Origin of the sequence: Actinacidiphila epipremni, from assembly GCF_012034175.1 — a bacterium.
GTDB classification, from domain to species: domain Bacteria; phylum Actinomycetota; class Actinomycetes; order Streptomycetales; family Streptomycetaceae; genus Actinacidiphila; species Actinacidiphila epipremni.
This window is the reverse complement of the sequence record NZ_JAATEJ010000038.1, coordinates 1-56,062: the sequence shown is the minus strand read 5'-3', so window position 1 is coordinate 56,062 and position 56,062 is coordinate 1. Positions and strand designations below refer to the sequence as shown.

52 protein-coding genes and 4 tRNA genes (1 of these 56 cut by a window edge) are annotated in these 56,062 nt (G+C 72.2%); 15 read left to right on the top strand and 41 right to left on the bottom strand.

What is annotated here, in order from left to right:
• The 5 genes from HCN08_RS32235 to HCN08_RS32215 form a co-directional block, all read right to left on the bottom strand.
• Positions 1-659, bottom strand: partial view of an STM4011 family radical SAM protein gene (locus tag HCN08_RS32235; RefSeq protein WP_322974807.1) — the 5' portion only. It extends 280 nt beyond the left edge of the window; 659 of the gene's 939 nt are visible here — the first part of the coding sequence; the start codon lies at positions 657-659; its stop codon lies beyond the left edge, outside the window.
• Positions 656-2,017: an STM4012 family radical SAM protein gene (locus HCN08_RS32230; protein WP_167986865.1), complete on the bottom strand. Its 1,362-nt coding sequence runs from the start codon at positions 2,015-2,017 to the stop codon at positions 656-658. The genes HCN08_RS32235 and HCN08_RS32230 overlap by 4 nt, the downstream gene beginning before the upstream one ends.
• Positions 2,014-2,865 carry an STM4013/SEN3800 family hydrolase gene (locus HCN08_RS32225; RefSeq protein WP_167986876.1) on the bottom strand — a complete coding sequence of 284 codons (852 nt, stop codon included), beginning with the start codon at positions 2,863-2,865 and terminating at the stop codon, positions 2,014-2,016. Before HCN08_RS32225 ends, HCN08_RS32230 begins: the two co-directional genes overlap by 4 nt.
• Before the next feature lie 226 nt (positions 2,866-3,091).
• Positions 3,092-4,237, bottom strand: a complete 1,146-nt coding sequence (locus HCN08_RS32220) for an STM4014 family protein (RefSeq protein ID WP_167986864.1) — start codon at positions 4,235-4,237, stop codon at positions 3,092-3,094.
• 31 nt (positions 4,238-4,268) lie between these two features.
• Positions 4,269-5,240 (bottom strand): STM4015 family protein, encoded by a 972-nt coding sequence (locus tag HCN08_RS32215; protein WP_167986863.1) that lies wholly within the window; start codon positions 5,238-5,240, stop codon positions 4,269-4,271.
• A 228-nt stretch (positions 5,241-5,468) separates the two neighbouring features.
• Here HCN08_RS32215 and HCN08_RS32210 point away from each other — a divergent pair, with 228 nt between their 5' ends.
• The gene (locus HCN08_RS32210) at positions 5,469-5,795 is read left to right on the top strand and encodes a hypothetical protein (protein ID WP_167986862.1); all 327 of its coding nucleotides are present in this window, start codon (positions 5,469-5,471) and stop codon (positions 5,793-5,795) included.
• 320 nt (positions 5,796-6,115) lie between these two features.
• A complete protein-coding gene (locus tag HCN08_RS35905) occupies positions 6,116-7,267 on the top strand; it encodes a DUF6745 domain-containing protein (protein ID WP_167986875.1) in 1,152 nt (383 codons plus the stop codon).
• 85 nt (positions 7,268-7,352) lie between these two features.
• Here HCN08_RS35905 and HCN08_RS32200 read toward each other — a convergent pair whose 3' ends face one another.
• The 7 genes from HCN08_RS32200 to rplK form a co-directional block, all read right to left on the bottom strand.
• A complete protein-coding gene (locus HCN08_RS32200) occupies positions 7,353-11,252 on the bottom strand; it encodes a DNA-directed RNA polymerase subunit beta' (protein WP_167986861.1) in 3,900 nt (1,299 codons plus the stop codon).
• A 105-nt stretch (positions 11,253-11,357) separates the two neighbouring features.
• Entirely contained in the window at positions 11,358-14,843 is a 3,486-nt protein-coding gene (rpoB, locus tag HCN08_RS32195; RefSeq protein ID WP_167986860.1) for a DNA-directed RNA polymerase subunit beta, read from the bottom strand.
• A 664-nt stretch (positions 14,844-15,507) separates the two neighbouring features.
• On the bottom strand, positions 15,508-15,894 hold the full coding sequence (gene rplL / locus HCN08_RS32190) for a 50S ribosomal protein L7/L12 (protein ID WP_167986859.1): 387 nt from the start codon (positions 15,892-15,894) through the stop codon (positions 15,508-15,510).
• 164 nt (positions 15,895-16,058) lie between these two features.
• Positions 16,059-16,595 carry a 50S ribosomal protein L10 gene (gene rplJ, locus HCN08_RS32185; RefSeq protein ID WP_167986858.1) on the bottom strand — a complete coding sequence of 179 codons (537 nt, stop codon included), beginning with the start codon at positions 16,593-16,595 and terminating at the stop codon, positions 16,059-16,061.
• A 362-nt stretch (positions 16,596-16,957) separates the two neighbouring features.
• Entirely contained in the window at positions 16,958-17,923 is a 966-nt protein-coding gene (locus HCN08_RS32180; protein WP_167986857.1) for a hypothetical protein, read from the bottom strand.
• A gap of 187 nt (positions 17,924-18,110) precedes the next feature.
• Positions 18,111-18,836 (bottom strand): 50S ribosomal protein L1, encoded by a 726-nt coding sequence (gene rplA / locus HCN08_RS32175; protein ID WP_167986856.1) that lies wholly within the window; start codon positions 18,834-18,836, stop codon positions 18,111-18,113.
• An 84-nt stretch (positions 18,837-18,920) separates the two neighbouring features.
• Positions 18,921-19,355 (bottom strand): 50S ribosomal protein L11, encoded by a 435-nt coding sequence (gene rplK, locus HCN08_RS32170; protein ID WP_167986855.1) that lies wholly within the window; start codon positions 19,353-19,355, stop codon positions 18,921-18,923.
• Positions 19,356-19,756: 401 nt separating this feature from the next.
• Between rplK and HCN08_RS32165 the strand changes: the two genes are divergently transcribed.
• On the top strand, positions 19,757-20,557 hold the full coding sequence (locus tag HCN08_RS32165; RefSeq protein WP_167986854.1) for an SGNH/GDSL hydrolase family protein: 801 nt from the start codon (positions 19,757-19,759) through the stop codon (positions 20,555-20,557).
• Positions 20,558-20,642: 85 nt separating this feature from the next.
• Here HCN08_RS32165 and nusG read toward each other — a convergent pair whose 3' ends face one another.
• From nusG to HCN08_RS32150, 3 genes are all read right to left on the bottom strand, one after another.
• Positions 20,643-21,566: a transcription termination/antitermination protein NusG gene (gene nusG, locus HCN08_RS32160; protein WP_167986853.1), complete on the bottom strand. Its 924-nt coding sequence runs from the start codon at positions 21,564-21,566 to the stop codon at positions 20,643-20,645.
• Between the two features lie 125 nt (positions 21,567-21,691).
• A complete protein-coding gene (gene secE / locus HCN08_RS32155; RefSeq protein WP_167986874.1) occupies positions 21,692-21,976 on the bottom strand; it encodes a preprotein translocase subunit SecE in 285 nt (94 codons plus the stop codon).
• A 115-nt stretch (positions 21,977-22,091) separates the two neighbouring features.
• Positions 22,092-22,164, bottom strand: a tRNA-Trp gene (locus HCN08_RS32150).
• A 185-nt stretch (positions 22,165-22,349) separates the two neighbouring features.
• Here HCN08_RS32150 and HCN08_RS32145 point away from each other — a divergent pair.
• The 3 genes from HCN08_RS32145 (at position 22,350) to HCN08_RS32135 (ending at position 26,072) form a co-directional block, all read left to right on the top strand.
• Positions 22,350-23,603 (top strand): pyridoxal phosphate-dependent aminotransferase, encoded by a 1,254-nt coding sequence (locus tag HCN08_RS32145; RefSeq protein WP_167986852.1) that lies wholly within the window; start codon positions 22,350-22,352, stop codon positions 23,601-23,603.
• Positions 23,604-23,748: 145 nt separating this feature from the next.
• Positions 23,749-24,789: an adenosine deaminase gene (locus HCN08_RS32140; protein ID WP_167986851.1), complete on the top strand. Its 1,041-nt coding sequence runs from the start codon at positions 23,749-23,751 to the stop codon at positions 24,787-24,789.
• Between the two features lie 230 nt (positions 24,790-25,019).
• Positions 25,020-26,072, top strand: coding sequence for a UDP-N-acetylmuramate dehydrogenase (locus tag HCN08_RS32135; RefSeq protein WP_167986850.1), 1,053 nt, complete (start codon positions 25,020-25,022; stop codon positions 26,070-26,072).
• A 282-nt stretch (positions 26,073-26,354) separates the two neighbouring features.
• On the opposite strand, the gene HCN08_RS32130 is transcribed toward HCN08_RS32135, so the two are convergent.
• The 8 genes from HCN08_RS32130 to HCN08_RS32095 all read right to left on the bottom strand — a co-directional run bounded on the left by HCN08_RS32130 (position 26,355) and on the right by HCN08_RS32095 (position 31,204).
• Positions 26,355-27,104 carry a hypothetical protein gene (locus HCN08_RS32130; RefSeq protein ID WP_167986849.1) on the bottom strand — a complete coding sequence of 250 codons (750 nt, stop codon included), beginning with the start codon at positions 27,102-27,104 and terminating at the stop codon, positions 26,355-26,357.
• A 99-nt stretch (positions 27,105-27,203) separates the two neighbouring features.
• On the bottom strand, positions 27,204-28,676 hold the full coding sequence (locus tag HCN08_RS32125) for a DHA2 family efflux MFS transporter permease subunit (protein WP_167986848.1): 1,473 nt from the start codon (positions 28,674-28,676) through the stop codon (positions 27,204-27,206).
• Positions 28,677-28,860: 184 nt separating this feature from the next.
• Entirely contained in the window at positions 28,861-29,415 is a 555-nt protein-coding gene (locus HCN08_RS32120; RefSeq protein ID WP_206319497.1) for a TetR/AcrR family transcriptional regulator, read from the bottom strand.
• Positions 29,416-29,678: 263 nt separating this feature from the next.
• Positions 29,679-30,107 carry a MaoC family dehydratase gene (locus HCN08_RS32115; RefSeq protein WP_167986847.1) on the bottom strand — a complete coding sequence of 143 codons (429 nt, stop codon included), beginning with the start codon at positions 30,105-30,107 and terminating at the stop codon, positions 29,679-29,681.
• On the bottom strand, positions 30,107-30,610 hold the full coding sequence (locus HCN08_RS32110; RefSeq protein WP_167986846.1) for a MaoC family dehydratase N-terminal domain-containing protein: 504 nt from the start codon (positions 30,608-30,610) through the stop codon (positions 30,107-30,109). The genes HCN08_RS32115 and HCN08_RS32110 overlap by 1 nt, the downstream gene beginning before the upstream one ends.
• A gap of 154 nt (positions 30,611-30,764) precedes the next feature.
• On the bottom strand, positions 30,765-30,929 hold the full coding sequence (rpmG, locus tag HCN08_RS32105) for a 50S ribosomal protein L33 (protein WP_009715907.1): 165 nt from the start codon (positions 30,927-30,929) through the stop codon (positions 30,765-30,767).
• 83 nt (positions 30,930-31,012) lie between these two features.
• Positions 31,013-31,085, bottom strand: a tRNA-Met gene (locus HCN08_RS32100).
• A gap of 46 nt (positions 31,086-31,131) precedes the next feature.
• A tRNA-Thr gene (locus HCN08_RS32095) sits at positions 31,132-31,204 on the bottom strand.
• A gap of 261 nt (positions 31,205-31,465) precedes the next feature.
• On the opposite strand from HCN08_RS32095, the gene HCN08_RS32090 reads away from it, so the two are divergent.
• The 4 genes from HCN08_RS32090 (at position 31,466) to HCN08_RS32075 (ending at position 34,511) form a co-directional block, all read left to right on the top strand.
• Positions 31,466-32,731, top strand: coding sequence for an amidohydrolase family protein (locus HCN08_RS32090; RefSeq protein WP_167986845.1), 1,266 nt, complete (start codon positions 31,466-31,468; stop codon positions 32,729-32,731).
• Between the two features lie 116 nt (positions 32,732-32,847).
• Positions 32,848-33,504: an NAD(P)H-binding protein gene (locus tag HCN08_RS32085; RefSeq protein WP_167986844.1), complete on the top strand. Its 657-nt coding sequence runs from the start codon at positions 32,848-32,850 to the stop codon at positions 33,502-33,504.
• 55 nt (positions 33,505-33,559) lie between these two features.
• Positions 33,560-34,162, top strand: a complete 603-nt coding sequence (locus HCN08_RS32080) for an HAD domain-containing protein (RefSeq protein ID WP_240970639.1) — start codon at positions 33,560-33,562, stop codon at positions 34,160-34,162.
• A gap of 130 nt (positions 34,163-34,292) precedes the next feature.
• The gene (locus HCN08_RS32075; protein WP_167986843.1) at positions 34,293-34,511 is read left to right on the top strand and encodes a hypothetical protein; all 219 of its coding nucleotides are present in this window, start codon (positions 34,293-34,295) and stop codon (positions 34,509-34,511) included.
• Between the two features lie 30 nt (positions 34,512-34,541).
• Here HCN08_RS32075 and HCN08_RS32070 read toward each other — a convergent pair whose 3' ends face one another.
• The 3 genes from HCN08_RS32070 to HCN08_RS32060 form a co-directional block, all read right to left on the bottom strand.
• The gene (locus tag HCN08_RS32070) at positions 34,542-35,006 is read right to left on the bottom strand and encodes an MFS transporter (protein ID WP_167986842.1); all 465 of its coding nucleotides are present in this window, start codon (positions 35,004-35,006) and stop codon (positions 34,542-34,544) included.
• The gene (locus tag HCN08_RS32065) at positions 35,003-35,821 is read right to left on the bottom strand and encodes an MFS transporter (RefSeq protein ID WP_167986841.1); all 819 of its coding nucleotides are present in this window, start codon (positions 35,819-35,821) and stop codon (positions 35,003-35,005) included. The genes HCN08_RS32070 and HCN08_RS32065 overlap by 4 nt, the downstream gene beginning before the upstream one ends.
• Before the next feature lie 435 nt (positions 35,822-36,256).
• Positions 36,257-36,338: transfer RNA gene (locus tag HCN08_RS32060), tRNA-Tyr, on the bottom strand.
• Positions 36,339-36,577: 239 nt separating this feature from the next.
• Here HCN08_RS32060 and HCN08_RS32055 point away from each other — a divergent pair.
• Positions 36,578-37,066 carry a YajQ family cyclic di-GMP-binding protein gene (locus HCN08_RS32055; protein ID WP_167986840.1) on the top strand — a complete coding sequence of 163 codons (489 nt, stop codon included), beginning with the start codon at positions 36,578-36,580 and terminating at the stop codon, positions 37,064-37,066.
• A gap of 96 nt (positions 37,067-37,162) precedes the next feature.
• Here HCN08_RS32055 and HCN08_RS32050 read toward each other — a convergent pair whose 3' ends face one another.
• The 3 genes from HCN08_RS32050 to HCN08_RS32040 all read right to left on the bottom strand — a co-directional run bounded on the left by HCN08_RS32050 (position 37,163) and on the right by HCN08_RS32040 (position 39,466).
• Positions 37,163-37,831 carry a hemerythrin domain-containing protein gene (locus HCN08_RS32050; protein ID WP_167986839.1) on the bottom strand — a complete coding sequence of 223 codons (669 nt, stop codon included), beginning with the start codon at positions 37,829-37,831 and terminating at the stop codon, positions 37,163-37,165.
• Between the two features lie 159 nt (positions 37,832-37,990).
• Positions 37,991-38,452 (bottom strand): peroxiredoxin, encoded by a 462-nt coding sequence (locus tag HCN08_RS32045; RefSeq protein ID WP_167986838.1) that lies wholly within the window; start codon positions 38,450-38,452, stop codon positions 37,991-37,993.
• Positions 38,453-38,491: 39 nt separating this feature from the next.
• Entirely contained in the window at positions 38,492-39,466 is a 975-nt protein-coding gene (locus HCN08_RS32040) for a MarR family winged helix-turn-helix transcriptional regulator (RefSeq protein ID WP_167986837.1), read from the bottom strand.
• Positions 39,467-39,783: 317 nt separating this feature from the next.
• Between HCN08_RS32040 and HCN08_RS32035 the strand changes: the two genes are divergently transcribed.
• The gene (locus HCN08_RS32035; RefSeq protein WP_167986836.1) at positions 39,784-40,188 is read left to right on the top strand and encodes a YccF domain-containing protein; all 405 of its coding nucleotides are present in this window, start codon (positions 39,784-39,786) and stop codon (positions 40,186-40,188) included.
• Between the two features lie 38 nt (positions 40,189-40,226).
• Here the strand turns inward: HCN08_RS32035 and htpX are convergent, their stop codons facing one another.
• The 11 genes from htpX to HCN08_RS31980 all read right to left on the bottom strand — a co-directional run bounded on the left by htpX (position 40,227) and on the right by HCN08_RS31980 (position 50,932).
• A complete protein-coding gene (htpX, locus tag HCN08_RS32030; RefSeq protein WP_167986835.1) occupies positions 40,227-41,084 on the bottom strand; it encodes a zinc metalloprotease HtpX in 858 nt (285 codons plus the stop codon).
• Between the two features lie 203 nt (positions 41,085-41,287).
• Positions 41,288-42,850 (bottom strand): NADH-quinone oxidoreductase subunit N, encoded by a 1,563-nt coding sequence (locus HCN08_RS32025; protein ID WP_167986834.1) that lies wholly within the window; start codon positions 42,848-42,850, stop codon positions 41,288-41,290.
• Positions 42,850-44,415 (bottom strand): complex I subunit 4 family protein, encoded by a 1,566-nt coding sequence (locus HCN08_RS32020; RefSeq protein ID WP_167986833.1) that lies wholly within the window; start codon positions 44,413-44,415, stop codon positions 42,850-42,852. The genes HCN08_RS32025 and HCN08_RS32020 overlap by 1 nt, the downstream gene beginning before the upstream one ends.
• 7 nt (positions 44,416-44,422) lie before the next feature.
• A complete protein-coding gene (locus HCN08_RS32015; RefSeq protein WP_167986832.1) occupies positions 44,423-46,411 on the bottom strand; it encodes an NADH-quinone oxidoreductase subunit 5 family protein in 1,989 nt (662 codons plus the stop codon).
• Positions 46,408-46,809: an NADH-quinone oxidoreductase subunit NuoK gene (gene nuoK, locus HCN08_RS32010; protein WP_167986831.1), complete on the bottom strand. Its 402-nt coding sequence runs from the start codon at positions 46,807-46,809 to the stop codon at positions 46,408-46,410. The genes HCN08_RS32015 and nuoK overlap by 4 nt, the downstream gene beginning before the upstream one ends.
• Positions 46,809-47,468 carry an NADH-quinone oxidoreductase subunit J family protein gene (locus HCN08_RS32005; RefSeq protein WP_167986830.1) on the bottom strand — a complete coding sequence of 220 codons (660 nt, stop codon included), beginning with the start codon at positions 47,466-47,468 and terminating at the stop codon, positions 46,809-46,811. Before HCN08_RS32005 ends, nuoK begins: the two co-directional genes overlap by 1 nt.
• Positions 47,465-48,058, bottom strand: coding sequence for a NuoI/complex I 23 kDa subunit family protein (locus HCN08_RS32000; protein ID WP_167986829.1), 594 nt, complete (start codon positions 48,056-48,058; stop codon positions 47,465-47,467). Before HCN08_RS32000 ends, HCN08_RS32005 begins: the two co-directional genes overlap by 4 nt.
• A gap of 3 nt (positions 48,059-48,061) precedes the next feature.
• Positions 48,062-49,024 (bottom strand): NADH-quinone oxidoreductase subunit NuoH, encoded by a 963-nt coding sequence (gene nuoH / locus HCN08_RS31995; protein ID WP_167986828.1) that lies wholly within the window; start codon positions 49,022-49,024, stop codon positions 48,062-48,064.
• Positions 49,021-49,926, bottom strand: a complete 906-nt coding sequence (locus tag HCN08_RS31990) for an NADH-quinone oxidoreductase subunit C (RefSeq protein WP_167986827.1) — start codon at positions 49,924-49,926, stop codon at positions 49,021-49,023. The genes nuoH and HCN08_RS31990 overlap by 4 nt, the downstream gene beginning before the upstream one ends.
• On the bottom strand, positions 49,923-50,573 hold the full coding sequence (locus tag HCN08_RS31985; protein WP_167986826.1) for an NADH-quinone oxidoreductase subunit B: 651 nt from the start codon (positions 50,571-50,573) through the stop codon (positions 49,923-49,925). The genes HCN08_RS31990 and HCN08_RS31985 overlap by 4 nt, the downstream gene beginning before the upstream one ends.
• Entirely contained in the window at positions 50,564-50,932 is a 369-nt protein-coding gene (locus tag HCN08_RS31980; RefSeq protein WP_167986825.1) for an NADH-quinone oxidoreductase subunit A, read from the bottom strand. Before HCN08_RS31980 ends, HCN08_RS31985 begins: the two co-directional genes overlap by 10 nt.
• Positions 50,933-51,155: 223 nt before the next feature.
• Between HCN08_RS31980 and HCN08_RS31975 the strand changes: the two genes are divergently transcribed.
• A complete protein-coding gene (locus HCN08_RS31975) occupies positions 51,156-52,382 on the top strand; it encodes a sensor histidine kinase (protein WP_167986824.1) in 1,227 nt (408 codons plus the stop codon).
• Between the two features lie 100 nt (positions 52,383-52,482).
• A complete protein-coding gene (locus HCN08_RS31970) occupies positions 52,483-53,829 on the top strand; it encodes a sensor histidine kinase (RefSeq protein ID WP_167986823.1) in 1,347 nt (448 codons plus the stop codon).
• Between the two features lie 110 nt (positions 53,830-53,939).
• Here HCN08_RS31970 and HCN08_RS31965 read toward each other — a convergent pair whose 3' ends face one another.
• Positions 53,940-54,917 (bottom strand): quinone oxidoreductase family protein, encoded by a 978-nt coding sequence (locus tag HCN08_RS31965; RefSeq protein ID WP_167986822.1) that lies wholly within the window; start codon positions 54,915-54,917, stop codon positions 53,940-53,942.
• Between the two features lie 167 nt (positions 54,918-55,084).
• On the opposite strand from HCN08_RS31965, the gene HCN08_RS31960 reads away from it, so the two are divergent.
• Positions 55,085-55,744, top strand: coding sequence for a LuxR C-terminal-related transcriptional regulator (locus HCN08_RS31960; protein WP_167986821.1), 660 nt, complete (start codon positions 55,085-55,087; stop codon positions 55,742-55,744).
• The last annotated feature ends 318 nt before the right edge of the window (positions 55,745-56,062 follow it).

Sequence of the window (56,062 nt, the reverse complement as noted above, 5' to 3'; positions counted from 1 at the left end):
GACACCACCGACTCCCCCGTGCGGCACGGCAGCCCCGCCGAGCGGTGCGGGTGCCGGCTGAAGGGGAAGAGCGGGTCGAGCGCGGTCCACCGCGCGGCCTCCTCGTCGGTGTAGGTACGGCCCTCCGCCGCGTTGACCCACAGGTAGTGCTCCCGGGGCAGCTCCGCCCGCAGCCGCCGGGCCGCCGCCAGGTGCTCGGGCAGGCCCACCACGCCGACGCTGAAGCGCACGCCGAGCGCCGCCAGCTCCCGCGTGCGGGCGAGGAAGCGGTCGTACGGCGTCTGGCCCGGGTGGAAGGTGCACCACAGGGCCGCCTTGCCGCGGTCGGCGGCGGCGAGCCAGCCGGTGCGGGCGCTCAGATTGGTCTGGATCGCGACCCGGCGCACCTGCGGCAGATGCGACAGCCGCACGATCGCCTCCCGGTACCAGGACCGGGTCAGCGCCTCACCCCACGGGGTGAAGAGCACCGCGAGGGAGCCGGCCCGCTGCTCCCGCACCCAGGCCGTGAAGCGCTCCAGGGCGGCCCGGTCGGCGCGCAGCTGCTCCGGGGTGTCGCGCCGCTTGGCGAACGGGCAGTAGGGGCAGTCGTAGTCGCAGGACGCGAGGGGGCCGCGGTAGAGCAGGGTGAGGTCGGCGGGGGCGTCCACGGGCCGGGTCACTTCGCCTCGTAGGCGGCCATCGCGGCCCGGACCGCCGCGGAGAACAGCGCGGGGCCGACCGCGTCGGAATGCGCCAGGCCCTCGGGACTCAGCCGCAGGCACGCCGGCCCCGCCGCCTCGTCGAGCCAGCCGCGGGCGGCGAAGTCGCCGAGCTCTGCGGGGAAGTCCGCCTCCGGCGTGCTGCCGAAGCGGGCCGCGTAGTCGGCGGTGGGCATGCCGGCCGCCTGGAGCAGCGACTGGAGCAGATACCGGCGGCGCGGCTCGTCCCCCTCGATACGCCGCCCGTGCACAGCCCGGCTGAAGTCCCCGGTGGCCACGTACGCGTCGATGATCGACCGCACCTGGGGCGCGCCGACCGCGTAGTCGAACGAATAGTGCAGCCCCGAGGTGTAGGAGCGCGCGCCGCAGCCGAGGCCGATCATGCCGTCGCTCTGGCACGCATGGTCGTCGGGCCCCTGCACCGGGGCGCCCGCGCGGCGGAACATCCGCATCGACGTCTGCTCGTAGCCGCTCGCCAGGAGGTGGTCGCGCCCCTGCCGGTACAGGGCGAGCCGCTGCGCGTCCCACGCCGGGTCGTCGACCGCCGTACGGGTGTGCAGCGGCGTCTTCGGGCGCGCGTACAAGGGATAGAGGTACAGCTCCTCGGGCCGCCACGCCAGCGCCGCGTCCAGGGAGGCGCGCCAACTGGCCGGCGTCTGGCCGTCGATACCGTAGATGAGGTCGATATTGAGCACCGGCACCCCGGCCTCCCGGATCCGCCCGAGCGCGGCCTCCACATCGGCCCGCCGCTGCGGGCGCACCGCCGCCCGAGCCTCGTCCTCGACGAAGCTCTGCACCCCCAGGCTGATCCGGGTCGCACCCCGCGCCACCAGCACGTCCAGCCGGTCACCCGTCGCGGTCGCGGGACTCGCCTCGACCGACAGCGGAATCGCCCCGAGCGGCGCGCCCATCCGGCGCTCGGCGATGTCACACAACCGCTCCAACTCCCCGGCCTCCAAAAACGTCGGCGTCCCACCCCCGAACGCCGCCGCCCCGAACCGCACCGGCTCCTCCCCACCCAACGCCTCCCGCACGGCCACCGCCTGCCGATCCAGGGCGTCCAGATACCGCGTCGTCAGATCACCCGGAGCCCCCACCCGCGTGAAGAGGTTGCAGAACCCGCACCGCACCTCGCAGAACGGAATGTGCGCATACAGCGCCAGCGCACCCTTGGGCTCCGCCCGCCACAGGTCACGCAACGCGGGCCGGTCGGGGAGCGGGCGGTAGGCGGTCTTGTGCGGATAGGCGTAGACGTAGTCCTGATACGGACGCACCGGGGCCTTGGCGGCCGGGGTGACGGGGGCAAGGGCAGTGCTCATACGGCAGGCTCCGAGTGGTCCGAGGAATCAGAATGGTCTAGGGAATCCAAGGGCTCCAGGAAGAAGTGGGCGTAGGGCACGGTCCACACGGCCTCGTGGCCGATGCGGTGCCCGGTCCAGCCGTCGTCCCCGTAGGCGGTGCCGTGGTCGGAGCAGACGATCGTGAAGCAGCGGCGCCGCGAACGAGCGGCGGCGAACAGCCGCCCGATGTGCCGGTCGACATACTCCAGCGCGGCCCGGTGCGTCTCCCGGCTGTCGCCGGCGGCCTTGGTCGCGCCCGGCAGATAGAACCAGTTGGGCTGGTGCAGCGCGGCGACATTGACGTACAGGAACAACCGCCGCTCGGGCGGCAGCCCCGCGACGACCTCCTCCGCCCGGGCCACCTGCGCCTCGAACGACGTCGGCGAGGCGACACCGAAGCCGGGCTCCCAGTGGCTCTCGGCGAACAGCCCCGGCAGAACGCCCCCGAGGGCCCCCCGCTTGTTGAAGAACCCGACGCCCCCGATGCACACGGTGTGATAGCCGGCCGCCCCCAGCCCCCCGACCAGGTCGGGCGCGTCAAAGACCCACGTCCCCTCCGCGGTGCTCTCACTCCCCTCGAACCGCGCCGCGAACAACCGCGGATGCGGCCCCGGAGCCGCGGGCGTCGGCAGGAACCCGGCGAACATCGCCTGGTGCGAGGCATACGTAAAACTCCCCGGCGCATGCCGCCGCTCCCACCGCCCCCCGGGCAAATACGCCCCGAGATTCGGCAACCGCCCCTCGGCGGCAAGCTCCTGGGCGACGTCATACCGCAGCGTGTCGAGCACGACGAACAGCAGATCATCCCGCCCGACGACCTCGTTCATGTCGGGCTCGGGTCCTGGTCTTGTGTCGTCCGCGACCTCAAGGCCCACGACCGGCGCGTTGGTGACGGCCGAAGGGGCTGATCCGGGGGGTGCCCCCGCAGGACTGCGCACGACAGGGCGGTACCGGATCAGGGACGAGGTCAATGTGCGCAGTCCGAGGAGGTGCCCCCCGGAGCGGCCCCGACCCCACGCCAGGGCTCCACGCCCCGAGGCCGAAGTGACGAGGTCAGAGCGACGCATGACGCTGCCCCCTCACCGCTCGGGCCGAGGAAAGCGCGGCGAGCTGCGCCTGGTACGTGTCGAGCCCCGCCGCCGGCCCCTCGGGCAGCCCCGCCAACCGCGGCAGCAGGTCCCCGAAAGCGTTGACCTCGGCGACCGCGAAGTCCCGCCAGCCCGGCGCCGGCAGCAGGTCGACGCCGACCGCGAGCGTGCCGGGAAAGCACGCCGCGGCCTGCTCGCACACCCGCAGCGCCGCCCCCCACCCCGCAGGCCCCGCCGCCGCCCGCACCGCCGCCAAGTCCCCACGAACACCGCCGAGGTGCAGATTCGTCATGGGCCAGCGACTACCGCGTACCACCGCATGCGTCGCCCTCCCCGCCACCACCAGCACCCGCAGGTCCACCACCCGCCCGTCCACCGACGCCTTCGGCAGCCACCGCTCCACGTGCAACCCGTCCGGCGCCAGCGCATCCACCAACGCCGCGACCTCCGCCTCCGCGCCGATCCGCCGCACCCGCAGGGAGTTGAAGAGCCGCCCACCCACGGACTCCACCGACGTCGTCGCCCGCAACCGCCCACCCCCCGCGGTCTCCAGCGCCACCACCCCCGACGCGGACGAACCATGCGCCGGCTTGACGAAAACCCGCGGCATACCATGCTCACGCATCAGCTCCCGCAGATGCGCCCAGCCGCGCACCGCCACCGCCGCCACCGCCACCGCCGCCACCGCCCCGCCGCCGGTCGGCGACTGCGGCACGGGCACACCGGCCCGCTCCAGCACCGCATGGCAGCGCCGCTTGTCGAAGAGCACGGCGAGCTCGTCCGGGTCGTCCAGCCGCACCCCGCCCCGCAGCGTCCGTACCGCCGCGGTGAAGCCGGAGTACCAGCGGGCGCCGCCCTCGACCCGCGTCGGGTCGTCCGTGCCGCGCAGCAGCCGGTCCACCTCGGGATGCTCGCCCGGCGAGTCGAGCCGTACGACCTCCCCGGGCGCGAAGTCCGCGCCGCCGCCCCGCAGCACGTCCAGCCACGGCACGATCCGCGGCGCCGCGAACCCCGCACCGACCGCCGCCTGCGCGAACAGCCGCACCCGGCGGTTGTCCGGGTTGCCGACCACGGCGAGCCGCAGCCCCCGCACGTCCCCGTACTCCCCCATGCCGCCCCTCCCCTCCAACTCCCCCTATGGGCTATTCGCCGACGGCCACATACCGCCAGGCGGAGCCGTCCTCGTCGGTGTCCTCCTCCGCGTCGTCCTTGTCGAGTTCGAGCCGGACCCCGGCCGGCTCCAGCGCCTCCCGCAGCCGCTGGGCGACGCCCGCCGTGAGGTAGTTGTGGTGCAGGTCCAGCGCCTTGAGGTGGGTGAGCGGCTGGCCGCCGAGCAGCGCGACGGCGCCGTCGTCGGTGAGCACGCCCATGGACAGGTCCAGCACATCGAGCCGGGCCACCACGGGCGCGGCGGCGAGCGCGGACGCCACCTCGTCCTCGATCTCGCTGTTGCGCAGGCCCAGATGGCGCAGCGCCGGCAGCCGGGTGCCCGCCATGATCGGGGCGAGGTCGCCGATCTCGCTGTCGCCGCCGTAGTCGGGGGTGCCGAGCCACAGATCGAGCGTCGTGAGCGCGGGGAAGTCGCATGCGGCGACCGCGCGCACGACCTCGGCGGGCAGCCCACCGCTCTGGATGACGAGCTCGCGCAGGCTCTCGTGCCGCACCGGCTGGAGCTCCAGGTCCACGCTGCCGCGTATGCCGAGCCGCTCCAGCTCGGGGAAGCCGGTGAGCAGCGGCGTGACGTCACCCTGGTGGATCCAGGAGATCTCGCACTCCTCGGAGATCATGTCCCCGAGGAAGAGCGAGCGCAGCGAGGTGAGGTGCTCGCGGGCGCCGAGCAGCGCCTCGACGACGGCGCCGGGCCCGTCGTCGTACGCCTCCGGCCACGCGCCCACGACGATCGCCCGGACCTCGCGGAGGTCGACGGCCGCGGCGAACCGGGCGAACGCCTCGGGCCAGCTCTCCTCGTTCTGCCAGGTGCCCGCGGTCAGCCGCCAGGCGGCGGCGCCGGGCGCGGCGGTGGGCTGCTTCTTCTGCTGCTCCGCCGCCGACGGCCAGTCGACGACCGGCAGTCCGCCGAACTCCTTGAGGTGGTCGCCGTCCGAGAAAATCATGTCCTGCCCCGCTCCAGACGCGTCGGAATGCCCCTGGTCGCCGGACGCGCCTTCCCCCCGGACCGGCCGCGGGGCCGATGTGATGGGGCCAGTTCTACCAAGGGGGTACGACAGCGCCCCCGCAGCCCCGGGCGGACGGGGATCGCCGCAGGTCGGGGCGATTGTCAGAGGGTGGCCCTACGGTCGGTGACGACGGCGGTGCGCAGGGCATCGCGGGAAGGGAGTGCCGTGTACCGGCAGGGGGATGTGCTGATCGTGCCGATCGAGGAGTCCGCGCTGCCGCCGGGCCACGAGGACCTGCCGGCCGAGCCGCGCGACGGCCGCGGCCGTATGGTCCTGGCCCTCGGCGAGGTCACCGGCCACGCCCACGCGGTGGTCGGCCCCGGCCGCCTCCTGCGCGAGTCCGGCCCCTCGGGCACGGCCCTTCTCCACACCCCGGACGGCGCCCGCGTCGTCCACGAGGAGCACGGCCCGATATCCCTGCCGAAGGGTTGGTACCGGGTGATCCGCCAACGCGAGTACGTGCCTGGCTCGGTGCGCATCGTCGCGGACTGAGGGGTGGCCGGGCTCCGCCCGGCAAGGGGGAAAAGGCCAGGCAACAGAGGGGATAGGCACGGATGAGCAAGGTCATCACGGAAGTGGTCGCCAGCGACCACGCGGGCGCAAGCGCCGCGAGCCCGGCGGACGGCGCTGCGGGCGCGCACCCCGCGACCGGCGCCGGCCCTGCGGGCGGCAGCGGTGCCGACGGCACAGTCCCGGCGACCGGCGACCGCCCTGCGGGCGGTGCCGGCGCCGCAGGCGCGCACCCCGCGGCAGGCGCCGGCCCGGGCGGCGCCGCCTCCGACCACGACCCCGTCGAGCAGTGGCGGCTCGCCGTGGCCGAGACCGCGGCGGCGGATCGGGGCGCCGCCGAGGCCGGGGTGCGGTTGGCGTACCGGCAGGCGGGGCTCGCGGAGCCGGAGCGGATCGTGTGGGTGGGGTCGCCGCTCGGGGCGCTTGTGCTGCTCAGCGGTGCGGAGGGCGCCGAGCGGCGGGGGCGGAGTGTGCGGGAGCAGGTGCGGGACCGGGCGTGGGCGGCCGAGCGGGCGCGGCTGCACGGCGAGTTGGGGCCGCTCGGCTGGGCGGCCCGCTGGGGGGCGACCGGCGGGCGGCTGTGGGAGGTCACGCAGTTGCTGAGCTCGCGGATAGCCGCCGGCGTGGTGGAGGCGTACGCGACCGCGACCGCCCCCGCGCCCCGCCCCGCGAACGGCCCCTGGCCGAGCGCCACAGACACCCCGCCCACCGACGGGTCGGGGGCCGACGGGTCGCCCACGAGCGGATCGCCCACCAGCGCCCCGCCCGCCGACGGATCGGCCATCAGCGCCCCGCCCACCAGCGGATCGGGTGCCGGCCGGCGGCGTAGTGCTGCCCGGGTGCTGCTGCTCGACGCCGTGCACGGGCAGCAGGACGCGGCCTGGCTGAGCGCCTTCGACGCCGGTCCCGGCAGCCCCCTGGAAGGGATCGCCGCGGTCGCCCGGGCCGCCGGCTGGTGGTGGCCGTACGAGCGGCTGGCCGTGCTGTGCGACCGGCCGGCGGAGCTGCACCGGGACGAGGCGGGGCGGCTCGACCGGTCGGACGGTCCCGCGCTGGCCTTCCGGGACGGCTTCGCCCTCTGCTCGTGGCGCGGCATGCCCGTGCCCGGCGAGTTCCTGGCGGAGCTGGCCACGCTCACGCCCGAGCGCATCCGCACCGAGGAGAATGCCGAGCTGCGCCGGGTGATGCTGGAGCACTACGGCTACGACCGCTACCTCGCCGAGTCCGGCGCCGTCCCCCAGCACCGGGACGAGACCGGTGTGCTGTGGCGTATCGCCATGACCGGCGACGAGGACACCGTCATGGTCGAGGTGCTGAACTCCACGCCGGAGCCGGACGGCACGACGCGCACGTACTGGCTGCGCGTCCCGCCGACCACCCGCACCGCCCGCGAGGGCGTCGCCTGGACGTTCGGCCTCTCCCCGGAGGAGTACGTGCCGATGCGCCAGACCTGACCCGTGAAAGCCGCAGGGCGGCCACCCCCGAAGGGGTGACCGCCCTGCGTTGACGCGTTGACGCGTTCCGCGGAGGGACGCGACCTCAGCCGTTGTACGGGCCGTAGTCGTAGTCCTCCAGCGGCACGGCCTGGCCGGAGCCGGAGCCGAACGGGCTGTAGTCGATGTCGTCGTAGCCGACGGCCGAGTACATCGCGGCCTTGGCCTCCTCGGTCGGCTCCACCCGGATGTTGCGGTAGCGGGACAGGCCCGTACCGGCCGGGATGAGCTTGCCGATGATGACGTTCTCCTTCAGGCCCAGCAGCGAGTCCGACTTCGCGTGGATCGCCGCGTCCGTCAGCACCCGGGTGGTCTCCTGGAAGGACGCCGCCGACAGCCACGACTCGGTGGCCAGCGACGCCTTGGTGATACCCATCAGCTGCGGACGGCCCGAGGCCGGGTGACCGCCCTCGGCCACGACCCGCCGGTTCTCCTGCTCGAACCGGCCGCGCTCGACCAGCTCGCCGGGCAGCAGCTCGGCGTCGCCGGACTCGATGATCGTCACCCGGCGCAGCATCTGCCGGATGATGATCTCGATGTGCTTGTCGTGGATCGACACACCCTGCGAGTTGTAGACCTTCTGCACCTCGGCCACCAGGTGGATCTGCACCTGGCGCTGGCCGAGGATCCGCAGGACGTCGTGCGGGTTGGTGGCACCGTAGGTGAGCTTCTGGCCGACCTCGACGTGGTCGCCCTCGCCCACCATGAGCTTGACGCGCTTGGAGATCGGGTACGCCAGCTCGTCGGAGCCGTCGTCCGGCGTGACGACCAGCTTCTTGGTCTTCTCGGTCTCCTCGATGCGCACCCGGCCGGCCGCCTCGGAGATCGGGGCGACACCCTTGGGCACCCGGGCCTCGAACAGCTCGACGACACGCGGCAGACCCTGCGTGATGTCGTCACCGGCCACACCACCGGTGTGGAAGGTGCGCATCGTCAGCTGGGTGCCGGGCTCACCGATCGACTGGGCGGCGATGATGCCGACCGCCTCGCCGATGTCCACCAGCTTGCCGGTGGCCAGCGAGCGCCCGTAGCAGAAGGCGCAGGTGCCGACGGCCGACTCGCAGGTCAGGATCGAGCGGACCTTGACCTCCTCGACGCCGAGGCGCACGAGCTGGTCGATGAGCACGTCGCCGAGGTCGACATTGGCCGGCGCGACGACCTTGCCGTCGACGACCACGTCCTCGGAGAGCATGCGCGCGTACACGCTGGTCTCGACGTCGTCCGCCTTGCGCAGCACGCCGTCGGCGGCGCGCTCGGCGATCCGCAGCTTCAGGCCGCGCTCGGTGCCGCAGTCCTCCTCGCGGATGATGACGTCCTGCGAGACGTCCACCAGACGGCGGGTGAGGTAACCCGAGTCGGCGGTACGCAGCGCGGTGTCGGCCAGGCCCTTACGGGCACCGTGGGTGGAGATGAAGTACTCCAGCACGGAGAGGCCCTCACGGAAGGATGCCTTGATCGGCCGCGGGATGGTCTCGTTCTTGGCGTTCGAGACCAGGCCGCGCATACCCGCGATCTGACGCATCTGCATCATGTTTCCGCGGGCGCCGGAGTCGACCATCATGAAGATCGGGTTGGTCTTCGGGAAGTTGGCGTTCATCGCCGCGGCGACCTTGTTGGTCGCCTCGTTCCAGATCCCGATCAGCTCGTCGGACCGCTCCTGCTTGGTGATCAGGCCGCGCTCGTACTGCTTCTGGACCTTCTCGTCGCGCGACTCGTACTCGGCGATGATGGCCTTCTTCGCCTCCGGCACGACGATGTCGGTGACGGAGACGGTGACGCCGGAACGGGTCGCCCAGTGGAAGCCGGCCGCCTTCAGGTTGTCGAGCGTCGCCGCCACGATGACCTTGGGGTAGCGCTCGGCGAGGTCGTTGACGATCTCGGAGAGCTGCTTCTTGCCGACCGCGTAGTCCACGAACGGGTAGTCCTCGGGCAGCAGCTCGTTGAACAGCGCCCGGCCCAGCGTGGTGCGCAGCCGGAAGCTGTCGCCGAGCTGGTAGGGCTGCTCGCCCTCGCCCGGCTCCGGCGGCGTCCAGCCGCGCGGCGGGACGGTGCCCACCGGGAAGCGGATGTCGACCGGCGCCTGCATCGACAGCTCGCGGCTGTCGAACGCCATGATCGCCTCGGCGGTCGACCCGAACGCCCGGCCCTCGCCCCTGACCTCGCGCTCCTCGGAGTCGGTGGTCAGGAAGAACAGGCCGAGCACCATGTCCTGGGTCGGCATGGTGACGGGGCGGCCGTCGGCGGGCTTGAGGATGTTGTTCGAGGACAGCATCAGGATGCGGGCCTCGGCCTGCGCCTCCGCCGACAGCGGCAGGTGCACGGCCATCTGGTCGCCGTCGAAGTCGGCGTTGAAGGCGGTGCACACCAGCGGGTGGATCTGGATGGCCTTGCCCTCGACCAGCTGCGGCTCGAACGCCTGGATGCCCAGGCGGTGCAGCGTCGGCGCCCGGTTGAGCAGCACCGGGTGCTCGGCGATGACCTCTTCGAGCACGTCGTAGACGACCGTACGGCCGCGCTCGACCATGCGCTTGGCCGACTTGATGTTCTGCGCGTGGTTGAGGTCCACCAGGCGCTTCATCACGAACGGCTTGAAGAGCTCCAGCGCCATGGCCTTGGGCAGGCCGCACTGGTGCAGCTTGAGCTGCGGGCCGACGACGATCACCGAGCGGGCGGAGTAGTCGACGCGCTTGCCGAGCAGGTTCTGCCGGAAGCGGCCCTGCTTGCCCTTGAGCATGTCGGACAGCGACTTCAGCGGACGGTTGCCGGGGCCCGTGACCGGGCGACCGCGGCGGCCGTTGTCGAAGAGCGCGTCGACCGCTTCCTGGAGCATGCGCTTCTCGTTGTTGACGATGATCTCGGGCGCGCCGAGGTCGAGCAGCCGCTTGAGGCGGTTGTTGCGGTTGATGACCCGGCGGTAGAGGTCGTTCAGGTCGGAGGTCGCGAAGCGGCCACCGTCCAGCTGCACCATGGGGCGCAGGTCCGGCGGGATCACCGGGACGCAGTCCAGCACCATGCCACCGGGCTTGTTGGTGGTCTGCAGGAACGCCGAGACGACCTTGAGGCGCTTGAGCGCACGGGTCTTCTTCTGGCCCTTGCCGGTGCGGATGATCTCGCGGAGGCGCTCGGCCTCCTCCTCCAGGTCGAAGGACTCCAGGCGCTTCTGCAGCGCCGCGGCACCCATCGAGCCCTGGAAGTAGGTGCCGAACCGGTCCCGCAGCTCGCGGTACAGCAGCTCGTCGCCCTCCAGGTCCTGGACCTTGAGGTTCTTGAAGCGGGCCCACACCTCGTCGAGCCGGTCGATCTCGCGCTGCGCGCGGTCGCGCAGCTGCTTCATCTCGCGCTCGGCGCCCTCGCGGACCTTGCGGCGGACGTCGGCCTTGGCGCCCTCGTTCTCCAGCTCGCCGAGGTCGGCTTCCAGCTTCTTCTGCCGGGCCTCGACATCGGCGTCACGGCGCTGCTCGACCTGCTGGCGCTCCACGGAGACCTGGGCCTCCAGGGAGGGCAGGTCGCGGGTGCGGCGCTCGTCGTCGACCCAGGTGATCATGTACGCCGCGAAGTAGATGACCTTCTCCAGGTCCTTCGGGGCGAGGTCGAGCAGGTACCCCAGGCGCGACGGGACGCCCTTGAAGTACCAGATGTGGGTGACGGGGGCGGCCAGCTCGATGTGGCCCATGCGCTCGCGGCGCACCTTGGCGCGGGTGACCTCCACGCCGCAGCGCTCGCAGATGATGCCCTTGAAGCGCACGCGCTTGTACTTACCGCAGTAGCACTCCCAGTCCCGGGTGGGGCCGAAGATCTTCTCGCAGAAGAGCCCGTCCTTTTCCGGCTTGAGGGTGCGGTAGTTGATGGTCTCGGGCTTCTTGACCTCGCCGTGCGACCAGGTCCGGATGTCGTCCGCGGTGGCCAGGCCGATCCGCAGCTCGTCGAAGAAGTTGACGTCGAGCACTGTGTCGTCAATCCCTCTCAGGGTTGATTCTCAAATGGTCTGAACGGGTCGTGGGGGCCGCCGGGCCCGGCCGTACAGGCGTACGACCGGGGCCGGCGGAACCCGTCAGACCTCTTCGACGCTGCTCGGCTCGCGCCGGGACAGGTCGATTCCGAGCTCTTCCGCGGCGCGGAACACGTCCTCGTCGGTGTCGCGCATCTCGATGGACATGCCGTCCGAGGACAGCACCTCCACGTTGAGGCACAGCGACTGCATCTCCTTGATGAGCACCTTGAAGGACTCGGGGATGCCGGGCTCGGGGATGTTCTCGCCCTTGACGATGGCCTCGTAGACCTTGACGCGGCCGAGGACGTCGTCGGACTTGATGGTCAGCAGTTCCTGGAGCGCGTAGGCGGCGCCGTACGCCTCCAGCGCCCACACCTCCATCTCGCCGAAGCGCTGCCCGCCGAACTGCGCCTTACCGCCCAGCGGCTGCTGGGTGATCATCGAGTACGGGCCGGTGGAGCGGGCGTGCAGCTTGTCGTCCACCAGGTGGTGCAGCTTGAGGATGTACATGTAGCCGATGGAGATCGGCTCCGGGAACGGCTCGCCGGAGCGGCCGTCGAACAGCCGGGCCTTGCCGGAGGGCAGGACCAGCCGGTCGCCGTCGCGGTTGGGGATCGTGGACTGGAACAGGCCGCGGATCTCGTCCTCGCGGGCGCCGTCGAAGACCGGGGTCGCGACGTTGGTGCCGGGCTCGACGCGGTGGGCGTCGATGGCCTCCAGCCGGCGGGCCCACTCCTCGGCGATACCGGACACGTCCCAGCCCTGCTTGGCGAGCCAGCCCAGATGGATCTCCAGCACCTGGCCGGGGTTCATCCGGGAGGGGACGCCGAGCGGGTTGAGGATGATGTCGACCGGGGTGCCGTCCTCCAGGAACGGCATGTCCTCGACCGGGAGGATCTTGGAGATGACGCCCTTGTTGCCGTGCCGGCCGGCGAGCTTGTCGCCGTCGGTGATCTTGCGCTTCTGCGCGACGTAGACGCGGACCAGCTGGTTCACGCCCGGCGGCAGCTCGTCGCCCTCCTCGCGGTCGAAGACCCGCACGCCGATGATCTTGCCGACCTCGCCGTGCGGCACCTTCAGCGAGGTGTCGCGGACCTCGCGGGCCTTCTCGCCGAAGATCGCGCGCAGCAGCCGCTCCTCCGGGGTCAGCTCGGTCTCGCCCTTCGGGGTGACCTTGCCGACCAGGATGTCGCCGGCGACGACGTCGGCGCCGATCCGGATGATGCCGCGCTCGTCGAGGTCGGCGAGCACCTCCTCGGAGACGTTCGGGATGTCCCGGGTGATCTCCTCGGGGCCCAGCTTGGTGTCGCGGGCGTCGACCTCGTGCTCCTCGATGTGGATCGAGGACAGCACGTCGTCCTGCACGAGGCGCTGCGACAGGATGATCGCGTCCTCGTAGTTGTGGCCCTCCCACGGCATGAACGCCACCAGCAGGTTCTTGCCGAGCGCCATCTCCCCTTCCTGGGTCGACGGACCGTCGGCGAGCACCTGGCCGACCACGACCCGGTCGCCCTCGTTGACGACGACCTTCTGGTTGAAGGACGTGCCCTGGTTGGAGCGGGAGAACTTCGCGACCCGGTAGGTGTTGTACGTGCCGTCGTCGTTGGTCACCGTGACGTAGTCGGCGGAGACCTCCTGGACCACACCGTCCTTCTCGGCCTTGATGACGTCGCCGGCGTCGACCGCGCAGCGGTACTCCATGCCGGTGCCGACCAGCGGCGCCTCGGCCTTGATCAGCGGCACGGCCTGGCGCATCATGTTCGACCCCATGAGCGCGCGGTTGGCGTCGTCGTGCTCCAGGAACGGGATCATGGCGGTGGCGACCGACACCATCTGGCGCGGCGAGACGTCCATGTAGTCGACGTCGTCGCCGGGGATGTAGTCGATCTCGCCGCCGCGGCGGCGGACCAGCACGCGGGACTCGGCGAACCGCAGCTCGTCGGTCAGCGGCGCGTTGGCCTGCGCGATGACGAAGCGGTCCTCCTCGTCGGCGGTCAGGTAGTCCACGTCGTCGGTGACGACGCCCTCGACGACCTTGCGGTACGGGGTCTCGACGAAGCCGAACGCGTTGACCCGGCCGTAGGAGGCGAGCGAGCCGATCAGGCCGATGTTCGGGCCCTCGGGGGTCTCGATCGGGCACATGCGGCCGTAGTGCGACGGGTGCACGTCGCGGACCTCGAAGCCGGCCCGCTCACGGGACAGGCCGCCGGGGCCGAGCGCGGACAGCCGGCGCTTGTGGGTCAGACCGGACAGCGGGTTGGTCTGGTCCATGAACTGCGACAGCTGGCTGGTGCCGAAGAACTCCTTGATGGAGGCGACGACCGGCCGGATGTTGATCAGGGTCTGCGGCGTGATCGCCTCGACGTCCTGGGTCGTCATCCGCTCGCGGACCACCCGCTCCATCCGGGCCAGGCCGGTACGGACCTGGTTCTGGATGAGCTCGCCGACGTTGCGCAGCCGGCGGTTGCCGAAGTGGTCGATGTCGTCGACCTCGACCACGATGGTCTGGCCGTTGGCACCGGTGGTCTCGGTCTCGCCGGCGTGCAGCTTCACCAGGTACTTGATGGTGGCGATGATGTCCTCGGTGGTGAGGACGCCCTCGTCGAGCGCGACGTCGCTGCCGAGCTTCTTGTTGACCTTGTAGCGGCCGACCTTGGCCAGGTCGTAGCGCTTGGGGTTGAAGTAGAGGTTCTCCAGCAGCGTCTGGGCGGCCTCCTTGGTCGGCGGCTCACCCGGGCGCAGCTTGCGGTAGATGTCGAGCAGCGCGTCGTCCTGGCCCTGGGTGTGGTCCTTCTCCAGGGTGGCGCGCATCGACTCGTACTCGCCGAACTCCTCCAGGATCTGCTCGGTGCTCCAGCCGAGCGCCTTGAGCAGCACGGTGACCGACTGCTTGCGCTTGCGGTCGATGCGGACACCGACCATGTCGCGCTTGTCGATCTCCATCTCCAGCCAGGCGCCCCGGGACGGGATGATCTTGGCGGAGAAGATGTCCTTGTCGGACGTCTTGTCGATGCTGGAGTCGAAGTAGACGCCGGGCGAGCGGACCAGCTGCGAGACGACGACACGCTCGGTGCCGTTGATGCAGAAGGTGCCCTTGGAGGTCATGAGCGGGAAGTCGCCCATGAAGACCGTCTGGGACTTGATCTCGCCGGTCTCGTTGTTGGTGAACTCGGCGGTGACGAAGAGCGGGGCGCCGTAGGTGAAGTCGCGCTCCTTGCACTCGTCCAGCGAGTTCTTCGGCGGCTCGAACCGGTGGTCACGGAACGTGAGCGACATCGACCCGGAGAAGTCCTCGATCGGGGAGATCTCCTCGAAGATCTCCTCCAGACCGGACTTCGTGGGGACGTCCTGCCCACTGTCCAGCGCCGCCTCGACCCGTGCCTTCCACGCCGCGTTCCCGAGCAGCCAGTCAAAGCTCTCGGTCTGGAGCGCGAGGAGGTTCGGAACTTCGAGCGGTTCACGGATCTTCGCGAAAGAGATGCGCAGCGGTGCGGTGCTGGCGCCGTTGTTCGAATTGGCAGTCGAGGCGTTGCGCGAGGCGGCCAAGAGGGGGTCCTTCCGAGGGCTCGGACTCACTACGCGCGTACCGGTCCGCCCCTGAGGACCAGAAGAAAACCCTGATGACGGGCCTTCTCAGCAGCTCTCAGACGTGGGCATGCTCCTGGTGACGGGCCAGGCAGCAGCTAACAGGCAGCGCAAAGGGTCAGTGTAGCCACTTGGCACACTGATGTCCAGAGCTGAGATTCGGAGTACCGAATCGTCGCCCCCTCCGCCCGTCTCGCGGGTCCCCGCCTCGGAACCGGGACCCCGCATCCGTCAACCCTGCCGCCCTGCTGCATAGCCATGCATTCCCGCATCGCCGCCGATCCATGCATCGGATCATGCACCGATCATGCCCGGATCGGTCCGAGGCCGTGACCGGCCCCGCGACCAACATCGTGGCGCGTCCTGAGAATTGCGCGCCGCGTGCCAAACGTCAAGGCCCCGGCCCCGCACACATGCCCGAGGACATGCTCCCAGCAGGAGGGATCACCTTACCGGGCGGGTGTGACAACGCCGGTACGGCCCGCCGCGGACCGTACGAACGACCGAGGGCGGTCACCCTGGTGGGTGACCGCCCTACGGCGTGGGTGCCCGGGCGCACCGGGCGCCGGACGCCGGGTGCGCTGCCGCGCGGGGTGCGCTCGCGCGCGGGGTGTTACGCGGGGTGCTACTTGACCTCGACCGAGGCGCCGGCGCCCTTGAGGGACTCGGCGGCCTTGTCCGCGGCCTCCTTGTTGACCTTCTCCAGGACGGGCTTCGGGGCGCCGTCCACGAGGTCCTTGGCCTCCTTCAGACCCAGCGAGGTCAGCTCGCGCACGACCTTGATGACCTGGATCTTCTTCTCGCCGGCGCCGGTGAGGATGACGTCGAACTCGTCCTTCTCCTCGACGGCCTCGGCCGGGGCGCCGGGGACGCCCGCACCCGCGGCGACCGCGACGGGGGCGGCGGCGGTGACGTCGAACTTCTCCTCGAACGCCTTCACGAACTCGGAGAGCTCGATGAGGGTGAGCTCCTCGAACTGGGCGAGCAGTTCGTCCTGGGTGAGCTTCGCCATGATGGCGGGTCCTTCCACTAAATCGGCTGGTGCCGGATGTCGTACAAGTCGGCGGGCGTACGGTCGGCCCGCGTCGGCCGGAGCGCTGTCGCGTACCCGATGCCGGATACGTGGCGCGCCGGCCCCTGACCGGGGCTCACGCCACGGTCATCGTGCGAGCCGAGTTACTCGGCACCGCCCTGCTCGCCTTCGGCCAGCTTGACCCGAAGCGCCTCCGCGGTGCGGACGAACTTCGACGGGAGCGCCTGGAAGAGCGCGGCAGCCTGGGACTGCTTGGCCTTCATGGCACCCGCCAGCTTGGCGAGCAGAACCTCGCGGGACTCGAGGTCCGCAAGCTTCTTGATCTCGTCGGCGGACAGCGCCTTGCCGTCAAGGACACCGCCCTTGATGACGAGAGCGGGGTTGTCCTTGGCGAAGTCGCGCAGACCCTTCGCCGCCTCCACCGGGTCACCGGTGACGAAGGCGACAGCCGACGGACCCGCGAACAGGTCGTCGAGCTGGTTGATCCCGGCCTCGTTGGCCGCGATCTTGGTCAGCGTGTTCTTCACCACGGCGTACGTGGCGTTCTCACCGAGCGAACGGCGCAGCGTCTTGAGCTGCGCGACGGTGAGACCGCGGTACTCGGTCAGCACAGCGGCGTTCGAGGAACGGAACTGATCCGTCAACTCGGCAACCGAGGCAGCCTTGTCAGGCCTCGCCATGAGTCTCGGCCTCCTTCCGGGGTGATTGCGGACCGCGCGGAACGAAGGACGGAACAATGTGCTCCGGACCCCGGGCAAAACGAACGCCCCGGCGCAGGCGCACGGGGCGTGACTCGACGTGATCCACCACGGGTCTCCCCGTGCGGGCCTCGGAGTCCATCCACGATCACCTGCGCGGGCCGTCCGCATCGAGCGGATCCTTCGGCCGTACCACCCGGGGTTGAGGCGGGCAGGACGGCAACCAGCGGTCTTTGGCTTCGCGTCGAAGCGTACGCTGCCGCGGCCCCGCGGGGCAAATCGCCCTCGGGGCCGCGTACGGGCCTCTCCGGCCGGGTGTCTCCGGCCCTGGTGTCAGCCGGGTGTCAGCTCGACTGCTGGCCCTGCTTGAGGAGGTCGGCGAAGTCGGTGGTGTCGAAGGCGCTCGGCGCCTTCACCGAGACGGCGACACCGAAGTCCGAGTAGAACGTCTGCGTCTTGATCACGCCCGGGGTGGCGCCGGAGGTGGCGGTCGCCGTCACCGAGGTCTCCACCGGCAGGTTGTCCTTGGACACCCACAGGTCGATCGTCTCGGTGGTGATCCCGGACTTGTCCAGCGTCTCCTTGAGCGCCTGCCGGTCCGCGGCGGTCAGGTTGCCGGCCGCCTTGCCCGTCAGCTCCTGGGCGGTGAGCGTGGCGCGGTAGTGCGTGGCCGGCACGCCGCGGACGGTGTCGGCGCCCAGGTTGGCGGTGTTCGGCGCGGCCAGGGCGGCGTCCACGCTCTTGACCGGGTCGTTGTTCTTGACGGCGTCCTTCAGGAAGGAGCCGGCGCCGCCGGTGAGCTTGGCGAAGTCGTCGTAGGTGTACTTGATCCAGTGCTTGCCGCCGAGCTGGGCGGCCATCGCGTCGCCCATGTTCACGTAGTAGGCGTCCGGCAGGTAGCGCCCCACCATGCTGGGCGGCAGCCCCGCGTCCTTGAGCTGCTCGGCCACCGCGCCGCCGGTGTACGTGGCGGTCATCTCGCCGCGCATGCCGGTGCCCCAGTCGATGGCGCCCTTGTAGTCGATCGACATCGTCGTCCCGATGGAGACGGTCGACTCGACCTTGGCCGAGTGCACGCCGGAGGCGGCCTTCTTGACCAGGTCCAGCGCCTGCACGGCGTGCGCCGCGCCGCTGAGCGCGGAGTCCCCGCCGGTGGCCGAGGGCGACGCGGCGGCCTTCGCGCCCGTACCGTCCGTGCCGTTCTTCTCCCCCGATGCCGACGACCCGAGCGGCCCGCACGCCGCGACCGCGACGAGCGCCCCGCCGGCGAGCAGCGCGCCCGCCGTGCGCCGTGCTGTGAACCCGTACATCCCGCACCCCCCTCACGGGGGCGCCATGCCCCCGGGAACCAGCGGAACACTAACGCACCGCTCGGACAACCCCCGGGGCGGGGCGCACGCCGAACGCCCCGCACCGCCCGGGGTGAGCCGGGGGTACGGGGCGTTCGCCGGATGCGACCGGTGCGACCGTGCGGGGCCCCGGGGGGACCCTGCGGGGTCAGACCGAGGCCGGGTCCTCCTCGACGAGGAGGTTGCGGGTGCGGTTGGGGTCGATCTGGATGCCGGGGCCCATGGTCGTGGACACGGCACCCTTCTTCAGGTAGCGCCCCTTCGCGGCGGACGGCTTCAGCCGCAGGATCTCGTCCAGGGCCGCCGCGTAGTTCTCCACGAGCTGGGTGTCGTCGAAGGACACCTTGCCGATGATGAAGTGGAGGTTGGAGTGCTTGTCGACGCGGAACTCGATCTTGCCGCCCTTGATGTCCGTCACGGCCTTGGCCACGTCGGGCGTCACGGTGCCGGTCTTCGGGTTCGGCATCAGACCGCGCGGGCCGAGGACCCGGCCGAGCCGGCCGACCTTGCCCATGAGGTCCGGGGTGGCGACGACGGCGTCGAAGTCCAGCCGGCCCTTCGCCACCTCGTCGATCAGTTCGTCGGAGCCGACGATGTCGGCCCCCGCGGCCTCCGCGGCTGCAGCACGGTCACCGGTCGCGAAGACCAGGACCCGGGCGGTCTTGCCGGTGCCGTGCGGGAGGTTCACGGTGCCGCGGACCATCTGGTCGGCCTTGCGCGGGTCCACACCCAGGCGGAAGGCGACCTCGACGGTCGAGTCGAACTTCGTGCTCGCGGTCTCCTTGGCCAGCCGGACGGCCTCCAGGGGCGCGTACAGCCGCTCCCGGTCGATCTTGGCGTCCGCAGCGCGGAGAGACTTGCTGCGCTTGCTCACGTGTGTGCTCCTACGTTCTTCGAATGGAGTCGTGGTCCGGGCCGAGCAGGCCCTCCCACTGTGGTGCTTCTGCGAGGGCTGGAATCAGCCCTCGACGGTAATACCCATAGAACGAGCCGTCCCCGCGATGATCTTCTCCGCGGCGTCCAGGTCGTTCGCGTTGAGGTCGGGCAGCTTGGTCGTGGCGATCTCGCGCACCTGGTCGCGGGTGAGCTTGGCGACCTTCTTGGTGTGCGGGGTGCCGGAGCCCTTGTCGACACCCGCGGCCTTGAGGATCAGCTTGGCCGCCGGCGGCGTCTTGGTGACGAAGGTGAAGGAGCGGTCCTCGTAGACCGTGATCTCCACCGGGATCACCATGCCGCGCTGCGACTCGGTGGCCGCGTTGTAGGCCTTGCAGAACTCCATGATGTTCACGCCGTGCTGGCCCAGCGCCGGGCCGACCGGCGGCGCCGGGTTGGCCGCACCGGCGTTGATCTGGAGCTTGATCAGCCCCGTGACCTTCTTCTTCTTGGGAGGCATTGCTCTCTCCGGGTCCTGTTGAGAGTTTTTTCCATGCCTGCGAGCAGGCATACCGCACCACGATAGCGGGTACAGCGACGCCCACCGAAATCGACGGCTTCCCGGCTTCCGTTTCCACGACCTGGTGCGGTAGCACTGTGCTCACGCACCGCGACTTATGGTCACCACCATCCGGTGACACCGCGGCGGCCGGCGCCCGCGCGAGGAGGCGTCAGGCGACATCCCGTCAGGTGACGGGCGGTCAACTGCGGGCCCCAGAAGTCACCCTGGGGCTCATGTGTCGCAGGGGGTGTTGCTGAAATTCCGGTCTACGCGGGGAGAATTCTTGGCATGGACACTTCCCGGGGATACCTACTGGCTGGTACCAAAGTCTGGCAGCATCTCTCCCCCCTGGAGGTTCCGTGAGACTGACCAGGCCTTTGACCGCGCTTGTCGCGCTGGCGTCCGCCCTGACGGCGGCGCTGGTGCTCACCGGTACGACGGCGCAGGCCGCCGGGCCGGCGTATGTCGCGCTCGGGGACTCGTACTCGGCAGGGAACGGCGCCGGGAACTACATCAGCTCCAGCGGTGACTGTCACCGCAGCAACAGCGCGTACCCGGCGTTGTGGGCCAGTGCCCACAGCCCGTCCTCGTTCACCTTCGCGGCCTGCTCGGGCGCAGTGACCAGCGATGTGACGGCAAGCCAGCTCGGCGGGCTGAACTCCTCCACCGGCCTGGTCACGCTCACCATCGGCGGCAACGACGCGGGCTTCTCCGACGTCATGACGACCTGCGTGACCGGCTCCGACAGCACGTGCGTCAACCGGGTCAACCAGGCGGAGACCTTCGTCCGCAACACCCTGCCCGGGCGGCTCAACACGGTCTACAACGCCATCCGCGCGAAGGCGCCCAACGCGCGGGTCGTCGTCCTCGGCTACCCGGACATGTACGACCTGTCGGCCTGGTTCTGCATCGGCCTCAGCGACACCAAGCACCAGAAGATCGACGAGGCGGCCGACGTCCTCGACTCCACCACCGCCTCGGTCGCAGCCGCCCATGGCTTCGTCTTCGGCGACGTCCGCCCCACCTTCAAGGGCCACGAGCTCTGCTCCGGTGACGACTACCTGCACTCCCTCGTCATCTCGCCGAGCTGGGAGTCCTACCACCCCACGGCCACCGGCCACTCCGCGGGCTACCTCCCGGTCCTGAACGCCAACGACTGACCGGCCCCACCCCGCACGCACACGCCTGAGCCCCTGCCCTCTCCGCGGAGTAGGCAGGGGCTCAGGCGTATGCGTGCGGGCGGAGCTAGTTCTTCTGGATCTGGTCGAAGCTGAGCTCGACCGGGGTCTCGCGGCCGAAGATCTCCACGAGGCCCTTGACCTTCTTCGAGTCGGGGTTGATCTCGTTGATCGTCGCCTGGAGGGTGGCGAAGGGGCCGTCGGTGACGGTGACCGAGTCGCCGACCTCGAAGTCCAGGACCTGGACCTCGACCTTGCGGGGGACGGCGGTGCCCTCGGCGATCGCGGCGGCTTCGGCGGCGGCCTCGACCTCGGGGGCGAGCATCTTGACGATCTCGTCGAGGGTCAGCGGGTACGGGTCGTACGCGTTGCCGACGAAGCCGGTGACGCCGGGGGTGTTGCGGACGACGCCCCAGGACTCGTTCGTCAGGTCCATGCGGACCAGGACGTAGCCGGGGAGCTTGTTCTGCCGGATGGTCTTGCGGTCGCCGTTCTTGATCTGAACGACTTCCTCCTGCGGGACCTCGGCCTGGTAGATGTACTCCTCGACGTTCAGCGAGACGGCACGCTGCTCCAGGTTGGACTTCACCCGGTTCTCGTAGCCGGCGTAGGTGTGGATCACGTACCACTCGCCGGGCAGGGTGCGCAGCTCCTCGCGGAACGCGGCCACCGGGTCGACGGGAGCGGCCGGCTCCTCGCCCTCGGCGGACTCGTCCTCGGCGGGCTCACCGGACTCGCCCTCGGCAGCCTCGGCGCCCTCCGCGGACTCGCCCTCGGCGCTCTCCGCGGACTCCGAGGCGTCCTCCGCCTCGTCCTCGCCCGCAGCCTCGGACTCCTCCTCGACGTGGACGTCGGCCCCGGCGGTTTCACCCGCGGCCAGGCCGGCCGCAGCCGCCTGGTCCTCATCGCCGTCGGCGGCCTCGACGACATCGAGCGCTTCTTCGCCCTCGACGGTTTCGTCGGCGTCGTCGTACACGTTCGGGTCAGACACGGTGACTGCTTCTTCCTGACTTCAAAGGTGGCACTGCGGGCGGGGCGACCAGCGCCCTGCGCCCTCCGCGCGGACAGGCGGGACGCGGAACCCGGCCCGAGACCGGCTCGGCCGGAGCGGAAGGCTCAGCCGAAAACGGCGGAAACGAGCTTGCTGAAACCCCAGTCAACCACGCTCACGAAGGCGATGACGACCACAACGAAGACAATCACCACAGTGGTGTACGTGGTGAGGTCGTTGCGCGTGGGCCAGACGACCTTGCGGAGCTCCGCGATGATCTGCCGGTAGAAGAGCCCGAGACGGCCCAGCGGGCCCTTCTTGCCGCGCTTGCCACCGCGGCGGGGCTTCTTCTCGGTGTCCTTGTCGTCCTGAGACGCGTCAGGCTCAGGGACCTCGATGGAGTCCGTGATCTCAGTCACTCGTCCTCACCTGACTCCGGGTCGTGGCCGTGCCGCGCCCGTCGCGCGGTACGGCGAGTGCCTATGCCTGCATCTGCCTGCCCACGTCCGGGGAGGACGTGTGGAGCAGGGCCGGAGGGACTTGAACCCCCAACCGCTGGTTTTGGAGACCAGTGCTCTACCAATTGAGCTACGACCCTTCGACGGACGCTCCCAACGTACCGCAGGCGGCAACCGCCGGGAGAGCCATCGACGGTTGAGTGTACGTGCTCGGAGGCATCTCGTCGAACGCCTTGCTGCGGAAAGCCTCCGAACGCGTTGTCCGGGCGGCCGATGCCGTCAAACCCCGGTGCCCGGCGGGGTGTGCGTCTGGGACCATGCACGTATGACCGCTGCCACTCCCCCTGTACCTCCCGCTGTACCTCCCGCCGCCGGCGACCGGCGGGTGTCGGCCCGTATCGCCGCGATCTCGGAGTCCGCGACCCTCGCCGTCGACGCCAAGGCCAAGGCTCTCAAGGCCGCCGGGCGCCCGGTGATCGGCTTCGGCGCCGGAGAGCCCGACTTCCCGACGCCCGGCTACATCGTGGACGCCGCCGTCGAGGCCTGCCGCAACCCGAAGTTCCACCGCTACACCCCGGCCGGCGGGCTGCCGGAGCTCAAGGCGGCCATCGCCGCCAAGACGCTCCGCGACTCCGGCTACGAGGTGGACGCCTCGCAGGTGCTGGTCACCAACGGCGGCAAGCAGGCCATCTACGAGGCCTTCGCCGCGCTGCTCGACCCGGGCGACGAGGTCATCGTGCCCGCTCCGTACTGGACCACCTACCCGGAGTCGATCCAGCTCGCCGGCGGCGTCCCGGTCGAGGTCGTGGCGGACGAGACGACCGGCTACCGGGTCACCGTCGAGCAGCTGGAGGCGGCCCGCACCGAGCGGACGAAGGTGCTGCTCTTCGTCTCGCCGTCCAACCCGACCGGCGCGGTCTACAGCCGGGCCGAGACCGAGGCGATCGGCCGCTGGGCCGTCGAGCACGGGCTGTGGGTGCTCACCGACGAGATCTACGAGCACCTGGTCTACGGCGACGCGGCGTTCACCTCGCTGCCGGCGCTCGTGCCCGAGCTGCGCGACCGCTGCGTCGTCGTCAACGGCGTGGCGAAGACGTACGCCATGACCGGCTGGCGTGTCGGGTGGATCGTCGGCCCGAAGGACATCGTCAAGGCGGCGACGAACCTGCAGTCGCACGCGACGTCGAACGTCAACAACGTGGCGCAGGCCGCGGCGCTCACCGCGGTGAGCGGGGATCTGGAGGCGGTCGCGGAGATGCGGGCCGCGTTCGACCGGCGGCGGCAGATCATCGTACGGATGCTCAATGAGATCGACGGGGTGGTGTGCCCGACGCCCGAGGGGGCGTTCTACGCGTACCCGTCGGTGAAGGGCCTGCTCGGCAAGGAGATCCGGGGCAAGCGGCCGGCGAGCTCGGTGGAGCTCGCGGCGCTCATCCTGGACGAGGCCGAGGTCGCGGTGGTGCCGGGTGAGGCGTTCGGGACGCCGGGTTACCTGCGGCTGAGCTATGCGCTGGGGGACGAGGATCTCGTCGAGGGCGTGTCGCGGCTGCAGAAGCTTCTGGGCGAGGCGACGGACTGAGGTCCGGCTGCGGGCTTACGCCGCGGCGTGGTGCTGCTTCATGCGTCAGGCTTACGCCGGCCGTGACGGCGGTCACGCATTCGGGCAAGCCCCCGTTCGGAGAATCCGGTTCCGAGCGGGGGCTCGCTTATAGCAGGATCTTGGGATGGCACGCGATGTACGTACGGAGTCCGGCGGCCGGGACATCCGCAAGCTCCCCAAGGCCCACCTGCACCTGCATTTCACCGGCTCCATGCGGCCCACCACGCTCCTTGAGCTGGCCGACCGGCACGGCGTCCACCTGCCCGAGGCGCTGACCTCCGGCGAGCCGCCGAAGCTGCGGGCCACCGACGAGCGCGGCTGGTTCCGCTTCCAGCGGCTCTACGACGCCGCCCGCAGCTGCCTGCGCACGCCCGAGGACATCTACCGGCTCGTGCGCGAGGCCGCGCAGGAGGACGCGGCGGACGGCTCCGGCTGGCTGGAGATCCAGGTCGACCCGACGTCGTACGCTCCCCGGCTCGGCGGGCTCATCCCCACGTTGGAGCTGATCCTCGACGCGGTGCGCGGCGCCGCGCAGGACACGGGCGTCGGGATGGCGGTGATCGTCGCGGCGAACCGCATGAAGCACCCGCTGGACGCCCGTACGCTGGCCCGGCTCGCCGTGCGGTACGCCGACCAGGGGGTGATCGGGTTCGGCCTGTCCAACGACGAACGGCGCGGGCTCGCGCGGGACTTCGACCGGGCGTTCGCGATCGCGCGGGACGGCGGGCTGCTGGCCGCGCCGCACGGGGGCGAGCTGGCGGGGCCGGCGAGCGTGCGGGACTGCCTGGACGACCTGCACGCGGAGCGGGTCGGGCACGGGGTGCGCGCGGCGGAGGACCCGCGGCTGATCCGCCGGCTCGCGGACAGCGGGGTGACGTGCGAGGTGTGCCCGGCGTCGAATGTCGCCCTCGGGGTGTACGACAAGCCCGAGGACGTACCCCTGCGGCATCTCTACGAGGCCGGCGTGCCGATGGCGCTCGGGGCGGACGATCCGCTGCTCTTCGGGTCGCGGCTGGCGGCGCAGTACGAGATCGCGCGGGATGTGCACGGCTTCACGGACGAGGAGCTGGCGGAGCTGGCGCGGCAGTCGGTGCGGGCGTCGCGGGCGCCCGGGGAGGTGCGGGAGCGGCTGCTCGGCGGGATCGAGGCGTGGCTGGCGGAGTGAGCCTGGTTGGTGTGCGGTGCGGCTTTTCGGGGGTGCGCCTTCTGTTCGGGGGGTGGGGTCGGGGACGCTCCGGGGGGTACCTCCTCGGACTGCGCACATGACGTCTTACGTATCCGGTGCCGCCCTGTGTGCGCAGTCCTGCGGGGGCACCCCCCGGATCCTCCCCTCCTGGCGCCGTCGGCGGGTGCCGGTACGCGGGCGGTACGCCGGCGGCGCCATAAGCTGAAGTCGTGCACCCGAACGCGCTCGCCCCGTACACGACCCTCCGCCTCGGCGGCCCCGCCGACCGTCTGCTGACGGCCCGCACCGACGCGGAGCTCGTCGCCGCGGTACGGGACGCGGACCGCCGCGGTGAGCCCGTGCTGCTGCTGGGCGGCGGGTCCAACCTGGTCATCTCGGACGACGGCTTCCCGGGTACGGCGATCCGTATCGCCACGCAGGGGGTCTCGCTGCGGGGCACCGCCCTTGAGCTGGCCGCCGGCGAGAACTGGAGCGAGGCCGTCGCCGCGACCGTACGGGCCGGGCTCGCGGGGGTGGAATGCCTCGCCGGTATCCCCGGCTCCGCCGGCGCCACGCCGATCCAGAACGTCGGGGCGTACGGGCAGGAGGTCGCCGGCACGATCACGGAGGTCGTGGCGTACGACCGGCGGTCCGGCGAGACGGTCACCCTCGCGCGGGAGGAGTGCGCCTTCTCGTACCGCGGCAGCCGCTTCAAGGAGGACCCGTCCCGCTTTGTCGTGCTGCGGGTGCGGTTCGCGCTGGAGGACGCCGCGGGCATGTCCGCGCCGCTGAAGTACGCGGAGACCGCGCGGGCGCTGGGCGTCGAGGTGGGTGAGCGGGTCCCGCTGGAGAAGGCCGGCGCGACGGTCCTCGCCCTGCGCGCGGGCAAGGGCATGGTCCTGGACGAGTCCGACCACGACACCTGGTCGGCCGGCTCCTTCTTCACCAACCCCGTCCTGACGCCGGCGGAGTACGCCGCCTTCCTCGACCGCGTCCACGACCACCTCGGCCCCGACACCACCCCGCCCGCGTACCCCTCGGGCGCCGGCGACGACCGTACGAAGACCAGCGCGGCCTGGCTCATCGACAAGGCCGGCTTCCCCAAGGGCTACGGCACGGGCCCGGCCCGCATCTCCACCAAACACACCCTCGCCCTCACCAACCGCGGCCCCGCCACCACCCAAGACCTCCTCACCCTCGCCCGCACCATCCGCACCGGCGTCCAGCACACCTTCGGCGTGACCTTGACGAACGAGCCGGTGATGGTGGGGGTCGAGCTCTAGCCCCCGCGGCCGGCCGACTGTCCCCCCCTTTCCGCCGGTGGCTACGGCCGCCCCTGCCGGTGGGGCTGACTGTCTGTGCCGTCTTTGCCGCACGACCGTGCCGGTTGCCGGGCCGTACCCGATCGCCGGTTGACTTCCGGTACAGCGGTGGCCGTTCCCCTTTGCCGGGCCCCGGCCGGGTGCGTTGTGGGGGGCGGATTCGGGGGCGGTCTACGCCGTTACGTCTGTTCTTGCTCGGCGAGCGTCGCCCCCCTGGCGGGAGAAGGGGCCGGGGGAAAACGCCTATGCCGGGGCTGGCGTTGTCGTGGCGAGGAGGGTGCGGAGGGGAGTGGTGTCGGGGGTGTCGGAGGTGGCCGCGTCGAGGGCGGCGTCCATGGTGGACTCCCAGTGCGGGGGGAGGGTGAGGCCGGGGCGGGTGGGCCAGGCGATGGTGGGGGTGGCCTCGCCGGAGGCGAGGAGGTGGAGGTGGATGAGGCCGGCGAGGGCGTCGAAGACGGCGGGGCGGATGAAGTTGCGGGCGGACGCGCCGGTGAGGCGGGCGGCCTGCGGGGGCTTGGGGAGGCGGCCGGCGATGTCCGTCCAGAGCAGGCCCGCGTCGAACGCGGCCAGCACCTCTCCGAGGTCGGGGAGCCGGTCCCGCGAGGCGCCCGTCGCGCGGGCGACCGCCAGCCGCAGCGGCTGCGAGAACGCCTCCGCCTCGGCGACGACGTGCGCTCGTACCATCGCGTCCCAGGTGGTACGGGGCAGGCGCGCCCCCTGCGCGGTGAGGGTGCCGGGCTCCAGGGCGGCGAAGACCGCGTCGGCCTCGCGCAGGAGGGTGATCGCCGGCGCGTCGGCGGAGGCCGAGGCGGAGGCGGCCACGGTCGCGGGGCCGGCGTCGGGCCCAGCGTCGGCGTCCGCGTCCGCGGGGAGTTGCAGGAGGAGCGCGACGCGTTCGGCGATCGGCGGGTGGGAGTCGTATTCGTGCGGCCTCGGCGGCCGTACGTCCGCCGCGAGGGCGGCAAGCCGCTCCGGGGAGCGCGCCGCGAGCATGCGGCGGATCGTACGTGGTGGGAGGCGGTTTTGGCCATGTGAGCGGACGCCGAAGGGGGCGGCCGGTCCACCCGGCCGCCCCCTTCGCACCGCGGGCGTTCAGCCGACCTTCTGGAGCCGGTCCCCCGGGGCGTCCGCCAGGTTGCCGGCGACCGGGCCGCGGGCGGGGCGGCGGTGGGGCAGCAGCAGCGCCGCGAGGAAGCCGGCGGTCAGGATCGCCGCGCCGACCCACAGCGCGGGGACCAGGCCGTCGACGTACGAGGCCGCGGACTCGTAACCGCCCTGCGCGGCGAAGATCGAGCCGAGGAGGGCGATGCCGAGCGCGCCGCCGACCTCGCGCAGGGCGTTGTTCGCGCCGGAGGCGATGCCCTGCTCGGCGGGGACGACGCTGGACATCACCAGGCTGGTGGCCGGGGCGATGAAGAGAGCCATGCCGGTGCCGGACAGGATCAGCGCGGGCAGCTGCGCGGCGTAGGAGACGTCGGGCGAGATGATCAGCGCGAACCAGCCGAGGCCGATCGCCTGGAGGGCCAGGCCCGCGGCGACGACGGGCTTGCCGCCGATGCGGTCGGTGAGGAAGCCGGCGATCGGCGCGACGATCATGGGCATGCCGGTCCAGGGCAGCATCCGCAGGCCCGCCTCAGTGGGCGTGTAGCCGACGACGGTCTGCAGGAACTGGCTGAGCAGGAAGATCGCGCCGAACATGCCGGTGAACATCAGCGCGGCGGAGGCGTTGATCGCGGTGAAGGCGCGGCCACGGAAGAGCCGCATCGGCAGCATGGGGTGCCGGGCGGTCATGCCGTGCCGGACGAACGCGGCCACCAGGATGCCGCCGGCGATCAGGCCGGTGAGGACGCGGGCGCTGGTCCAGCCGTGCGAGGTGGCGTTGACCAGGCCGAAGACGATGCCGAACAGGCCGAGGCTGATCAGTACGGTGCCGCGGCCGTCGAGGCGGGCGCCGGGCGCCGTGGACTCGGCCAGGCGCATCCGGGCCAGCGGGAGGAGCAGCAGGCCGAGCGGGACGTTCAGCCAGAAGATCCACTGCCAGGAGATGTGCTCGGTGAGGCTGCCGCCGATGAGCGGCCCGGACGCGACGGCCAGGCCGTTGACCGCGCCCCAGATGCCGAAGGCGGCCCCCCGGCGCTCGGCCGGCACGGCCGCGGACAGCAGGGTGAGGGTGAGCGGCATCATGATGGCCGCGCCGACGCCCTGGACGGCCCGGAAGGCGATGAGCTCGTTGATGCCGGGTGCCATGGCGGCTGCGGCGGAGGCCCCGGTGAAGATGGTCAGACCGGTGATGAAGAGCTTGCGGCGGCCGAAGCGGTCGCCGAGCGAGGCGCCGAACATCAGCAGGACGGCGAAGGTGAGCGTGTAGGCGTTCACCGTCCATTCGAGGTCGGACAGCGCGCCGCCGAGGTCCTTGCGGATGGACGGCAGGGCGGTGGTGACGACGAGGTTGTCGAGCGCGGCCATGAAACCGGCGACGCTGGTGATGAGCAGCGCCCAGCCTGCGGTGGCTCGGCCGCGCGGCGCGGGGGCCGCGGTGTCGGTGCTGGTGGCGGTGGCTTCCATGCCCTGTGTCTCCTTCGCTCCCCTGTCGGGATGGCTTCGGGCGGTTCCGCCGGAGGTGGCGGTTAGTAATTGATGACTAAGTTTGAGGGGCAAAAAAAATGCCGGGAGGGTGCGGTGCGAGCCGCCGGCCGGTGCGACCGGTGCGATGGGTGCGATGGGTGCGATGGGTGCGGTCGGCGGCCGGTCATTGCGGCCGGCCCGCTTCGTAGAAGCCCTCCCAGATCCGGTGGCCGGCGGGGAAGCCCATCGACACCAGGGTGTTGATGAGCATCCCGTAGGCGAGGAACTGCGTGGTCTCGTCGACGTCCGCGCCGAGCTGCGCGCTGATGGTGTCCCACAGGCCCTCCCACGCGGTGCGGACCGCCTCGCCGAAGGCGTGGTCCCCGGCGGCCTCCGCGGAGGCGACCGCGACGTATGTCTGCATCTGCATCAGCAGCCGCTCGGGGTCGTCGTGGATCATCTTCTGGTACGCCCTGGCCATCGCCGGCAGCCGCTCCTCGGGGGCGAGGCCGGTGGCGCACTCCTCGAAGAGCCGGGCGGTGGTCTCGATGCAGTGCCGCGAGGCGGCCAGGAAGATGGCCTGCTTGTTCGGGAAGAGCCGGAAGAGGTACGGCTGCGAGACGCCGACACGGCGGGCGATCGCCTCGGTCGACGTGCCGTTGTAGCCGCCGTGGGCGAACTCGCTCATCGCCGCGCGGATGACGCTCTCGCGCCGCTCTTCTGCGCTCATCCTGACCATGGGTCTTAAGTTAGTGGCCAATCACTACCTGAGTCAAGTGGGGGCGGGGGGTTCTTCTCGGCGGCGGGGAACGGGGCGGGGCACGGGCCGGGGAACGTGTAAGGACCGCCTGCCATGGGCGGGCGGTCCTTACACGTGGCTATGGGCGCAGGGTTGCGGGCGCGTGGCCATGGGTGCCCGGGTACGGGTCGGGCTCGGCCATGGGTCACGCCTGGCCGCGGGTCCGGTCGCGGGTCACGCCCGGGCGCGGGTCCGGTGGCGGCTCAGCTGAGCTGGACGACCGCGCGGGCCATGCCCAGCACCTTCTGCCCGGCGGAGGTCGCGACGAGGTCGACGCGGACCCGCTTGTCGTCGAGCTTGACGGCGACCTTGGCGGAGACCTCGATCAGCGCGCCCTTGTCGTCGTTGGGCACCACGACCGGCTTGGTGAAGCGCACGCCGTACTCCACGACGGCCGCCGGGTCGCCGGCCCAGTCGGTGACCACCCGGGCCGCGGAGGCCATGGTGAACATGCCGTGCGCGATCACGTCCGGCAGCCCGACCTCGCGGGCGAACTTCTCGTTCCAGTGGATCGGGTTGAAGTCGCCGGACGCGCCCGCGTACCGCACCAGCGTCGCCCTGGTGACCGGGAAGCTCTGCGCGGGCAGCTCGGTGCCGACCTCGACGTCGTCGTAGGAAATGCTCGCCGCCATCACGCGCCCCCGTCCTGGGCGCCCTGGGCGCCTTCCTCGGTGCCCTGCCCGGCGTCGGCGTCGAGCGCGCGGGCGACGAGCTTGGTCCAGGCGGTGACGACGTGGGCGCCGGTCTCGTCGTGGACCTCGCCGCGGACGTCCAGGATGTCGTTGCCGGCGAGCGTCTTGACCGACTCGATCGTGGAGCTCACCGTCAACCGGTCGCCGGCCCGCAGCGGGCGCGTATAGGCGAACTTCTGGTCCCCGTGCACGACCCGGCTGTAGTCCAGGCCGAGTTCGGGGTCGGCGATCACGATGCCCGCCGCCTTGTACGTGATGGCGAAGGCGAAGGTGGGCGGCGCGATCACGTCGGGGTGGCCGAGCGCCTTCGCGGCGTCGGGGTCCACATAGGCCGGGTTCGGGTCGCCGATCGCCTCGGCGAACTCGCGGATCTTCTCCCGGCCGACCTCGTAGGGGGCGGTGGGCGGGTAGGCCCGCCCGACGAACGACTGGTCCAGAGCCATCGGCACCTCAGGGTGTGCGGCGGGTCACGAGTCTGCCCGCGGATACGTCGGCGGATCACACGGGTTGCATGCCGCGAGGCCGTCCCCCGGTTCTGCTACGGGGACGGCCTCGCGGTGTTACGGCCTGGTGCGCGGCGGATGCCGGCGAGCGGGGTCAGCGCGTCTCGCGGTGCGCGGTGTGCGCGTTGCAACGCGGGCAGTGCTTCTTGATCTCAAGACGGTCCGGGTCGTTACGCCGGTTCTTCTTGGTGATGTAGTTCCGCTCCTTGCACTCCACGCAGGCCAGCGTGATCTTCGGGCGGACGTCGGTGGCGGCCACGTGAGTGCTCCTTGACGAACGGGTATGACAACACAGGAAGAGTAGCCGATTGGGGAACCGATCCCACAATCGGCTACGCAAAGTAGCGGCGACCGGACTTGAACCGGTGACACAGCGATTATGAGCCGCTTGCTCTACCGACTGAGCTACGCCGCTTCGATGAACCGAACCCCGCCTGCACGGCGGGGACCCGATCCACCAGAGCCCCAATACGGAATCGAACCGTAGACCTTCTCCTTACCATGGAGACGCTCTACCGACTGAGCTATTGGGGCGAGCGAGGAAGACATTACACGGTCCGCTGCGATACGTGAAATCCGTATCCGGAGGGGCACATCGGGCTCAGCGGACAGGTCGCCGCCGGTGCGAGCACCCGGCCGAACGCCGTCCGACTGTACGACTAATACACCCCTGGCGGGTGTCCTGCGGCTGCTTACCGGCCGTGCGAGCGGCCTGGCCCTAGGCTCGACCATGCGTGATCGTCCGCCCCGCTGCCCCGTCACCCGGCGGGAGCCACCCAGCACCGGAGGAGCGCGATGACCGACAGCCCGCGCGGTACCGCCGCCGAGACCGCCACCCTGCTGCTGTGCGGCGCCCGCCTCACCGACGGGCGGACCGTCGACGTACGGCTGAGCGGCCCGCGCATCGAGGCCGTCGGCACGGCGGGCAGCCTCGGCACCCCCGGCGGTTCCGCGGGCACGGCCCGGCAGGGCGCGGGGACGCGTATCGACCTGCGCGGCTATCTGCTGCTGCCCGCGCCCGCCGAACCGCACGCCCACCTCGACCTCGCCCTGACCGCCGGCTGCACGGGCCCGCCCGACAACGCCGTGGCAGATGTGCAGCGCCGGGCGACCGAGGCCGCGCTGCTGCAACTCGGCCACGGGGCGACGGCCGTACGCAGCCATGTGCGGGTCGGTGACGTGCACGGGCTGCGGGCACTTGAGGCGGTGCTCCAGGCCAGGCGGGCGCTGCGCGGGCTGGTGGACGTACAGGTGGTCGCGGTGCCGCGGCTGCTGACGGGGGCGGCGGGCGCGGACGGGCTCGGCGTATTGCGGGACGCGCTGAAGATGGGCGCCTCGGCGGTGGGCGGCTGCCCGGACCTCGACCCCGACCCCAGTGGGCACGCCGAGGCGGTGGTCGCGCTCGCCGCGGAGTTCGGCGTGCCGGTGGACCTGCACACCGCCGCCGACGACCCGGTGCGCCTGGCCCGGCTCGCCGCGATGACCGGCGGGCTGCGCCCGGGCGTCACCCTCGGCCCTTGCCACGGGCTCGGCACATTGCCGCGTGACGTGGCAGTACGCGCAGCCGAGCACCTCGCCGCCGCGGGCGTCCGTGTCGTGACGCTGCCGGCGGGGGGCTGCGGCGGCCTGGAGACGGTGCGCCGGGGCGCCGCGGGGCTGCACACCCCGGTACGGCTGCTGCGCCGCGCCGGGGTGCCGGTCGCCGCGGGGAGCGGGGCGCTGTCGGACCTGGCCAATCCGGTGGGGCGGGGCGATCCGCTGGAGGCCGCGTTCCTCCTCGCCTCGTACGGTGAGTGCGATCCGCTGCGGTCGTACGAGCTGATCAGCACCCGGGCGCGTGCGGTGCTGGGGCTTCCGGCGGTGCGGGTCGAGGCCGGCTTCCCGGCGGAACTGCTGGCGGTGCGCGGGGAGTCGGTGGAGGGCATCCTGTCGCTGGCGTACAGCCGGGTCGTCATCCACCAGGGGCGGGTGGTGTCCCGTACGAGCGCGGTGCGCGAATACTGCGACACCGCGGGGGATCCGGCGCTGGACCTGCCGCGGCAGTCGCACCGGGAGGGGTGAGCGGCCCTCCGGGGGCTGCTTAGGGGCTGGCGGCTGCTCGGGGCTGACGTGCCGTCATGGGCCTGCGTCCGGCGCGCCCCGCGGCGTACGGCGGCGGCAGCACGTAACGTCGCGGCATGCGCATCGTAATCGCCGGCGGCCACGGGCAGGTCGCACAGCGCCTGGCACGCCTCCTGTCCGCCCGGGGCGACGTGGCGGTCGGCCTCATCCGCAACCCCGACCAGGCCGACGACGTACGGGCGACGGGCGCGCAGCCCTTCGTACTCGACCTGGAGGCCACGCCCGCAGAGTCCCTGGCGACCGTGCTGGCGGGCGCGGACGCCGCCGTGTTCGCGGCGGGCGCCGGGGCCGGCAGCGGCGTGGACCGCAAGCAGACCGTCGACCGCGACGCGGCCGTCCTGCTCGCCGACGCCGCCGAACGCGCGGGCGTGCGCCGCTTCCTGGTCGTGTCGTCGATGGGCGCGGACGCCGAGGCGACGAACGACGACCCGGTCTTCCAGGCGTATCTGCGCGCCAAGGGCGCCGCCGACGACGCCGTACGGGCGCGGACGACCCTGGACTGGACGATCCTGCGCCCCGGCTCCCTGACGAACGACGCCGGTACGGGCCGGGTCCGGATCTCCGCCGGGTCCACCGGCCGCGGAACGGTCCCGCGGGACGACGTGGCGGCGGTGCTGGTCGAGCTGCTGGAGACACCGGCAACGGCGGGCCTGACGCTGGAGCTGGTCTCCGGCGACACCGAGATCGCCTCGGCGGTGGCCGGCCTGCGCTGAGCCCTGCGCGGGCGGCCCGGGCCGGGTTGTCGTACCCGGGTGCGATGCTCGGGGCATGGACAGCGGAGAGGTCGCAGGCGCGCCGCTGCTCTTCCTGGACGTGGACGGGCCGCTCAATCCGTACGCGGCCCAGCCGGAGCGGCGGCCCGCCGGCTACACGACGATCAGGGTGCCGTTCGGGCGGGACGAGGGCCCGCTCGGCCGGGCGCGCATGCTGCGCGTGTGGCTCAACCCGGCGCACGGGCCCGCCCTGCTCGGCCTCGGCTGCGCCCTGGTGTGGGCGACGACGTGGATGGACGACGCCAACCGCTGGATCGCCCCGGTCCTGGACCTCCCGCGGCTGCCGTTCGTCGACTTCGGCGAGGCGCTGCTGCGGGAGCGGCCGGACGGCGTGCACTGGAAGACGACGGCGATCGTCGCGTACGCGGGCGGTCGCCCCTTCGCCTGGGTGGACGACGAGCAGAGCGCGCTCGACCACGCGTATGTGGCCGCTCACCATGCCGGGCCTGCGCTGCTGCACCACGTGGATCCGCGTGTGGGGTTGCGTGACGGCGACTTCGAAGCCCTCGCGGACTTCGCGCGTACCCACGGCGGCCCCGGCGCTGACACTGACGGCTCCCCCGACGCCGACGCCGACCCTGACCCCGACCTCGGCTGAAAGGCTCCCCCGCCGTGCTCCGTACCTGCCGCGCGAGCCGCGAGGCTCTGCATATGGCCGCGAGTCGCAAGGCTGCGCATATAGCGGGGCCGCACGCCTCTCCCCGCCGATCTCAGGCACCCTGGTAAATATGCGCGCCCCGAGAATCCACTGCCCGAGCTGCGGCCGTCCCGTCGCCCTCGTGCCGACGCGCCGCTCCGGCTACGGCGTCGTCCACGACCACAAGACGGACCGCCGCTCCCTCGTGCTGTGCCCGGGCAGCATGCGCCAGATGCCGCTCTCCGAAGCCGACGCCTGGCAGGACACCCTTCCCGACCTCGACGACGACCCGCCGGCCCGGCTCTTCTGACTCTCCTGGGCGCCGGGCGCAGCCGCGCGCTCACACCGGGTCGGCCACCGGCCGGCGGGGGCGGGCAGCCGGGGAGACCGCTTCGGTGGGCAGCCGGCCGGCGAGGCGGAGGACCGCGGCGCAGGCCAGGAGCAGGAGGGCGCCGAGGGCGGCCCAGAGGAGCCAGCCGGCGGTGTCGAGGAGGGCGGAGAAGCCGGCCGGGGCGATGATCGCGGCGACGGCCCAGGTCAGCTGGTGGACGGCGAGGTAGCGTCCGCGGATGTGGGCCGGCGCGGCGGAGGCGGCGAGCGCGGCGGACGGGGCGGTGTGCAGGAGCTCGCCGGCGGTGTAGACGAGGGTCGCGGCGACCAGGCCGGCGATCTGCCAGGCCCCGTGCGGCAGCCGGGCGACGGCCGCGTACGCGCCGCAGGACAGCGCGAAGACGGCGCCGCCGAGGGCCAGCGCGTGGGTGCGGCGGGCCCCGGCCTGGAGGCGGCGGACGGGGAGCTGGGTCACGACGAGCAGTGCGGTGTGAGGGTGTAGAGGATGCCGAGGACGGCCGGCGGGGCGTCGAGGACGGTCACGGCGTAGAGGGGCAGGGCGACCGGGAGCACGGAGTGGGCGAGGGTGAAGGCCTGTTCGGCGGCGACGAGGGAGAGGAAGGGCCGGTCGGCGAGGACGGCCCGGTAGCCGCCGCGCGGCGCGGCGGCGGGCTTCTTCACGGTGGGCGCGCGCGGGGGCACGGCGGTACTTGGCGCGGCGAGGGCGAGGCACCCGGCGGCGGCGAGGAAGCTCGCGGCGTTGACGGCGGCCAGCAGCCCGAAGCCGTGCGTGCCGGCCAGCGCGAGTGCCGCCGCCGACAGCAGCCCGCCGGCGCCGAAGCCGACGTTGCGGGCCATGGCGACGAGCGCGTAGAGCCGGTCGCGTTCCGCTCCCTCGGCGACGGCGGCGGTGTAGCCGGAGGCGGCCGGGTAGTACGCGCGGTCGCCGACCGCGATCAGCGCGGCGACGGCGACGAGTGCGGCGAAGCTCCCGACGACGGGGTAGAGCGCGAAGCCGACCGCGCGAAGCACGTACGTCCCGACCAGAACCGTACGGGCCCCGAAGCGGTCGACGAGGACGCCGGCCACCGGGTTCGCCGCGAGCCCGACGCCGGCCGCGACGGTGACGCCGAGCCCGACCGCCGTCGCGGACAGCCCGGTGACGTCCCGGATGAACACCAGCGTCAGCGGCAGGTACAGCCCCGACCCGAGCGCGTCGACGAACAGCGCGGCCAGATACGCCGCCCCGCCAGGTACCGCCCGGCTCACGCGGGCCGCTGAAGAACGCATCCCCCCACTATCGGCATCCGCCCCGCCCACCACCTCGGACCTCAGCCGTAACCACCCGGTCCCCCGGTCCTAGGCCGCGCCGGGTGCCCTCGCTGCGGACCGGTGCCCCGAGGCGAGCGTCGGTCCAGCCGAGGTCGTGGTGGTTCGGGAGCCATGTCTCCACGGAGTGGTGGAAGTTGGCGAGGGCGAACAGGTCCCACAGCGCCATGGCGGGCACCGCCCGCCCGGCGGCGTGCTCGTACCATGCAGCAGGACGAGGCCGAGTCGGCACCAGCTCACATCGAAGCCCCGCGCTGCCGGCGAAGCTCCGGCCCCGGCAACCCCGGCCGCCCACTTCAAAGAGCAGCGTCCGGCGGCGCCGACACAACCACCGCCCCACACAACCAGAAAGGGCCCCTGCCCAGCATAAGCGCTGGTCAGGGGCCCTTCACCATGTGGCGGCACGTGGATTCGAACCACGGTAGGCTAAGCCGACGGATTTACAGTCCGCTCCCATTGGCCACTCGGGCATACCGCCATGGGATGACGCCGTGGGCTCGGTCCGCGGGAGGCGGGGGGCCGGGGCGACGACGTAAACGATACCTGATGCGTGGGGGTGGTTCGCCACCGGATTGATCAGGGGATTGGTCGGCGCGGCGGGTGGGGGGCGGTGGCTAGGCTTGGTGGCGGACGGTTCGGTGACGGGCCGTGGAGAAGTGAGAGACCGGTCGAACGCCGGTCGAACGCCGATGGAACACACCAAGGAGCCCACTGAAGATGGCCGACTCCAGTTTCGACATCGTCTCGAAGGTCGAGCGGCAGGAGGTCGACAACGCCCTCAACCAGGCCGCGAAGGAGATCCAGCAGCGCTACGACTTCAAGAACGTCGGGGCGTCGATCTCCTGGTCGGGGGACAAGGTCCTCATGGAGGCGAACTCCGAGGAGCGCGTCAAGGCGATCCTGGACGTCTTCGAGACGAAGCTGGTCAAGCGCGGGATCTCGCTCAAGGCGCTGGACGCGGGGGAGCCCCAGCCGTCCGGCAAGGAGTACAAGATCTTCGCCTCGCTCCAGGAGGGGATCTCGCAGGACAACGCCAAGAAGGTCGCGAAGATCATCCGGGACGAGGGGCCCAAGGGCGTCAAGGCGCAGGTGCAGGGGGACGAGCTGCGGGTGACGTCGAAGAGCCGGGACGACCTCCAGGCGGTGCAGGCGCTGCTGAAGGGAAAGGACCTGGACTTCGCGCTGCAGTTCGTCAACTACCGCTGAACGGCGTACGGGGCGCGGGGGCGGATACCGCGGGAGGGCCGGCCGGGTGCGCGGGCACCTCGGCCGGCCCTCTCGCGTCGGGCGGACGGCAGGGGCTCAGGCCCTGCCGTAGCCGGTCGCCCAGGGGTTGAGCTCCGCGTACTGCTTGCCCCAGGCGTTGCGGTACTGCGCGACCACCGGCGGAGGGAAGAGTCCGAGGATCTGGTCCGTCCGTTCGGGGGTCGCGCCGTCCAGGAGCCAGGGGACGTAGCGCGGGGCGAGGCCCTGGCCGACGCCGTTGCGCTGGGAGTCGGCGAACCGGAGCCAGTCGGTCCTGGGCAGTTCGCGGGACATCAGCGGCAGAGCGTCGCCCTCCTCGTGCGAGAGGTGGGCGTTGAGGGCGGTCGCGAAGGCGTCCACCGTGTCGCCGAGGCCGGCGTGGCCGCCCTCGACGTCGGCGAGCGCGGCGTCGATCGCGGCGATCAGCGGGTCGATGGTGTCGTGCTCCTCCTCCATGGCGTCGAGCAGCTCCAGGTCGCCGGAGCGGTCGCCGTCGAGGAGTTCGCGCATCCGGGGCCAGAGGATCTCGTCCTCGGCGGTGTGGTGGATGACGAGGAAGCGCTTGAAGAGGTCCCAGCCGAAGTGGGTGACGGTCAGGCGCTGCGGGTCGTCACCGGCGACGGCGGCGGACTTGGCGACGGCGGCCACATCGCGCCGCAGTCCGTCGTGGAAGGCGTACATCATCAGCAGATCGCCGCTCTCACTCGGCTGACGCGGTGTGGTCATCACACATCTCCCTCATCACAGGCAGCCCGGGCACGCACCGCGCCCGGCGTGGACCATCGCGTCGACCGTATCGTCAGCCTCTTTAACCGTCAATCGGCGTATGCGTTGCCCTTAGCAACTCTTTGCGGGCGCTTCACTCCACCGCTTCACTCCGCCGCCTCACGCGGCGTGCAGCTCGCGTACGACCTTCAGCGCCTCCTCGATGTGCGGGCCGATGTTGAGCACCGAGGAGAAGACGTGCCGGACGGTGCCGTCGCGGTCGATCACGAAGGTGACCCGGCCCGGCACCAGGCCCAGCGACGCGGCGCCGTACTGGCGGCGCACCACCCGGCCGGCGTCCGACAACAGGACGAACGGCAGCGCGTTGCGGCCGGCGAACGTCTCGTGGGAGGCGACGGTGTCGGAGCTGACGCCGATCACCTCGGCGCCGGCGTCGGCGAAGTTCTCGTAGGAGTCGCGGAAGCTGCACGCCTCGGCGGTGCAGCCGCGCGTGTTGTCCTTGGGGTAGAAGTAGAGGACCACGACCTTCTCGGCCAGGACCTCGCTGAGGGTGACCTTCTTCCCCGTCTGGTCCGGGAGCGTGAAGTCCGGTGCCTTGTCGCCGACCTGCAGAGTGCCCATGGCCGTCTCCTTGACGTCTCGGCTGCGTTGGGCCGAATGCTACGGCGCGGTCGCCAGCAACGTCCCCAGCAGCCCGGCAAGTTCCGCCCGGCCCTGCTCGCCCAGCGTCGTGCCCAGCTCCGCCTCCGTCGCCTCGACGACCGCGCGGGCCGAGCGCAGGGCGGCGTGGCCGCGGTCGGTGATCCGCAGGGCGTAGCGGCGGCGGTCGGCGGGGTCGCGGTCGCGCGCGACATGGCCGGCGTGCTCCAGGTCGTCGACCACCTGGAGCACGGCCTGCTCGCTGATGGCCAGCCGCCGGGCGAGCTGCTGCTGCGAGCAGGCGCCCTCGGCCAGCACCGTCAGGGCGCCGAAGTGCCGGGCCTGCAGGCCGCTGTCGGCGAGGGCGGCCTCGATACGGTGGCGTACGAGGTGGTGGGCCTGCGTGATGAGCGCGCCGGTACGCCGGTACGGGCCCGGCACGGCGGCGTCCGGCGCGGGGGCGGCGAGGTCCGGCGCGGGGGCGGCTGCGGGCCCGGACGCCCCCGATGCAGCCCCCGGCGGGGCAGTGCGGCCGAGCAGCGCCGCCAGCAGCACGCCGAGGCGTTCCCGCTCGGCCGGGCTCAGGCCCGCCGTGAGCTTGTCGTCGGCCGCCGAGATGGCCGGATCCATCGCCTTGAGGGCGGCCCGGCCCTCCTCGGTGAGCGCCAGCAGGTACGAGCGCCGGTCGTCGGGGTTGCGGGTCCTGACGACCTGGCCGGCGGCCTCGAAGCGGTCGATGAGCTTGACCATGGTGGTGCGGTTGATGCCGAGCCGGTCGCCGAGGTCCTGCTGGGAGTACGCGGCCCCGGGCTCGCCGAGCGCGTCGAGGACCTGGAAGTCGCGGGCGCTGCCGGCGCCCTCCGCGGCCTCGTCGAAGTCCGGTGCGCAGCGGTTGGCCAGCACATAGGCGCGGCGGAGCAGATACGCGGCGTAGCCGGCGAGGCCGGGGGGCATTCCCGCGCCCGCGGCCTGGCTGCTGAGCGCGTGACCCTTCACAACCGTGCACCTCCGCACGCGAGGGTAGCAGTCGCCAGCCGCCTGACCAGGGCCCGGACCGGTCACAGTGGGGTGACGACGCCCGTCGTACGGCCCACCGGCGCGCTGCGGGCGCCGCGGCCGTACCACTCCACGACCGCCAGGAACCAGCCACCCCACCAGCCACCTGCGGCCACCACGCCAGCCGCCCTGTACGCAGGGCCGGGGCAGCCGTCCCGCGCCCGTTTCCCCCGGCCGGGCGGCGGCCCGATACTGGACGCAGAGGGTGCACAGGCGCACAGGGCGCGGAGCCGGGCGGACCTGGAAAGGTGCAGGCCATGGATGTGTTGCGACTCGTACTGAACGTGCTGTGGCTGGTCTTCGTCGGGATCTGGATGGCCCTCGCCTACGTCGTGGCGGCCCTGATCTGCTTCGTGCTGATCGTCACGATCCCCTTCGGCATCGCCTCGCTGCGGATCGCGGGGTACGTGCTGTGGCCCTTCGGGCGGACGACGGTGCAGCGGGCGGACGCCGGGGCGCCGTCGCTGGTCGGCAATGTGATCTGGCTGGTCTTCGCGGGGGTGTGGCTGGCGCTCGGGCACCTCGTCACGAGCATCCCGCTGTTCCTGTCGATCATCGGCATCCCGTTCGGCTGGGCGAACCTCAAGCTCATCCCGATCTCCCTGATGCCGCTGGGCCGCGAGATCGTGCCGTCCGACGAGGGCGACTTCGCCCTGCGCTGACGCCCTCCCGGGCCCCCACGAACCTGCGGCGGCAGCGCTCAGCGCCCGCCGGCCATCTCCTCCAGGCGCGCGATGCGCTGCGCCATGGGCGGGTGCGTGGAGAACAGCTTCGACGCGTCCTGCGGCCGGAAGGGGTTGGCGATCATCAGGTGGCTGGTGGTCTCCAGCCGCGGCTCGGGCCGCAGCGGCAGCTGCTTGGTGCCCGCGTCGAGCTTGCGCAGCGCCGAGGCGAGGGCGAGCGGGTCGCCGGTGAGGCGGGCGCCGGACGCGTCGGCCTCGTACTCGCGGGAGCGGGAGACGGCCAGCTGGATGAGGGAGGCGGCGAGCGGGCCGAGGATCATCGTGAGCAGCAGGCCGATGATGCCGGGGCCCTCGTCGTCGTCGGAGCGGCCGACGGGGATCAGCCACGCGAAGTTGACCAGGAACATCACCACGGAGGCGAGCGCGCCGGCCACCGAGGAGATGAGGATGTCGCGGTTGTAGACATGGCTCAGCTCGTGGCCGATGACGCCGCGCAGCTCGCGCTCGTCGAGGATCTGCATGATGCCCTCGGTGCAGCACACCGCCGCGTTGCGCGGGTTGCGGCCGGTCGCGAAGGCGTTGGGCGCCTCGGTCGGCGAGATGTACAGCCGCGGCATGGGCTGGCGGGCCGTCGTCGACAGCTCGCGGACGATGCGGTAGAGCGCCGGCGCCTCGATCTCGCTGACCGGGCGGGCGCGCATCGAGCGCAACGCCAGCTTGTCGCTGTTCCAGTACGCGTACGCGTTGGTGCCCACGGCGATGACGAGCGCCACGATGAGACCCGTCCGGCCGAAGAAGCTGCCGATGACCAGGATGAGTGCGGACAGACCGCCGAGGAGTACGGCCGTCTTCAACCCGTTGTGCCGGCGGTGCACGTGCGCCCTCCAGAATCTGCTGTCTGCCGTGGGGAAACCGTCCCGTGTGCCCAGGGATTCCTTTCCCCTCAGGAAATCCTTCTGTGCTGCTCAACGCCACCGGGGCGGCGCTAGTTCCCTTGTGCAATTACCCGCGCCCGGCCCCGCTACGCGTACGTGCGCGCGTCAGGCGGGTGGCCGGCCGGTGTCAGAGCAGGGTGCCCTCAGAGCAGCGTGCCCTGGGCGTAGCGCAGCACGAGCTGCGGGGCGCCGGACAGCGCGACGCCGGCCGCGGCGGTCAGCGCCAGGGCGGCGGTCAGGGCGAGCGGGGTACGGGCCGCGGCGGCGCCGGCGGCGTCCGGCGCCTGGGCGCCCTCGGGTGCGCGGGCGAAGAGCAGCGCCGTCCAGCGCAGGTAGTACACGAGCGCGACGACGACGTTGACGGCCATGATCACCGCGAGCCAGCCGTGCTGCTCCCCCACCGCGGAGGAGAAGACGGCGACCTTCGCGAACAGCCCGATGACGCCGGGCGGCAGCCCGGCCAGGCACAGCAGGAAGAAGGCGAGGGCGAGCGCGGCGGCCGGCCGGCGGGCGTACAGGCCGCGGTAGTCGGCGAGCCGGCTGTGCGGGGCGGTGCGCTCGACGAGGGCGACGGCGGCGAACGCGCCGAGGTTCACCACGGCGTACATCAGCGCGTACGCGACCGTCGTGCCGATCTCGTGCGCCGGGTCGCCGGCGGACGCGGCGGCGGCCATCGGGACCAGCAGGTAGCCCGCCTGGCCGATCGAGGACCACGCCAGCAGGCGTACGGCGCCGCGGGGCACGCCGGGCCGCTGCCGCAGGGCGCCGACGTTGCCGACGGTCATGGTGAGCGCGGCCAGCACCCCGATCGCCGGGCCCCACACGTGGGTGTACGGGCGGAACGCGACGACGGTCACGAGGATAAGCCCGGAGAAGCCCGCGGCCTTGCCGACGACGGACAGGTACGCGGCGACCGGCAGCGGCGCGCCCGCGTACGTGTCGGGCACCCAGAAGTGGAAGGGCGCGACGGCGAGCTTGAAGGCGAAGCCGACGAGGGTCAGGGCGACGCCCGCCTTGGCGAGGGTGTGCAGCTGGTCGGGGGTGTGGGTGAGGCCGGCGGCGACCTGGGAGAGGTTGAGGGTGCCGGTGGCCGCGTAGACGAAGCTGATGCCGAGCAGGGAGACGGCGGTGGCGGTCACCGAGGTGAGGAAGAACTTGAGGGCGGCCTCGCTGGAGAGCCGGTCCTCGCGGCGCAGGCCGACGAGCGCGAAGGCGGGCAGCGTCGTCACCTCCAGGGCGACGATCAGCGTGGCAAGGTCGCGGGAGGCGGGCAGCAGGGCGGCGCCGGCGGCGGACGACAGCAGCAGGAACCAGTATTCGCCGGCCGGCATGCGCCCGGCCCCCTCGTCCGTCCCGCCGACGGCGCTGATGGACAGCAGGACGGTCAGCAGCGCGCCGCCGAGCACGAGGGCCTGGACGACGAGGGTGAAGTGGTCGGCGGCGTAGGAGCAGCCGCCCGCCTTCTGGCAGAAGGTGCTGCGGTGGCCGTCGCGCAGCGGGATGAGGGTGAGCGCGGCGGCGAGCAGCCCGGCGGCGCTGAGCCAGCCGAGCAGCACCTTCCTGCCGCGCGGCAGGAAGAGGTCGGCGACCAGCACGGCGACGGCGAGCGCGGCCGGGATGACGACGGGGGTGAGCGCGACCCAGTCGACGGACTGCGTGAGCGCCGCGGCCTGCGGGAGGGCGGCGGGCGGCGTGGCGGCTGCCATCAGTGGCCTCCGAGCAGGGAGCGTACGGCGGGGTCGGTGAGCCCGAGCAGGGCCGCGGGCCACAGGCCGGCCACGACGGTGAGGGCGGCCAGCGGCGTCCAGGCGGCGAACTCGTATCCGCGCACGTCGGGGAGCGCGGGGGTGAGCTCGGCGGTGTCCTTGTCGCCCATGCAGATCCGGCGGACGACGGTGAGCAGGTAGCCGGCGGTCAGCAGGGTGCCGAAGGCGGCGACGGCGGTGAAGGTCAGGTACGCGGGGCGGCTGAGGCCGGCGGCGGGGTCGAAGGAGCCGAACATCGCGAGCATCTCGCCCCAGAAGCCGGCCAGGCCCGGCAGGCCGAGGGAGGCGACGGCGGCGAAGGCGAGCAGGCCGCCCAGGCGCGGGGCGCGGCCGTAGAGGGCGGCGCCGGTGCGGCCGGCGAGCTGGTCGAGGTCGGAGGAGCCGTAGCGGTCCTTGACGGCGCCGACGAGGAAGAAGAGCAGGCCGGTGATCAGGCCGTGCGCGATGTTGGCGAACAGGGCGCCGTTGACGCCGGTGGGGTTGAGGGAGGCGATGCCGAGCAGCACGAAGCCCATGTGGCCGACGGAGGAGTAGGCGATGAGGCGCTTGAGGTCGCCGCCGTTGCCCTGCCGGGCGAGCTGGAGGCAGGCGAGCGACCCGTAGACGATCCCGACGACGGCGAAGGCGGCGAGGTAGGGCGCGAAGGTCTGTATGCCGTCCGGCGTGTCGGGCAGCACGATGCGGACCAGGCCGTAGGTGCCCATCTTCAGCAGGACGCCCGCGAGCAGCACCGATCCGGCGGTGGGGGCGGCGGTGTGGGCGTCGGGGAGCCAGCTGTGCAGCGGCCACATCGGGGCCTTGACGGCCAGGCCCAGGCCGATGGCGAGGACCGCGATCAGCTGCGTGGAGTGACCGAGGTGTGACCCGTTGTCAGTGGCGAGTGCCACCATGTCGAATGTGCCCGCTTTGATCCCGATCAGGAGCAGGCCGAGCAGCATGACCACGGAGCCGAGGAGTGTGTAGACGATGAAGCGCAGGGCCGAGCGTTCCCGGTCGCCGCCGCCCCAGCGGGCGATCAGGAAGTACATCGGGATCAGCACGGTCTCGAAGGCCAGGAAGAACAGCATCAGGTCGAGGACGGCGAAGGTGGCGAGCGTGCCCGTCTCCAGCAGGAGCAGCAGCGCCACGAAGCTCTTCGCCGAGCCGCCGGCCGGCAGGTGGAAGTACGAGTAGAGCGCGCACAGGAACGTCAGCAGCGCGGTCAGCACGAGAAGGGGGAGCGAGATGCCGTCGACGCCGAGGTGGAGGTGGATCCGCAGCGCGGGGATCCAGCTCAGGTCCGTGGTGCCCTGCATCCGCGCGGGGTGGTCGTGGTCGAAGCCGGCCGCCAGCACGATCGCGAGGATCAGCACGGCGCCGGTGACGGTGACGCCGTGCCGCAGGACGGCCTGGTCGGGGCTGCGGCCCCGCAGTCCCGGGGGCGCGGGCAGCAGAGCGCCGGCCGCGCCGAGCAGCGGCAGCGCGACGGTCGCCGCGAGGACGTACTGGAGTGCGGTGTCGTTCACTGGGTTCTCAGCCTCCGACGGCGACGAGGACGGCGAGCACCACGGCACCGGCCAGCAGCGCGCTGAGGTAGGTCTGGACGTTGCCGTTCTGGGCCCGGCGGACGGCGGCGCCGAGCAGCCCGGGGGCGCCGGCCGCGCCGCGGACGTATGTCTCGATGACGTCGCGGTCCAGCAGGCGGACGAGGGAGGCGGCGGCGAGGACCGGGCGGACGAAGAGCGCGGCGTAGAGGGCGTCGAGGCGGAAGCCGTGCGCGGCGAGCGGGTGCAGCGGGCCCAGCAGTCTCCGGCCGGGGTCGGCGGGGTCGTCGGCGGCGCCGATGTCGCCGTAGATCTCCTCGTGCCCGGCGATCGTCTCGGCCTCGACGAGCGCGGGCTCGATGCCGGGCTCGGTGGAGACGACGGCCCCGGCGGGTACGGCCCGCCGGGTCGCGGTGCCCGCGGACCAGACGGCGTAGGTGATCGCGACGCCGGCGAGGGCCAGGGCGGTGCCGAGCACGGAGGTGAGCAGGGTCGGGCCGAGCGGGGCGCCGCCGAACCAGTCGGGCAGCTCGCGGTAGGCCAGGCCGCCGAAGGCGACGGTGGGGACGGCCAGCACCCACAGCACGCCGGTCATGGCGGCGGGCTGGCGGCCGTGGTCGGGGGTGTCGGGGCCGCTGCCGCGGAAGGCCAGCAGGAAGAGCCGGGTGGCGTATCCGGCGGTGAGCAGCGCGGTGAGCAGGCCGGCGGCGAGCACCGTCCAGCCGACGGCGGAGGGGACGTGCGCGGTGTCGCCGGAGGCGGCGTGCTCGGCGGCGCGCAGCACCGACTCCTTGGAGAAGAAGCCGGAAAGCGGCGGCAGGGCGGCGAGCGCGGCGAGCGCCAGGCCCATCGTCCACAGGGCGTCGGGGACGCGCTTGGCGAGCGAGCCCATGCGGGACATCGCGGTGAGCGAGTTGGTGCCGGCGGCGTGGATGACGACGCCGGCGCCGAGGAACAGCAGCGCCTTGAAGGCGCCGTGCGAGAGCAGGTGGAAGACGGCGGCGTCGCGGTTGCCGACGGCCAGGGCGCCGGCCATGTAGCCGAGCTGGCCGATCGTGGAGTAGGCGAGCACGCGCTTGATGTCGTCCTGGGCGAGGGCGGCCAGGCCCGAGCCGACCATCGTCACGGCGGCCATCGCGGCGAGCACCGCGAGCGCGGCGGCGGAGGCGGTGAAGACCGGCAGCAGCCGCGCCACCAGGTAGATGCCGGCCGCGACCATGGTGGCGGCGTGGATCAGGGCGGAGACGGGGGTGGGGCCGGCCATCGCGTCGGGCAGCCAGGTGTGCAGCGGGAACTGCGCGGACTTGCCGGCGACGCCGGCGAGCAGCAGCAGCGCGGTGACGGTCGGGTGGTGCAGCTGCCCGTGGGCGGCGGCGTCGAGGATGCCGTCGATCCGGAAGGTGTGCGCGTCGTGGGCGAGCGCGAAGATCCCGATCAGGAAGGGGACGTCGCCGAGCTTGGTGACCAGGAACGCCTTGATCGAGGCGGCGCGGGCGGTCTCGGTCTCCCAGTAGTGGCCGACCAGGAAGTAGGAGCAGATGCCCATCACTTCCCAGCCGACGAGCAGCACCATGAGGTCGCCGCTGTAGACGACCAGCAGCATCGCCGAGGTGAACAGCGACACCAGGGCCGCGTACGAGGGGTAGCGCGGGTCGTGGCGCAGATAGGAGACGGAGTAGAGCTGCACGCAGGTCGCGACGAGGCCGACGAGGACGGCGATCAGGACGGCGAAGCCGTCCAGGTGCAGGGCGATGTCGATCGGTACGGAGCCGGTCGGGGTCAGCCGGTGCGCGGCGTCGGTCGGGGCGCCGGTGCCCTGCCGGGCGGCGGTGACGGCGGCGAGCACGAAGGACGTCGCGGTCGGCAGCACGGCGAGCGGGCGGACGAAGCCGGGGGCGCGCCGGCCGAGCAGCAGTCCGGCGACCGCGCCCAGGAAGGGCAGCAGGGGGACGAGCGCGGCAAGGGCGGTCAGGGTCACGCGGTGGCCTCTGCCTTCTCGTCGCCGCCGCCCTGGGGCGGTACGGCGGCCTGGGACGAAGCGTCGGGCGGCTGCGGTCCCGCGCCGGGGCGGGGTTCGGCGAGGCCGGTGAGCCGGTCGATGTCGGAGCTGCCGCGGTGCCGGAAGACCAGCAGCACGATGGCCAGGCCCAGGCCGATCTCGGCGGCGGCGATGGTGATGGTGAAGAGGGTGAGGGCCTGGCCGGCGTGCAGCGAGTCGCGCAGCCACACGTCGAAGGCGACCAGGTTGAGGTTGACGGCGTTGAGCATCAGCTCGACGGACATCAGGACGAGGATCGCGTTGCGCCGGGCGAGTACGCCGTACAGGCCGACGCAGAACAGGAGGGCGGCCAGGACGGCGGGATAGGCGAGGTGCATCAGTCGCGCTCCTTGCCGGCGGCGCCTGCGGCGCGGGTGGGGCCGGTGCCGGTGCCGCCGCCGGGCCGGGCGGCGCCAGCGCTCCCGGTGGTCTGCGCGGGCTCTGCGGTCTGCGCGGGCTCCGCGGTTTCGCGGCGGGAGAGGACGATCGCGCCGACCAGCGCGGCCAGCAGCAGCACCGACAGCGCCTCGAAGGGCAGCACCCAGTGCCGGAAGAGGCTTTCGCCGGTGGCGCGGGAGGAGCCCTGGACGGCGCCGTGCAGGTTGATCCAGGTGGTGCGGAAGGCATCCACGACGACCCAGACCAGGGCCGCCGCGGCGACGACCGCGACGGCCAGGGCGACCGGGCGGTTCTCCGAATCGGCGTCGGGCGAGCGGCCGATGGGCGCCTTGGTGAGCATCAGGCCGAACAGCAGGAGCACGACGACGGAGCCGACGTAGATCAGCACCTGCACCCACGCGATGAACTCCGCGGTGAGCAGCAGATACTCCACGGCCAGGCCGCCGAGCGCGACGACCAGCCACAGGGCGGCGTGCACGAGCTGCCGGGTGGTGACGGTCAGCACGGCCGCGCCGAGGGTGGCGAGGCCGACGAGCACGAAGGTGATCTCCACGCCGGTCGGGGACAGGAAGCCGGGGTGAGCGGCGGCAACGTTCACGCGCCGGCCCCGCCCGGGGAGTCGGGACCCGCGGCGGCGGGGCCGGGGCCCGGACCTGCCTCGCGGGCGGCCTTCTCGGCGGCCTTGCGGGCGGCGGCGAGCTCCTTGGGCTCCTCCGCCGCGGGGTCGAGGGCGGGCGGCGGGGGGACGGTCCACATCCACTCGCGGAGCTTGTCGCGCTCGTGCGTCAGGTCCAGGATGTCCGTTTCCGCGTACTCGAACTCCGGGGACCAGAACAGCGCGTCGAAGGGGCACACCTCGATACAGATACCGCAGTACAAGCACAGGGAGAAGTCGATGGCGAAACGGTCCAGGACGTTCCGGCTGCGCTCGCGGCCACCAGGGGCGGCCGGCGGGGCGGTCTCCTTGTGGGAGTCGATGTAGATGCACCAGTCGGGGCACTCGCGGGCGCACAGCATGCACACCGTGCAGTTCTCCTCGAACAGCGCGATGACGCCGCGGCTGCGCGGCGGCAAGTCGGGCTGCGCGTCCGGATACTGCGCGGTGACCGAGCGCCGGGTCATGGTGCGCAAGGTGACGGCCAGTCCTTTGGCGAGGCCGGAGCCGGGGATGCCGACGGAGGGTGCCATGGCTTAGGAGGTCACCACCTTCACGACGCCGGTCAGGGCGATCTGGGCGAGGGCGAGCGGGATCAGGACGGTCCAGGCGAGCTTCTGCAGCTGGTCCTCGCGCAGCCGCGGGTAGCTGACCCGCAGCCAGATGACGACGAAGGCGAGGACGGCGGTCTTGAGCAGCGTCCACACCCAGCCGGCGCTGCCGGACCAGGGGCCGTGCCAGCCGCCGAGGAAGAGGACCGTGGTCAGCGCGCACAGCACGACGATCCCGGCGTATTCGGCGAGCAGGAACAGCGCGAAGCGCAGCCCGGTGTATTCGGTGTAGGCGCCGAAGATGATCTCGGAGTCGGCGACCGGCATGTCGAAGGGCGGGCGCTGGAGTTCGGCGAGGCCGGCGGTGAAGAAGACCAGGCCGCCGACGAGCTGCCACAGCGTCCACCACCAGTGGTAGCCCGCGACGATGCCGGGCAGCGACAGGGTGCCGGCGGCCATCGCGACGGAGGCGGCGGCGAGCAGCATGGGCAGCTCGTACGCCATCAGCTGGGCGGCGGTGCGCAGGCCGCCGAGCAGGGAGAACTTGTTGGCCGAGGCCCAGCCGGCCATGAGCGAGCCGAGGACGCCGATGCCCATGACGGCGAGCACGAAGATCAGGCCGGCGTCGACGGTCTCGCCGACGAAGCCGCGCGGGCCGACCGGGATGGCGATGAGCACCAGCAGGTAGGGCAGCAGCGCGACCGCGGGGGCGAGCTGGAAGACCCGGCGGTCGGCGTCGGCCGGGACGATGTCCTCTTTCTGGGCGAACTTCACGCCGTCCGCGACGAGCTGGGCCCAGCCGTGGAAGCCGCCGGCGTACATCGGGCCGAGCCGGCCCTGCATGTGCGCCATGACCTTGTGCTCGGTCTGCCCGACCAGCAGCGGGAAGACCAGGAAGACGACGAGGACGGCGACCAGCCGCAGCACGACGTCGAGCGCGTCGTTCACGTCTCGTCGCCTCCTTCCGCGGGCGGGTCGTTCGGTACGGGCGGGTCCTGCGGCTTCGGCTCCGCGGCCGGCTTCGGCTCGGCGGGGGGCTCGGCGGCCGGCGGCTTCGGCTCAGTCGGCGGTTTCGGCTCGGCAGGAGGCTCGGCCGGCGGTTCCGGGGTCGGGCGTTGCCAGGGGGCGTCCGGGGTGGTGGGGGCCGGGCGGGTCTGGCTCGCGGAGCCGTCGCTCGCGCTGCGGGTGCGGCGCGGCGGGCGCTCGCCGGCCGGGCCCGCGGCGCGCGGGGTGCGGGCCGGGCGGGCCGGGCGGGCGGGGGCCGGCGGGAGCTGGCCCTTGAGCGGGCCCCACTCGTTCGGGTCCGGCACCCCCGGCGGCAGCATCTGGCGCCGCTTGGGCCCGCCGTCGTGCGACTCGCCCGGCTCCTTCGCGCCGGGCCACGCCTTGGCGACCCGGGCGGCCAGCACGAAGTCCTTGCGCAGCGGGTGCCCCTCGAACTCCACGGGCAGCAGCAGCGGTGCGAGGCCGGGGTGCCCGGTGAAGGCGACGCCGAACATCTCGTGGGTCTCGCGCTCGTGCCAGGCCGCGCCGGCGAAGACGCCGGTCGCGCTGTCCAGCGCGGGCGCCTCGTGCGGCACGGTCGTCCGCAGCAGCAGCCGCTTGACGGGCCCGCCGTACGGGCCGTCGCACAGCGAGACCAGGTGCGCGCACACCCGGAAGCCGGTGCCGGGCTCGTCGACGGCGCTCAGCCAGTCGAAGAAGGTGCAGCCGAGCCCGTCACGGGCGGCGGTGAGCGCCGCGACCCACGCGGACGCGGGCACGTCCACGGTGAGCAGGTCGTACGCCTCCTCGGCGGTCGCGCCCTCGCCGAAGATCTCCGCGGCCTCCCGCGGCAGCCACCCGGTCACCGGTCACCGTCGGCAGCCGGCGGCGTCACGAGCCCGCCGGTCAGCGCGCGGGCGGACGGCCTGGCGGGCGCGTACCGCTCGCTCGTCGACTCGCGGGCGATCTTCTCCTGGAGCTTGAGGATGCCCTGGAGCAGCGCCTCGGGCCGCGGCGGGCAGCCGGGCACGTAGACGTCCACCGGGATGATCTGGTCGACGCCCTTGGTGACGGAGTACGAGTCCCAGTAGGGCCCGCCGCAGTTGGAGCAGGCGCCGAAGGAGATGACGTACTTCGGCTCGGGCATCTGCTCGTACAGCCGCTTGACGGCCGGCGCCATCTTGTCGGTCACGGTGCCGGAGACGACCATGAGGTCGGCCTGCCGCGGACCCGGCGCGAAGGGGATCACGCCGAGGCGGATGAAGTCGTGCCGGGCCATGGACGCGGCGATGAACTCGATGGCGCAGCAGGCCAGGCCGAAGTTGAAGACCCACAGGCTGTAGCGGCGGCCCCAGTTGAGGACGACCTTCATGGGCTCGGGCGCGAGCCGGGCGAGCGGGCCGAGCCGGCGCGGCTCGGGCAGGCGCTGCGGGGCCTCGGGAGCCCCGGCGGCCCCGGCGGCCCCGGCTGCCTCGGTGGCGGCGCCCTCGGACGGCGGCGGGGTCAGGTCCATTCGAGGACGCCCTTCTTCCACGCGTAGAGCAGCCCGACCGCCAGGAAGCCGATGAAGACGAACATCTCCACGAGCGTCGTCGCGCCGAAGCCGGGGGCGTCGAAGACCGTCGCCCAGGGGAAGAGGAAGATCGCGTCCACGGCGAAGATCACATAGAGGAACGCGTACACGTAGTACCGGATCTGGGTGTGCGCCCAGTCGCCGCCGACCGGGTCGACCCCGCACTCGTAGGTGAGCATCTTCTCCGGCGTCGGCACGACCGGCCGCAGCAGGCGGCCGGACGCGAAGGCGACGGAGACGAAGAGCACACCGACGACCGCGACCAGGCCGACGACCGAGTAGCCGTGGAAGTAGTCCACGTCCGTCCGCCCCTCGTTTCCTCGTCCACTCGTTCACTCATCGGCCGGTGCTGTCCAGCGATCCGGGGGATCTTTAGCCGATCTATACGGAGGGAGTCTAGGCCCTGGCTTGTTCTGCACCTCCCGCCGGATCCCACCTGCCGGACAGCGGGGGATAACCCCACCCCGGCCGGGCCCACCTTCCCCATGGCGCGACCGGCCACCGGCCCGGCAGGCTGGGGGCATGAATGCCTCGCCACACTCCGCGACCGGTGCCGCCGGCCGCGTCCCGCCGGCCGACAGCGCCCCCCTTCCCCCGCCGCGCTTCGCCTTCGGCGCCGCGACGTGGAAGGAGATCCTCTTCCTGCTGCTCAACCTCCCGATGGGGATCATCGGATTCGTCTACGTGGTGACGACGCTGTCGCTCGGCGCGGGGCTGACGGTGACCGTGGTCGGGTTGCCGCTGCTGGCGTTCGGGCTGGTCGGCTGCCGGCTCGTGGGCTCGGCGGAGCGGGCGCTGGCGCGGTCGCTGCTGGGGGTGCGGGTGGAAACGCCGCGTCCGCTGCGGCCGAGCACGTTCGGCTTCATGCAGTGGCTGTGGGTGGCGCTGAAGGACCCGGTGGCGTGGCGGTCGGCGCTGTATCTGTTCATCCGGCTGCCGTGGGGGATCTTCACCTTCTCGGTGACGCTGACGTCGCTGTTCGTGGCGTGGCCGGTGCTGCCGTTCCTGGCCCGCGGCCTGTCGTCGGTGGACCGGGCGCTGGTGCGCGGGCTGCTGCAGCCGTCGGACGAGCTGGAGCGGCGGATCGCGGAGCTGGAGTCGGACCGCGGGGTCGTGGTGGACACCGCGGCGGCGGACCTGCGGCGGATCGAGCGGGATCTGCACGACGGGGCGCAGGCCCGGCTGGTGGCGCTCGCGATGGATCTGGGCCTGGCGCGGGAGAAGCTGCTGGAGGACCCGGAGGCGGCGGCGAAGATGGTGGACGAGGCGCACGGCGAGGTGAAGATCGCCCTCCAGGAGCTGCGGGACCTCGCGCGCGGCATCCACCCGGCGATCCTGACCGACCGCGGGCTGGACGCGGCGCTGTCGTCGGTGGCGACGCGCTGCACGGTCCCGGTGGAGGTCACCGTGGACCTGCCGGCGCGGCCGGCGGAGGCGATCGAGGGCATCGCGTACTTCACGGTCTCCGAGCTGCTGCAGAACGTCTCCAAGCACAGCCGGGCGTCCCGCGCCTGGGTGGAGGTGTGGCGCAGTGCGGACCGGCTGATGATCCAGGTGCGTGACGACGGCCGCGGCGGGGCGGACGTGTCGGCGGGCTCGGGGCTCGCGGGGCTGACCGAGCGGCTGGACTCGGTGGACGGGCTGTTCGTCGTGGACTCCCCCGCCGGCGGGCCGACGCTGGTGACGGCCGAGCTGCCGTGGCGCGACCGCGCGCCGGCGGCGGGCGGGGCCCGGCAGAACGCCAGGTAGGGCCGGTGGGGCCGCGGCGGGCCCCGGTAGGGCTAGCCCCACCTCGGACAGACCGATCCGCACCATGGGCCGGCGGGCCGCGGCAGGCGAAGGTGGAGGCATGACGACGAGAGCGGAAAGGACGGTCCCCACCATGGCGTACGACTACCCGTCGCAGACGGACGCGCACCGCGTCCCGCAGGCGCTGCGTGCGCCGTTCGAGGCCCGGACGTGGCGGGAGTTCGGCTATGCGCTGGTGAACCTGCCGATGGGGATCATCGGTTTCGTGTGGACCGTGACGATGCTCTCGGTGAGCGCGGGTCTGCTGGTCACGTTCATCGGGCTGCCGCTGCTGGTGTTCACGCTGCTGGGCTGCCGGGCGATCGGCCGTACCGAGCGGGCCAGGGCCCGGGCGCTGCTGTGGCTGGAGGTGGACGAGCCGGGGCCGGCGCGTACCAAGGGCAAGGGCTTCCTGGCCCGGGTCGGGGCGCAGCTGGGCAGCGGGGTGAACTGGCGGCACGTGATGTACGCGCTGCTGCACTTCCCGTGGGGCATCGTCAGCTTCTCGGTCTCGGTGAGCCTGTTCACGTACGGCTGGGGGCTGCTGACGTACCCGCTGTGGCAGTGGGTCTTCCCGGCCTACACCGACATGAAGGGCCTGCAGATCTACGGTGACGGCGGCGACGGCGGGTGGCAGCTGCACACCCCGGCGGACCTGCTGCTGAGTGTGGTGGTCGGGGCGCTGGTGGTGCTGGCCTGGCCGTGGGTGATCCGCGCGATGGCGCATGTGGACCGGATGCTGGTGGCCGGGCTGCTGGGTCCTTCCCGGCTGGACGACCGGCTCACCGAGCTGGAGTCGGACCGCGGGGTGGTGTTCGACACGGCGGCGGCGGACCTGCGGCGGATCGAGCGGGACCTGCACGACGGGGCGCAGGCCCGGCTGGTGGCGCTCGCGATGGACCTGGGGCTGGCGAAGGAGAAGCTGCTGGAGGACCCGCGGGCGGGGGCGGCGATGGTGGAGGAGGCGCACGGCGAGGTGAAGATCGCCCTGCAGGAGCTGCGGGATCTGGCCCGGGGCATCCATCCGGCGATCCTGACCGACCGGGGGCTCGGCCCGGCGCTGTCGGCGGTGGCGGCGCGCTGCACGGTCCCGGTGACGGTGACGGTGGAGCTGCCGGCGCGGCCGGTGCCGGCGATCGAGGGCATCGCGTACTTCACGGTCTCCGAGCTGCTGCAGAACGTCTCCAAGCACAGCGGGGCGTCGCGGGCGGCGGTGGACGTGTGGCAGGTCGAGGACCGGCTGCTGCTGCATGTGTCGGACAACGGGCGCGGCGGCGCGGACCTGGCCGCGGGGTCGGGCCTTGCGGGGCTGGCCGAGCGGCTGGACTCGGTGGACGGCGTGCTCGCGGTGGACTCCCCCGCGGGCGGCCCGACCCGGATCACGGCGGAGCTGCCCTGGCGGGCCTGAGCCGGCCCGTCCTCGCGCACCGCACCCCCTGCCCCTTCCCGGGGCGGGGGGTGCGGTGCGTGCGGCGGGCAGGGCGGCGGGGGTGGCGGGGGTGGCCGGGGGGGTGCCGCTCAGCTCAGCCGCGGGTCGACCGCGAGCAGGGTCTTGCCGATGTTGCGGCCCGCCCGCATCACCTCGTGCGCCTCGGCCGCGCGCTCCAGCGGCAGCTCGGCGGAGACGTCGAGGCGGATCGTGCCCGAGGCGAGCAGCGCGAAGGCCGACAGGCCGTGGCCGCGTACGGTGCGCGGGGCGCGGCGGGCGAGGTCGCCGATGTTGTAGCCGGTCAGCGAGCGGTTGCTCTTCCAGAACGGCAGCACCGGCAGCGTGAGGTCGCTCTCGCGCGCGGCCTCGCCGTAGACCGCGAGCCGGCCGAAGGGGGCGAGCAGTGCGAGGCTGCGCAGCCGGGTCTGGCCGCCGACCGGGTCGAGGATGACGTCCAGGTCGCGCAGCCGGTCGGCGAAGCCGTCCCGCAGGTGCACCGCGTCGTAGCCGAAGCGCTTGGCGTACGCGGCCTTCTCGGCGGAGCCCACCGTGCCGAAGACGGCGGCGGCGCCGAGCGCCCGGGCGATCTGCGCGGCGACCGAGCCGACACCGCCGGCCGCGGCGTGGATCAGCACGGTGTCGCCGGCCCGCAGCCGGGCGGCGCCGGTCAGCACGCCGTAGGCGGTGGTGAGCACGAGCGCGGCGCCGCCGCCGTCCCGCAGCGTGATCCCGTCCAGCGGGAAGGCGAACTCGGCGGGCGCGAGGGCGTACTCGGCGTAGCCGCCGCCGTCCGGCAGGTACGCGGCGACCGGGTCGCCGACCGCGAGGCCGGTCACGCCCGGGCCGAGGGCGGCGACCACGCCGGAGGCCTCCAGGCCCGGCACGTCGACGCCGCCGGGGCCGGACGGCGGGCCGAAGTCGCCGAGGGTGTGCTGGAGCTCCCCGTAGTTGACGCCCGCGTACGCGACCTGGAGGAGCACCTGGCCGGGGCCCGGCACCGGCGTCGGCAGCTCCACGGGACGCAGCACCTCGGGGCCGCCGTTGACGTCGAATCCGACCGCGCGCACACGCACTCCTCTCCCTGGCCGCCGCGACCGGTCGCGGCGGGCCACCCACCCGGTTACCGGGGGCGCAACCTTGCCCACGGCACACCGTATTCCCCATCGGGCCGCCGTTGCTGGGATGCTGGGCCAGGTCAGTCGGACACGGGGCAGCGCGAACGGTGGAGGACAAGGTGCGAGTGGTCATCGCCGAGGATTCGGTACTGCTGCGGGAGGGCCTGACCCGGCTGCTGACCGACCGCGGCCATGACGTGGTCGCGGGCGTCGGCGACGCGGTCGGCCTGCTCAAGGCGGTCGACGACCTCGCGGCGGCGGGCGCGGCGCCGGACGTCGTGGTGGCCGACGTGCGGATGCCGCCGACGCACACCGACGAGGGCGTACGGGCGGCGGTGCAGCTGCGCCGCGACCATCCGGGCGTCGGGGTACTGGTCCTGTCTCAGTATGTGGAAGAGCAGTATGCGACGGAGCTGATCGCCGGCAGCAGCCGCGGGGTCGGCTATCTGCTCAAGGACCGGGTCGCCGATGTCCGCGAGTTCGTGGACGCCGTGGTCAGGGTGGCCGAGGGCGGTACCGCGCTGGACCCCGAGGTGGTGGCCCAGCTGCTGGGCCGCAGCCGTAAGCAGGACGTGCTCGCCAGTCTCACTCCGCGAGAAAGGGAGGTCCTGGGCCTGATGGCGGAGGGGCGGACGAACTCGGCGGTCGCGCGGCAGCTCGTGGTGAGCGACGGAGCGGTGGAGAAGCACGTCAGCAACATTTTCCTGAAGCTCGGACTGGCCCCGAGTGACGGGGATCACCGTCGGGTGCTTGCAGTGCTCACGTACCTCAACTCCTGAGGTACAGGGCTTCCACCGGCGCTTTCGTCCCGAGTGACGATACGCCGTCTCGGCATGCGGGACGGTAGGTCACACGCGTGTTTCCCGAATGGCGGGACGTCCGGGGAAGGGGAACCTTACCGCCGTACGATGACCGGTGAGCCGCGCCCTCGAAGGAGGTCCGTATCCGTGACCAGCCAGGTCAGCAGCCCCATGCCCACGGGCACCGCGCAGGAGACGCCCGTCGCCGTCGATGTGCTCGGCGAGCAGCGCACACCGGCCAAGGAGACCAAGCGGCTGGATCGTGTGATCATCCGGTTTGCGGGTGATTCCGGTGAC

Excerpts from the sequence above, each read along its gene's own strand:
- HCN08_RS32230 (WP_167986865.1), bottom strand. The coding sequence starts at position 2,017 with ATGAGCACTGCCCTTGCCCCCGTCACCCCGGCCGCCAAGGCCCCGGTG.
- HCN08_RS32225 (WP_167986876.1), bottom strand. The coding sequence starts at position 2,865 with ATGAACGAGGTCGTCGGGCGGGATGATCTGCTGTTCGTCGTGCTCGAC.
- HCN08_RS32220 (WP_167986864.1), bottom strand. The coding sequence starts at position 4,237 with ATGGGGGAGTACGGGGACGTGCGGGGGCTGCGGCTCGCCGTGGTCGGC.
- HCN08_RS32215 (WP_167986863.1), bottom strand. The coding sequence starts at position 5,240 with ATGATTTTCTCGGACGGCGACCACCTCAAGGAGTTCGGCGGACTGCCG.
- rplL (WP_167986859.1), bottom strand. The coding sequence starts at position 15,894 with ATGGCGAAGCTCACCCAGGACGAACTGCTCGCCCAGTTCGAGGAGCTC.
- rplJ (WP_167986858.1), bottom strand. The coding sequence starts at position 16,595 with ATGGCGAGGCCTGACAAGGCTGCCTCGGTTGCCGAGTTGACGGATCAG.
- HCN08_RS32180 (WP_167986857.1), bottom strand. The coding sequence starts at position 17,923 with ATGTACGGGTTCACAGCACGGCGCACGGCGGGCGCGCTGCTCGCCGGC.
- rplK (WP_167986855.1), bottom strand. The coding sequence starts at position 19,355 with ATGCCTCCCAAGAAGAAGAAGGTCACGGGGCTGATCAAGCTCCAGATC.
- HCN08_RS32145 (WP_167986852.1), top strand. The coding sequence starts at position 22,350 with ATGACCGCTGCCACTCCCCCTGTACCTCCCGCTGTACCTCCCGCCGCC.
- HCN08_RS32140 (WP_167986851.1), top strand. The coding sequence starts at position 23,749 with ATGGCACGCGATGTACGTACGGAGTCCGGCGGCCGGGACATCCGCAAG.
- HCN08_RS32130 (WP_167986849.1), bottom strand. The coding sequence starts at position 27,104 with ATGCTCGCGGCGCGCTCCCCGGAGCGGCTTGCCGCCCTCGCGGCGGAC.
- HCN08_RS32125 (WP_167986848.1), bottom strand. The coding sequence starts at position 28,676 with ATGGAAGCCACCGCCACCAGCACCGACACCGCGGCCCCCGCGCCGCGC.
- HCN08_RS32120 (WP_206319497.1), bottom strand. The coding sequence starts at position 29,415 with ATGGTCAGGATGAGCGCAGAAGAGCGGCGCGAGAGCGTCATCCGCGCG.
- HCN08_RS32115 (WP_167986847.1), bottom strand. The coding sequence starts at position 30,107 with ATGGCGGCGAGCATTTCCTACGACGACGTCGAGGTCGGCACCGAGCTG.
- HCN08_RS32110 (WP_167986846.1), bottom strand. The coding sequence starts at position 30,610 with ATGGCTCTGGACCAGTCGTTCGTCGGGCGGGCCTACCCGCCCACCGCC.
- HCN08_RS32090 (WP_167986845.1), top strand. The coding sequence starts at position 31,466 with ATGACCGACAGCCCGCGCGGTACCGCCGCCGAGACCGCCACCCTGCTG.
- HCN08_RS32085 (WP_167986844.1), top strand. The coding sequence starts at position 32,848 with ATGCGCATCGTAATCGCCGGCGGCCACGGGCAGGTCGCACAGCGCCTG.
- HCN08_RS32080 (WP_240970639.1), top strand. The coding sequence starts at position 33,560 with ATGGACAGCGGAGAGGTCGCAGGCGCGCCGCTGCTCTTCCTGGACGTG.
- HCN08_RS32075 (WP_167986843.1), top strand. The coding sequence starts at position 34,293 with ATGCGCGCCCCGAGAATCCACTGCCCGAGCTGCGGCCGTCCCGTCGCC.
- HCN08_RS32065 (WP_167986841.1), bottom strand. The coding sequence starts at position 35,821 with ATGCGTTCTTCAGCGGCCCGCGTGAGCCGGGCGGTACCTGGCGGGGCG.
- HCN08_RS32055 (WP_167986840.1), top strand. The coding sequence starts at position 36,578 with ATGGCCGACTCCAGTTTCGACATCGTCTCGAAGGTCGAGCGGCAGGAG.
- HCN08_RS32050 (WP_167986839.1), bottom strand. The coding sequence starts at position 37,831 with ATGACCACACCGCGTCAGCCGAGTGAGAGCGGCGATCTGCTGATGATG.
- HCN08_RS32045 (WP_167986838.1), bottom strand. The coding sequence starts at position 38,452 with ATGGGCACTCTGCAGGTCGGCGACAAGGCACCGGACTTCACGCTCCCG.
- HCN08_RS32035 (WP_167986836.1), top strand. The coding sequence starts at position 39,784 with ATGGATGTGTTGCGACTCGTACTGAACGTGCTGTGGCTGGTCTTCGTC.
- HCN08_RS32025 (WP_167986834.1), bottom strand. The coding sequence starts at position 42,850 with ATGGCAGCCGCCACGCCGCCCGCCGCCCTCCCGCAGGCCGCGGCGCTC.
- nuoK (WP_167986831.1), bottom strand. The coding sequence starts at position 46,809 with ATGCACCTCGCCTATCCCGCCGTCCTGGCCGCCCTCCTGTTCTGCGTC.
- HCN08_RS32000 (WP_167986829.1), bottom strand. The coding sequence starts at position 48,058 with ATGGCACCCTCCGTCGGCATCCCCGGCTCCGGCCTCGCCAAAGGACTG.
- HCN08_RS31985 (WP_167986826.1), bottom strand. The coding sequence starts at position 50,573 with ATGGACCTGACCCCGCCGCCGTCCGAGGGCGCCGCCACCGAGGCAGCC.
- HCN08_RS31975 (WP_167986824.1), top strand. The coding sequence starts at position 51,156 with ATGAATGCCTCGCCACACTCCGCGACCGGTGCCGCCGGCCGCGTCCCG.
- HCN08_RS31970 (WP_167986823.1), top strand. The coding sequence starts at position 52,483 with ATGACGACGAGAGCGGAAAGGACGGTCCCCACCATGGCGTACGACTAC.